At 69.6% G+C, this 52,892-nt stretch carries 64 protein-coding genes (2 of these 64 cut by a window edge); 23 read left to right on the top strand and 41 right to left on the bottom strand.

All coding sequences use genetic code 11. The features are described from left to right. On the bottom strand, nt 1-88 hold the beginning of the coding sequence (locus KCH87_RS38825; RefSeq protein WP_210592586.1) for a VOC family protein. The gene continues 359 nt to the left of window position 1, outside the view; 88 of the gene's 447 nt are visible here — the first part of the coding sequence; it begins with the start codon at nt 86-88; the stop codon falls past the left edge of the window. A gap of 178 nt (nt 89-266) precedes the next feature. Between KCH87_RS38825 and KCH87_RS38820 the strand changes: the two genes are divergently transcribed. The 5 genes from KCH87_RS38820 to KCH87_RS38800 all read left to right on the top strand — a co-directional run bounded on the left by KCH87_RS38820 (nt 267) and on the right by KCH87_RS38800 (nt 2,336). After that, complete coding sequence (locus tag KCH87_RS38820; protein WP_210592585.1) at nt 267-473, top strand: hypothetical protein; 207 nt, start codon at nt 267-269, stop codon at nt 471-473. 210 nt (nt 474-683) lie between these two features. Further along, complete coding sequence (locus KCH87_RS38815; protein WP_247197460.1) at nt 684-1,034, top strand: hypothetical protein; 351 nt, start codon at nt 684-686, stop codon at nt 1,032-1,034. A gap of 104 nt (nt 1,035-1,138) precedes the next feature. Further along, complete coding sequence (locus KCH87_RS38810; protein WP_210592583.1) at nt 1,139-1,492, top strand: hypothetical protein; 354 nt, start codon at nt 1,139-1,141, stop codon at nt 1,490-1,492. 276 nt (nt 1,493-1,768) lie between these two features. Then, nucleotides 1,769-1,993 (top strand): hypothetical protein, encoded by a 225-nt coding sequence (locus KCH87_RS38805; RefSeq protein ID WP_210592582.1) that lies wholly within the window; start codon nt 1,769-1,771, stop codon nt 1,991-1,993. 76 nt (nt 1,994-2,069) lie between these two features. Then, nucleotides 2,070-2,336, top strand: coding sequence for a hypothetical protein (locus tag KCH87_RS38800; protein ID WP_210592581.1), 267 nt, complete (start codon nt 2,070-2,072; stop codon nt 2,334-2,336). 103 nt (nt 2,337-2,439) lie between these two features. Here the strand turns inward: KCH87_RS38800 and KCH87_RS38795 are convergent, their stop codons facing one another. Then, on the bottom strand, nt 2,440-3,201 hold the full coding sequence (locus KCH87_RS38795; protein ID WP_210592580.1) for a phosphoglyceromutase: 762 nt from the start codon (nt 3,199-3,201) through the stop codon (nt 2,440-2,442). Nucleotides 3,202-3,362: 161 nt separating this feature from the next. Between KCH87_RS38795 and KCH87_RS38790 the strand changes: the two genes are divergently transcribed. Further along, nucleotides 3,363-4,613 carry an MFS transporter gene (locus tag KCH87_RS38790; protein WP_210592579.1) on the top strand — a complete coding sequence of 417 codons (1,251 nt, stop codon included), beginning with the start codon at nt 3,363-3,365 and terminating at the stop codon, nt 4,611-4,613. Nucleotide 4,614: 1 nt separating this feature from the next. Here KCH87_RS38790 and KCH87_RS38785 read toward each other — a convergent pair whose 3' ends face one another. After that, complete coding sequence (locus tag KCH87_RS38785) at nt 4,615-5,040, bottom strand: DUF2000 domain-containing protein (RefSeq protein WP_210592578.1); 426 nt, start codon at nt 5,038-5,040, stop codon at nt 4,615-4,617. 49 nt (nt 5,041-5,089) lie between these two features. Between KCH87_RS38785 and KCH87_RS38780 the strand changes: the two genes are divergently transcribed. Continuing rightward, the gene (locus KCH87_RS38780; protein ID WP_210592577.1) at nt 5,090-5,899 is read left to right on the top strand and encodes an AraC family transcriptional regulator; all 810 of its coding nucleotides are present in this window, start codon (nt 5,090-5,092) and stop codon (nt 5,897-5,899) included. On the opposite strand, the gene KCH87_RS38775 is transcribed toward KCH87_RS38780, so the two are convergent. The 3 genes from KCH87_RS38775 to mshA all read right to left on the bottom strand — a co-directional run bounded on the left by KCH87_RS38775 (nt 5,878) and on the right by mshA (nt 9,539). Beyond that, nucleotides 5,878-7,578 (bottom strand): glycosyl hydrolase family 28-related protein, encoded by a 1,701-nt coding sequence (locus KCH87_RS38775; protein ID WP_210592576.1) that lies wholly within the window; start codon nt 7,576-7,578, stop codon nt 5,878-5,880. The genes KCH87_RS38780 and KCH87_RS38775 overlap by 22 nt on opposite strands. A 130-nt stretch (nt 7,579-7,708) precedes the next feature. Continuing rightward, nucleotides 7,709-8,209 carry a YbjN domain-containing protein gene (locus KCH87_RS38770; protein ID WP_210592575.1) on the bottom strand — a complete coding sequence of 167 codons (501 nt, stop codon included), beginning with the start codon at nt 8,207-8,209 and terminating at the stop codon, nt 7,709-7,711. Then, on the bottom strand, nt 8,202-9,539 hold the full coding sequence (gene mshA / locus KCH87_RS38765) for a D-inositol-3-phosphate glycosyltransferase (protein WP_210592574.1): 1,338 nt from the start codon (nt 9,537-9,539) through the stop codon (nt 8,202-8,204). Before mshA ends, KCH87_RS38770 begins: the two co-directional genes overlap by 8 nt. A 171-nt stretch (nt 9,540-9,710) precedes the next feature. Here mshA and KCH87_RS38760 point away from each other — a divergent pair, with 171 nt between their 5' ends. From KCH87_RS38760 to KCH87_RS38750, 3 genes are all read left to right on the top strand, one after another. Then, nucleotides 9,711-10,523: a class I SAM-dependent methyltransferase gene (locus KCH87_RS38760; RefSeq protein ID WP_210592573.1), complete on the top strand. Its 813-nt coding sequence runs from the start codon at nt 9,711-9,713 to the stop codon at nt 10,521-10,523. Nucleotides 10,524-10,692: 169 nt separating this feature from the next. Then, a complete protein-coding gene (locus KCH87_RS38755; RefSeq protein ID WP_210592572.1) occupies nt 10,693-11,778 on the top strand; it encodes a C40 family peptidase in 1,086 nt (361 codons plus the stop codon). Between the two features lie 319 nt (nt 11,779-12,097). Continuing rightward, nucleotides 12,098-13,411: a PP2C family protein-serine/threonine phosphatase gene (locus tag KCH87_RS38750; RefSeq protein ID WP_210592571.1), complete on the top strand. Its 1,314-nt coding sequence runs from the start codon at nt 12,098-12,100 to the stop codon at nt 13,409-13,411. Nucleotides 13,412-13,543: 132 nt separating this feature from the next. On the opposite strand, the gene KCH87_RS38745 is transcribed toward KCH87_RS38750, so the two are convergent. The 3 genes from KCH87_RS38745 to KCH87_RS38735 all read right to left on the bottom strand — a co-directional run bounded on the left by KCH87_RS38745 (nt 13,544) and on the right by KCH87_RS38735 (nt 15,291). After that, entirely contained in the window at nt 13,544-13,876 is a 333-nt protein-coding gene (locus KCH87_RS38745) for a DUF2516 family protein (RefSeq protein WP_210592570.1), read from the bottom strand. Nucleotides 13,877-14,024: 148 nt separating this feature from the next. Continuing rightward, entirely contained in the window at nt 14,025-14,681 is a 657-nt protein-coding gene (locus KCH87_RS38740) for a hypothetical protein (RefSeq protein ID WP_210592569.1), read from the bottom strand. Nucleotides 14,682-14,757: 76 nt separating this feature from the next. After that, nucleotides 14,758-15,291 carry a helix-turn-helix domain-containing protein gene (locus tag KCH87_RS38735; RefSeq protein WP_210592568.1) on the bottom strand — a complete coding sequence of 178 codons (534 nt, stop codon included), beginning with the start codon at nt 15,289-15,291 and terminating at the stop codon, nt 14,758-14,760. 148 nt (nt 15,292-15,439) lie between these two features. On the opposite strand from KCH87_RS38735, the gene KCH87_RS38730 reads away from it, so the two are divergent. Beyond that, nucleotides 15,440-17,125, top strand: coding sequence for a CdaR family transcriptional regulator (locus KCH87_RS38730; RefSeq protein ID WP_210592567.1), 1,686 nt, complete (start codon nt 15,440-15,442; stop codon nt 17,123-17,125). A gap of 130 nt (nt 17,126-17,255) precedes the next feature. Further along, nucleotides 17,256-18,581: an MFS transporter gene (locus KCH87_RS38725; protein ID WP_210592566.1), complete on the top strand. Its 1,326-nt coding sequence runs from the start codon at nt 17,256-17,258 to the stop codon at nt 18,579-18,581. A gap of 65 nt (nt 18,582-18,646) precedes the next feature. Here KCH87_RS38725 and KCH87_RS38720 read toward each other — a convergent pair whose 3' ends face one another. Together KCH87_RS38720 and KCH87_RS38715 are read right to left on the bottom strand one after the other, a co-directional pair. Next, on the bottom strand, nt 18,647-19,195 hold the full coding sequence (locus KCH87_RS38720) for a DUF2269 domain-containing protein (RefSeq protein WP_210592565.1): 549 nt from the start codon (nt 19,193-19,195) through the stop codon (nt 18,647-18,649). A gap of 161 nt (nt 19,196-19,356) precedes the next feature. Next, the gene (locus KCH87_RS38715) at nt 19,357-19,857 is read right to left on the bottom strand and encodes an HAD domain-containing protein (protein ID WP_210592564.1); all 501 of its coding nucleotides are present in this window, start codon (nt 19,855-19,857) and stop codon (nt 19,357-19,359) included. Between the two features lie 216 nt (nt 19,858-20,073). On the opposite strand from KCH87_RS38715, the gene KCH87_RS38710 reads away from it, so the two are divergent. Beyond that, entirely contained in the window at nt 20,074-20,922 is an 849-nt protein-coding gene (locus KCH87_RS38710) for a nitroreductase/quinone reductase family protein (RefSeq protein WP_210592563.1), read from the top strand. 57 nt (nt 20,923-20,979) lie between these two features. Here KCH87_RS38710 and KCH87_RS38705 read toward each other — a convergent pair whose 3' ends face one another. The 9 genes from KCH87_RS38705 to KCH87_RS38665 all read right to left on the bottom strand — a co-directional run bounded on the left by KCH87_RS38705 (nt 20,980) and on the right by KCH87_RS38665 (nt 30,610). Further along, the gene (locus tag KCH87_RS38705; RefSeq protein ID WP_210592562.1) at nt 20,980-23,013 is read right to left on the bottom strand and encodes an AAA family ATPase; all 2,034 of its coding nucleotides are present in this window, start codon (nt 23,011-23,013) and stop codon (nt 20,980-20,982) included. A 56-nt stretch (nt 23,014-23,069) separates the two neighbouring features. Next, nucleotides 23,070-23,681, bottom strand: a complete 612-nt coding sequence (locus KCH87_RS38700) for a TetR family transcriptional regulator (protein WP_210592561.1) — start codon at nt 23,679-23,681, stop codon at nt 23,070-23,072. A 2-nt stretch (nt 23,682-23,683) separates the two neighbouring features. Beyond that, nucleotides 23,684-24,751: an aminoglycoside phosphotransferase family protein gene (locus KCH87_RS38695; protein WP_210592560.1), complete on the bottom strand. Its 1,068-nt coding sequence runs from the start codon at nt 24,749-24,751 to the stop codon at nt 23,684-23,686. Continuing rightward, entirely contained in the window at nt 24,741-25,448 is a 708-nt protein-coding gene (locus tag KCH87_RS38690) for an HAD family hydrolase (protein ID WP_210592559.1), read from the bottom strand. Before KCH87_RS38690 ends, KCH87_RS38695 begins: the two co-directional genes overlap by 11 nt. Then, the gene (locus KCH87_RS38685) at nt 25,438-26,727 is read right to left on the bottom strand and encodes a phosphotransferase family protein (RefSeq protein WP_210592558.1); all 1,290 of its coding nucleotides are present in this window, start codon (nt 26,725-26,727) and stop codon (nt 25,438-25,440) included. The genes KCH87_RS38690 and KCH87_RS38685 overlap by 11 nt, the downstream gene beginning before the upstream one ends. 77 nt (nt 26,728-26,804) lie before the next feature. Then, the gene (locus tag KCH87_RS38680) at nt 26,805-27,686 is read right to left on the bottom strand and encodes a winged helix-turn-helix domain-containing protein (protein ID WP_210592557.1); all 882 of its coding nucleotides are present in this window, start codon (nt 27,684-27,686) and stop codon (nt 26,805-26,807) included. 384 nt (nt 27,687-28,070) lie between these two features. After that, nucleotides 28,071-28,823, bottom strand: a complete 753-nt coding sequence (locus tag KCH87_RS38675; protein ID WP_308299023.1) for an HAD-IA family hydrolase — start codon at nt 28,821-28,823, stop codon at nt 28,071-28,073. Beyond that, nucleotides 28,823-29,677 carry a GntR family transcriptional regulator gene (locus tag KCH87_RS38670; protein WP_308299022.1) on the bottom strand — a complete coding sequence of 285 codons (855 nt, stop codon included), beginning with the start codon at nt 29,675-29,677 and terminating at the stop codon, nt 28,823-28,825. The genes KCH87_RS38675 and KCH87_RS38670 overlap by 1 nt, the downstream gene beginning before the upstream one ends. Before the next feature lie 63 nt (nt 29,678-29,740). Continuing rightward, complete coding sequence (locus KCH87_RS38665) at nt 29,741-30,610, bottom strand: GntR family transcriptional regulator (protein ID WP_210592555.1); 870 nt, start codon at nt 30,608-30,610, stop codon at nt 29,741-29,743. Nucleotides 30,611-30,773: 163 nt separating this feature from the next. Here KCH87_RS38665 and KCH87_RS38660 point away from each other — a divergent pair, with 163 nt between their 5' ends. Then, nucleotides 30,774-30,962 (top strand): hypothetical protein, encoded by a 189-nt coding sequence (locus KCH87_RS38660; RefSeq protein WP_210592554.1) that lies wholly within the window; start codon nt 30,774-30,776, stop codon nt 30,960-30,962. 35 nt (nt 30,963-30,997) lie between these two features. Here KCH87_RS38660 and KCH87_RS38655 read toward each other — a convergent pair whose 3' ends face one another. Continuing rightward, nucleotides 30,998-31,906, bottom strand: a complete 909-nt coding sequence (locus KCH87_RS38655; RefSeq protein ID WP_210592553.1) for a winged helix-turn-helix domain-containing protein — start codon at nt 31,904-31,906, stop codon at nt 30,998-31,000. A 221-nt stretch (nt 31,907-32,127) separates the two neighbouring features. Here KCH87_RS38655 and KCH87_RS38650 point away from each other — a divergent pair, with 221 nt between their 5' ends. Continuing rightward, on the top strand, nt 32,128-32,313 hold the full coding sequence (locus tag KCH87_RS38650) for a hypothetical protein (RefSeq protein ID WP_210592552.1): 186 nt from the start codon (nt 32,128-32,130) through the stop codon (nt 32,311-32,313). Between the two features lie 207 nt (nt 32,314-32,520). Here the strand turns inward: KCH87_RS38650 and KCH87_RS38645 are convergent, their stop codons facing one another. Together KCH87_RS38645 and KCH87_RS38640 are read right to left on the bottom strand one after the other, a co-directional pair. Then, entirely contained in the window at nt 32,521-33,771 is a 1,251-nt protein-coding gene (locus KCH87_RS38645) for a GNAT family N-acetyltransferase (protein WP_210592551.1), read from the bottom strand. A gap of 211 nt (nt 33,772-33,982) precedes the next feature. Then, nucleotides 33,983-34,579, bottom strand: coding sequence for an aerial mycelium formation protein (locus tag KCH87_RS38640; protein WP_210592550.1), 597 nt, complete (start codon nt 34,577-34,579; stop codon nt 33,983-33,985). A gap of 167 nt (nt 34,580-34,746) precedes the next feature. Here KCH87_RS38640 and dtd point away from each other — a divergent pair, with 167 nt between their 5' ends. Then, a complete protein-coding gene (gene dtd / locus KCH87_RS38635; RefSeq protein WP_210592549.1) occupies nt 34,747-35,172 on the top strand; it encodes a D-aminoacyl-tRNA deacylase in 426 nt (141 codons plus the stop codon). A 10-nt stretch (nt 35,173-35,182) separates the two neighbouring features. Here dtd and KCH87_RS38630 read toward each other — a convergent pair whose 3' ends face one another. From KCH87_RS38630 to KCH87_RS38605, 6 genes are all read right to left on the bottom strand, one after another. Next, entirely contained in the window at nt 35,183-36,148 is a 966-nt protein-coding gene (locus tag KCH87_RS38630) for a folate-binding protein YgfZ (protein ID WP_210592548.1), read from the bottom strand. Between the two features lie 10 nt (nt 36,149-36,158). Continuing rightward, nucleotides 36,159-36,596: a Fur family transcriptional regulator gene (locus KCH87_RS38625; RefSeq protein ID WP_210592547.1), complete on the bottom strand. Its 438-nt coding sequence runs from the start codon at nt 36,594-36,596 to the stop codon at nt 36,159-36,161. A 46-nt stretch (nt 36,597-36,642) separates the two neighbouring features. Then, nucleotides 36,643-37,218, bottom strand: coding sequence for an FABP family protein (locus KCH87_RS38620; RefSeq protein WP_210592546.1), 576 nt, complete (start codon nt 37,216-37,218; stop codon nt 36,643-36,645). 213 nt (nt 37,219-37,431) lie between these two features. Continuing rightward, the gene (locus KCH87_RS38615) at nt 37,432-38,301 is read right to left on the bottom strand and encodes a hypothetical protein (RefSeq protein ID WP_210592545.1); all 870 of its coding nucleotides are present in this window, start codon (nt 38,299-38,301) and stop codon (nt 37,432-37,434) included. Next, complete coding sequence (locus tag KCH87_RS38610; protein ID WP_210592544.1) at nt 38,298-39,047, bottom strand: hypothetical protein; 750 nt, start codon at nt 39,045-39,047, stop codon at nt 38,298-38,300. The genes KCH87_RS38615 and KCH87_RS38610 overlap by 4 nt, the downstream gene beginning before the upstream one ends. Beyond that, nucleotides 39,044-39,763, bottom strand: coding sequence for a hypothetical protein (locus KCH87_RS38605; RefSeq protein ID WP_308299021.1), 720 nt, complete (start codon nt 39,761-39,763; stop codon nt 39,044-39,046). Before KCH87_RS38605 ends, KCH87_RS38610 begins: the two co-directional genes overlap by 4 nt. Nucleotides 39,764-39,891: 128 nt before the next feature. Here KCH87_RS38605 and KCH87_RS38600 point away from each other — a divergent pair, with 128 nt between their 5' ends. Beyond that, the gene (locus KCH87_RS38600) at nt 39,892-40,254 is read left to right on the top strand and encodes a DsrE family protein (protein WP_210592543.1); all 363 of its coding nucleotides are present in this window, start codon (nt 39,892-39,894) and stop codon (nt 40,252-40,254) included. Nucleotides 40,255-40,471: 217 nt separating this feature from the next. Here KCH87_RS38600 and KCH87_RS38595 read toward each other — a convergent pair whose 3' ends face one another. From KCH87_RS38595 to KCH87_RS38565, 8 genes are all read right to left on the bottom strand, one after another. After that, on the bottom strand, nt 40,472-40,732 hold the full coding sequence (locus tag KCH87_RS38595) for a DUF3099 domain-containing protein (protein WP_210592542.1): 261 nt from the start codon (nt 40,730-40,732) through the stop codon (nt 40,472-40,474). 74 nt (nt 40,733-40,806) lie between these two features. Next, on the bottom strand, nt 40,807-41,094 hold the full coding sequence (locus tag KCH87_RS38590; RefSeq protein ID WP_210592541.1) for a DUF1416 domain-containing protein: 288 nt from the start codon (nt 41,092-41,094) through the stop codon (nt 40,807-40,809). Nucleotides 41,095-41,119: 25 nt separating this feature from the next. Then, entirely contained in the window at nt 41,120-41,959 is an 840-nt protein-coding gene (locus KCH87_RS38585; protein ID WP_210592540.1) for a sulfurtransferase, read from the bottom strand. Nucleotides 41,960-42,083: 124 nt separating this feature from the next. Beyond that, nucleotides 42,084-42,164: a putative leader peptide gene (locus KCH87_RS50855; protein ID WP_350310325.1), complete on the bottom strand. Its 81-nt coding sequence runs from the start codon at nt 42,162-42,164 to the stop codon at nt 42,084-42,086. Nucleotides 42,165-42,365: 201 nt separating this feature from the next. Continuing rightward, the gene (locus tag KCH87_RS38580; protein WP_210592539.1) at nt 42,366-43,106 is read right to left on the bottom strand and encodes a DUF2993 domain-containing protein; all 741 of its coding nucleotides are present in this window, start codon (nt 43,104-43,106) and stop codon (nt 42,366-42,368) included. A gap of 149 nt (nt 43,107-43,255) precedes the next feature. Further along, nucleotides 43,256-44,308: a hypothetical protein gene (locus KCH87_RS38575; protein WP_210592538.1), complete on the bottom strand. Its 1,053-nt coding sequence runs from the start codon at nt 44,306-44,308 to the stop codon at nt 43,256-43,258. A 1-nt stretch (nt 44,309) separates the two neighbouring features. Beyond that, on the bottom strand, nt 44,310-44,564 hold the full coding sequence (locus KCH87_RS38570; protein WP_210592537.1) for a MoaD/ThiS family protein: 255 nt from the start codon (nt 44,562-44,564) through the stop codon (nt 44,310-44,312). A 44-nt stretch (nt 44,565-44,608) separates the two neighbouring features. Continuing rightward, nucleotides 44,609-45,493 (bottom strand): alpha/beta hydrolase, encoded by an 885-nt coding sequence (locus KCH87_RS38565; protein ID WP_210592536.1) that lies wholly within the window; start codon nt 45,491-45,493, stop codon nt 44,609-44,611. A gap of 182 nt (nt 45,494-45,675) precedes the next feature. On the opposite strand from KCH87_RS38565, the gene KCH87_RS38560 reads away from it, so the two are divergent. The 6 genes from KCH87_RS38560 to KCH87_RS38535 all read left to right on the top strand — a co-directional run bounded on the left by KCH87_RS38560 (nt 45,676) and on the right by KCH87_RS38535 (nt 51,332). Further along, complete coding sequence (locus tag KCH87_RS38560; protein WP_210592535.1) at nt 45,676-46,464, top strand: response regulator transcription factor; 789 nt, start codon at nt 45,676-45,678, stop codon at nt 46,462-46,464. A gap of 95 nt (nt 46,465-46,559) precedes the next feature. Further along, complete coding sequence (locus KCH87_RS38555) at nt 46,560-47,585, top strand: LacI family DNA-binding transcriptional regulator (RefSeq protein WP_210592534.1); 1,026 nt, start codon at nt 46,560-46,562, stop codon at nt 47,583-47,585. A 136-nt stretch (nt 47,586-47,721) separates the two neighbouring features. After that, entirely contained in the window at nt 47,722-48,894 is a 1,173-nt protein-coding gene (locus KCH87_RS38550) for a S1C family serine protease (protein ID WP_210592533.1), read from the top strand. Between the two features lie 34 nt (nt 48,895-48,928). Continuing rightward, nucleotides 48,929-49,108, top strand: a complete 180-nt coding sequence (locus KCH87_RS38545; RefSeq protein ID WP_210592532.1) for a hypothetical protein — start codon at nt 48,929-48,931, stop codon at nt 49,106-49,108. Nucleotides 49,109-49,167: 59 nt separating this feature from the next. Continuing rightward, nucleotides 49,168-49,899: a response regulator transcription factor gene (locus KCH87_RS38540; protein ID WP_210592531.1), complete on the top strand. Its 732-nt coding sequence runs from the start codon at nt 49,168-49,170 to the stop codon at nt 49,897-49,899. Further along, nucleotides 49,896-51,332, top strand: coding sequence for a cell wall metabolism sensor histidine kinase WalK (locus KCH87_RS38535; protein ID WP_210592530.1), 1,437 nt, complete (start codon nt 49,896-49,898; stop codon nt 51,330-51,332). The genes KCH87_RS38540 and KCH87_RS38535 overlap by 4 nt, the downstream gene beginning before the upstream one ends. On the opposite strand, the gene KCH87_RS38530 is transcribed toward KCH87_RS38535, so the two are convergent. From KCH87_RS38530 to KCH87_RS38515, 4 genes are all read right to left on the bottom strand, one after another. Then, nucleotides 51,307-51,666: a hypothetical protein gene (locus KCH87_RS38530; protein ID WP_210592529.1), complete on the bottom strand. Its 360-nt coding sequence runs from the start codon at nt 51,664-51,666 to the stop codon at nt 51,307-51,309. The two genes, KCH87_RS38535 and KCH87_RS38530, sit on opposite strands and share 26 nt — an antisense overlap. Continuing rightward, a complete protein-coding gene (locus KCH87_RS38525) occupies nt 51,663-52,019 on the bottom strand; it encodes a DUF6247 family protein (RefSeq protein ID WP_210592639.1) in 357 nt (118 codons plus the stop codon). The genes KCH87_RS38530 and KCH87_RS38525 overlap by 4 nt, the downstream gene beginning before the upstream one ends. Nucleotides 52,020-52,359: 340 nt before the next feature. Further along, nucleotides 52,360-52,581 (bottom strand): DUF397 domain-containing protein, encoded by a 222-nt coding sequence (locus KCH87_RS38520; protein ID WP_210592528.1) that lies wholly within the window; start codon nt 52,579-52,581, stop codon nt 52,360-52,362. Continuing rightward, nucleotides 52,578-52,892, bottom strand: the final stretch of a protein-coding gene (locus KCH87_RS38515) for a helix-turn-helix transcriptional regulator (protein ID WP_210592527.1). Its footprint extends 507 nt past the window's final position; the window shows 315 of its 822 coding nt (coding positions 508-822); the start codon falls outside the window, past its right edge — the gene reads right to left on this strand; it ends in the stop codon at nt 52,578-52,580. The genes KCH87_RS38520 and KCH87_RS38515 overlap by 4 nt, the downstream gene beginning before the upstream one ends.

The following is a 52,892-nucleotide window of genomic DNA, read 5'->3' as shown; positions in this document are numbered from 1 at the left end:
GCGCCCGCGCCAGATCCTGCGCGGGCAGCCGGGTCGCCGGGGTCGCCCCGGCCAACAGGTTGGTGCGATCTGCGTCCACTGCGTCCATACGTCCACTGTGGCGCGAACGGGACCGGGACGCCGTACGAACCAGCCCCCGGCCCGGGGTGGTGCTGGCTGCACCCTCGATTCGGTAGGGCACTCCATGGTTCCGGCGGGCGTACGGCGACATGGTTGTAGCCAGCAGATCCCAAACGCCGGCAGTCCCCATCCGGAAGGAAACTCCCATGAAGTCGCTGCTCTCCTCACCGACCGGCACCACGGTGGACGCCCTGACCGGGGCCCCCGGCGAGACCGAACTCGCCCCGCTGCTCACCGCCTGGGATCAGGCCCACGCCACCGTCCCCGACCCCGAGTGGCGCCACCTGCTGGACGAGATCGTCCACCCCGCCACCACCCAGGCGTTCCACCGCCTGGCCGAGGCCGCAGCGTGAGCCCGTAGGCCTCGGAATGCCGACGGAGTTCCGCCGTGCCACGCTGAGATCAGGGATCCAGCCAGTCCGGGATGCTCGACCGACCGGATGGCCCTGCCAGCCAAGGAGGCCGACATGGCCAGTGGTGCCACCCGCCCCGGATGGGCCGACGCCGACCCGCGTCCCTGGCACGGGCCCACATCCGGTACCACCGTCTTCGCGGCAGTGTTGATGATCTTCGGCGGAGCGATGGCGCTCTTCGAGGGCATCGCGGCCATCGCCGAAGACGACCTGTTCCTCGCGACACGCCACTACGTGTTCGAGTTCAGCCTGACGGGCTGGGGCTGGGTCCACCTGATCCTGGGAATCGTCCTCATCGTCGCAGGATGCGCCGTACTCACCGGAGCGCTGTGGGCCCGCTTCTTCGGTGTGTCCGTGGCCGGCTTGGGCGCATTCGCCAACTTCCTCTGGGTGCCGTACTACCCCCTGTGGGCCCTGGCGCTGGTTGCCATCAACATCTTCATCGTCTGGGCGCTGTGTACGGGGATGCACAGAGAAGCCGAGGGCGGCCGGGTGGCCTGACGCAAGCTGCCGTCGCGTGGCGGCGGCCAACCCTCGGGCTGCACTGCTCTTGTCCCGGCGGCTGAGCTGTGGATGACTGGCGGCGGAGCCGAGGGGGAGTGAGCATGGGCAACTGGGCCGTGATCGCGCAGTACGACAATGCCGCGTACACCACCGAGTTCATCTGCCGTGGGCGGGAAACGAAGGATCAGGCACTGGAGGAGATGCGTGCTGTCCTCCACACGTATGTACCGAACAAAAACATCGTCGAGCAGTGGCGCCAGGTGTACCGCTTCGCCGATCAGGAGTCCTACCTGGTGGTGATCAAAGGCCGGATGTCGAAGTGGGAGTGCACTCTACGCATCGCGGAGCTGGTCTCGGACTCGACCGACCCGGCCGTGGCCAAGGGAGCGCAGATGGTCGACGGCGCTGCGGAGGTGGCTGCCGGTCCGCAGGACCGGATCCCGCCCAGCTACTGAGCGTCACAAGCAGCGTCTTCGATGGACTCGTAAATCGAACACATGCTTGAATCTGGCCATGCGATCGTTCCCGGCAGACCTGACCCAGGCGCAGCAGGAATGGAGCGCCACCCACCGGCAGCTCGCCGAGCGGCCCGGCCGTACCGAGCTGCGCCGGAGCCCCGCAGCGTGGTGGGAGCCGCGTGACCTGAGACGGTCACACGGGGACGTGACTGGGCGGCTCCATCAATGACGCGCTGGGATGCGGGGCCGCATGTGCCCGATGATTCTGAAGGCATGTCCGGACCGATTCGCGTGACCGTGCATCCGCCGTCGCCCGCAGGTGGCCGACGTGTGCGCGCGGATGGCGAGATCCTCGGGCTGGCCCACAACGTGGCCGACGTCGCCGAGTTCCTCCGCCGGGCCGGGCTGGAGGTCGATTCGGCCGAGGTGGCGGAGTTGCCGTGGATCGACTGGTGCGGTGTGGGGCCTGAGCGCTGGGGCCCGGAGACGAGCGGCTGACGCTTCTTGACGCCCTGCTGCGCAGCTAGCCTCCAGACATGCGCCTGCCGGTGGGTACAGGAGTCTGCCGCCCGAAGTGAAGCGCGACATCCGCCGAGTCAGTCTCTTCTACGACGACGTCGGCAAGCTGGTTGCCCATGGCGTGGTGGAGGAGAGCCTGATCATCGGCTCGTACGGCCTGAACATCGTGAACATGTGGGACGTCTTGGCCCCGTACATCTACCGGGAGCGCATCCTCACCACCAAGGCGATGCTCTATTTCGAGGATCTTGCTGCACGAGCCAAGGCGAGGCCCATGGACTCGGTTCACGCGCAGCTCAAGCTGAGGCAGAGTCCGCCGTAGTACTTCGCCTCACGAAGGACCCACGGCCCAGCGACGGCCCAGGCCCACCGAAAAGCCCCCTACCAGCGGAGAACCCGCAGGCAGGGGGCTTGATCAGCTCAGGTTACTTCTTCTTGCCCTGGTTCTTGACCGCCTCGATGGCCGCCGCAGCCGCATCCGGGTCGAGGTATGTCCCACCCGGGTTGACCGGCTTGAAGTCGGCGTCGAGTTCGTAGGCCAGCGGGATGCCCGTCGGGATGTTCAGGCCCGCGATGTCGGCGTCGGAGATGCCGTCGAGGTGCTTCACCAGGGCGCGGAGGCTGTTGCCGTGGGCCGCCACCAGGACCGTACGGCCGGCCAGCAGGTCCGGGACGATGCCGTCGTACCAGTACGGGAGCATGCGGATGACGACGTCCTTGAGGCACTCCGTGCGAGGGCGGAGCTCCGGGGGGATCGTGGCGTAGCGCGGGTCATCGCTCTGCGAGAACTCCGTGCCGTCCTCCAGCGCCGGCGGCGGGGTGTCGTAGGACCGGCGCCACAGCATGAACTGCTCCTCGCCGAACTCGGCGAGGGTCTGGGCCTTGTCCTTGCCCTGGAGGGCGCCGTAGTGGCGCTCGTTCAGGCGCCAGGAGCGGTGGACCGGGATCCAGTGGCGGTCCGCCGATTCGAGGGAGAGCTGCGCCGTGCGGATCGCTCGCTTCTGGAGCGACGTGTGGACCACGTCGGGCAGCAGGCCGGCATCCTTGAGCAGCTCACCGCCGCGGACTGCCTCCTTCTCGCCCTTCTCGTTGAGGTTGACGTCCACCCAGCCGGTGAACAGGTTCTTCGCGTTCCATTCGCTCTCGCCGTGGCGGAGGAGGATCAGCTTGTACGGTGCGTCGGCCATGCGTCCGAGCGTAATCCAAGCCCCTGATCGCTTGTACGTCCGCCCGTAGAGCGGACGGTTGACGGGATCTGTTAATTCAGTGGCCGCGAGTGACAGCGTCCTCGTAATTTGTGCTCACCGCCTGAGCCGCTTACACCAGCTGACATCCGTGGGGGACACCTATGCCGCTCGCCTCCCTGAGACGCGCCGCCCGAGAAACCGTCTCCGGACTCCCCCGCGAGTTCTGGTGGCTGTGGACCAGCACCCTCGTCAACCGGCTCGGCGGCTTCGTCGCCACCTTCATGGCGCTCTACCTCACGCTCGACCGCGGCTACTCCGCCTCCTACGCCGGTCTGGTCGCCGCGCTCCACGGCCTCGGCGGGGTCATCTCCTCCGTCGGCGCGGGCGTGCTGACGGACCGTCTCGGGCGGCGGCCGACGCTGCTCGTGGCGCAGGTGTCGACGGCCGGCTCGGTCGCGCTGCTGGGCTTCGTGCACCACCCGCTCGCCATCGCGGCCGTCGCCTTCCTGGTGGGGATGGCGAGCAACGCCTCCCGGCCCGCCGTGCAGGCGATGATGGCCGACATCGTCCGCCCCGAGGACCGTGTGAGGGCCTTCTCGCTCAACTACTGGGCGATCAACCTCGGGTTCGCCGTCTCCTCCATGGCGGCCGGCTTCATCGCCGAGTTCAGCTACCTCGCCGGCTTCCTGATCGAGGCGGGCATGACCATGATCTGCGCGATCGTGGTCTTCCTGAAGCTGCCGGAGTCCCGCCCCGAGCGCACCCCGGCCGAGCAGGCGGCGGACGAGACCGGCCTCGGTACGGTCCTGCGCGACGGCCGTTTCATGGGCGTCGTCGGCCTGTCCTTCCTGGTCGCCCTGATCTTCCAGCAGGGCATGGTGGGCCTGCCGGTGGCGATGGGCGAGGCCGGCTTCACCCCGGCCGACTACGGGATGGCGATCGCCGTCAACGGCGTCCTGATCGTCGCCCTCCAGATCCCGGTCACCCGCTTCATCGAACACCGGGACCCGCGGCGCCTCCTCGTGATCTCCTCCCTCCTCGCCGGATACGGCTTCGGCCTCACCGCCTTCGCCGGTTCCGTCGGCGTCTTCGCGCTCACGGTCTGCGTCTGGACGCTGGCCGAGATCGTCAACGCCCCGACCCAGACCGGGCTCGTCGTGCGCCTGTCGCCGCTGCACGGCCGCGGGCGCTACCAGGGCATGTACACCATGTCCTGGGCGGTGGCCTCCCTCGTCGCCCCGCTGATGTCCGGTCTCGTCATCGACCGGTGGGGAGCGGAGTGGCTGTGGGGGCTGTGCGCGGTCGTCGGGACGGGGGCCGCGGTGGGGTACGGCGTCCTGATGCGCCGCCTTCCGGCGGAGCAGCCCGCAGCGGGAGCGCCCCTCACGAAAACAGAGGTCAGCAACGCCTGACTCACGGATGCATCCGCGCCCCCTTCACCGCCTTGTCCACCGCGTTCCGCGGCCCGTACACCGCCAGCCCCACCAGGTCCAGCTCCCCGGTCGGTACGGCCCGTACGGCCGCCCGGTTGTCGCGGTCGTTGCCGGTCGTGAAGAGGTCGGAGGTGAAGACCGCGCGCGGGAGGGCACGGGACAGCACGCGCGCGTGGGCTGCCGTCAGGGTCTCCTTGGCGACCTCGAAGACCAGGACCGGCTGGCGGAACATGGGGAGGTACAGGACGTCGTCCGCGTCCTCGTAGGGCTCGCCGATCACCTCGGGGACCTGACTGCCCAGGCCGCTGACCAGGAACGCGGTGACGTTCAGGCGCTGCCAGGGCTCCAGGTCGTCGCGCAGGAGGACGGCGATCTTCGTATCGAAGCGGATGGGTTCAGTACTCATGCCTTGAGACTGCCGACCGCCGTACGACACCGTCTTGTACGTTCTTTGCATGGCCCCGCAGCGTGCCGCCGCCCAGCGTGATGTCTCCGCGTGGCGCCCGCGTATCCCGGGCGTCGTGGAGGTGTTCCACGCGCACTTCACCGAGTACGCCTATCCGATGCACGTGCACGAGGCCTGGACGCTGCTCATCGTGGACGACGGCGCCGTACGGTACGACCTGGACCGGCACGAGCACGGCACCCCGCTCGACACGGTGTCCCTGCTGCCTCCGCATGTGCCGCACAACGGCTCCCCCGCCACCCCCCACGGCTTCCGCAAGCGCGTCCTGTACCTGGACAGCACCCGGCTGGCCGAGGACCTGATCGGCCCGGCCGTGGACTCCCCCGACCTCCGGGACCCCGTGCTGCGCCAGCGCGTCGGCCAACTGCACTCCGCGCTCGCCCTCCCCGGCGACGAGCTGGAGGCCGAGAGCAGGCTGACGCTGGTCGGGGAGCGGCTGCGGGAGCATCTGCGGGCGCGGTCGATCGCCGGGGAGCGCCGTGATCCCGCCCTGGCCCGCCGTATGCGCGAACTCCTCGACGCGCACGTCACCCAGGGCCTCACCCTCGACGAGGCCGCCCTGCTCCTGCATGCCCACCCCGCCCACCTGGTACGGGCGTTCAGCACCGCCTACGGCATCGCCCCGCACCAGTACCTCAACTCCCGCCGCGTCGACCGCGCCCGCGCCCTGCTGCTGCGCGGCACGAGCCCGGCCGAGACGGCGACCGCGACCGGGTTCTACGACCAGGCCCATCTCACGCGGCACTTCAAGAAGCTGGTGGGAGTGACCCCCGGGCGCTATCGCATCAGCTCGCGCTGAGCGTCGTACAGATTGCGCGGTCGTACGGCGTCCGTGGTGCCGTACAGCTCCAGACGGGAGTGCAGGTCGCCGGTGAAGTCGGGGACGTCGATCTGGTCGAACTCGCGCACCTCGTTGATGCCGACCGTGGCGCTCCAGGGGGCCAGGCCGTCGATCTTCATCAGGCCCGCGCGGCCGTTGGTCACCCGGATGTTCCAGTGGGTGAAGCGGGCGCCGAACAGCGGTCCTGCGATCGCGTCGCCGCCGTGCCGGCCGTTGTTGTCCACGGTGATGTCGGTGCGGACGTTCGCGAAGGGCAGTCCGCGATGCGAATCGAAGGTGCCCATCCGCATGTCGCCGTGGGACCAGACGTTGTACGAGGACAGGCCCTCGACATTGATGCCGTGCAACTGGGTGCCCGTCGGGGCCGGGTCCGTGCGCTGCTCGATCGTGAAGTCCTCGACGAGGTTGTCGTGCGAGCCCTCGCGGCAGAAGTACGGGTGGTGGGCGCCCCGGCCGGACACGCGTGTGCGGCGCAGGGTGCAGGCGGAGGCGGCGACCAGGCCGAAGCCGTTGTCGACGTGGCGGACCGTCACATCGTCCACCCAGCAGTCGTAGGCGCATTGGAGTACGACGCCGTTGTAGCCCTTGTCGAGCAGGTGCGGCTGTTGCGGTGTCTCCATCGCCTCCAGGGTGAGGCCCTCGACCCCTGAGCCCGTCAACTCCTCCGCGTGCGTGGTCAGTCGTGGGTCCCAGTCGGGGCGTACGTCGAGCGGGAGCGGGCGTTCGAGGGTGACCTTGCGGCCGCGGACGTGGGCGATACGGACCGGCCACTCGTAGGGGACGTACGACGTCAGTTTCGTCATGTCGTCCCAGCTGTACGCCTCGGGGCCGGGGCCGCCGCCGCACATGTGCTCCAGGAGCGTGTGGTCGGGGTCGTCGGCGAGACGGAGGAGGACGAGGGTGCCGGGGCGGAGTTTCGAGGGGTCGGCGACCGTGATCGTCCAGGAGCCCCGGCGGGCGGGTGCGACGGTCGTGAGCGTCTGCCACTCGTCGCGCTTGTTGCCGGTCCAGCCCTCGAAGGGCCAGGCCTTCGCCCTGATCGCGGCGGTGAGGGAGTCCCAACGGGCCCTCGGGGCAAGCCAGATCAGGCCGCCCGCCCAGGACCACGACGACTTGTCGCCGCCGTAGCGCGATCCGTAGACGCCGATGAGCTCGGTGAGGTTCTTCGTCGCGTACAGCGTCGTACGGCCGCTGCCGGCGCCCCGCAGGACCACGTTCGAGTCGCCGATGTGGATCACGTCGTCGATGACGAAGGTGCCCGGCGGGATGGACACCGTGCCACCGCCGGCCTGTCCGGCAGCGGCGATGGCACGGTTGATCGCGGGGGCGGAGTCGGTGGTGCCGTCCGCCACGGCGCCGTAGTCGCGCACGTCGGCGACGACCGGGCGGCGTGGGCGACGGGACGCTCCGCGGTGGCAGCCTGCCCGGCCGACGTACGGGATCTGCGGGTGGGTGAAGGGGGTTCGGGTGAACTCCCGCCAGAGGGTGGGGACTTCGTGGCCTTCGGCGGCTTTCGCCGTTCCGCCGGTCATGGCGGCGGCCGCCACGGCTGTGGCGGCGGTGAGCAAGGTGCGTCTGGTGACTCTTGTTCCGTATCGATGTGTTCCATATCGATGTGTTCCATACCGATGGCTCATGTCCGATCGTCCTTCCATGCGGCTCTTCATGGATGTGAACGACGTTCAGATCTGCGTCGGCGGTGAGCATGACACGAGACCTCTGCGCCGGGGAAGGGTCACGCAGGGGTCGGTTAGTCCGTACCTGAAATCAGCTGGTGGGTCGTTCGATCAGATGCGTGAACGCATCCAGATTGCGGGTCGATTCACCGCGCGACACCCGCCACTCGTACTCCTTGCGGATCGCGGACGCGAAACCGAGCTCCAGAAGGGTGTTGAAGGAGCCGTCCGCCGCTTCCAGGACCTGGCCGAGCAGCCGGTCGATCTCGTCCGGGGTGATGGCGGACAGCGGGAGCTTGGCGGTGACGTAGATGTCGCCGAGCGGGTCGACGGCGTAACTCACGCCGTACAGCTTGAGGTTGCGCTCCAGGAGCCAGCGGTGGACTCCGCCCTCGTTCTCGTCGGGGTGGCGGACGACGAAGGCGTTGAGGGAGAGCGAGTGGCGTCCCACGAGGAGGGAGACGGTCGTCGACAGCTTGCGGGTGCCGGGGAGCTTCACCACGTAGTTGCCGGGCTCGGGGCTCTCCCATTCGAGTTCGGCGCCCCTGAGGAAACCCTCGATGACCTGCGGTGCCTTCGGTGCCTCAGCCATGGTGGGAGCGTACGCGACGGCGGTAGGCCTGCGTCGCCGCCGTGTAGACGTCCGCCGTGGCGGCGGCCGAGGTGTCCCAGCCGAAGGACTGCGCATGCCGGGCGGCGGCCGCGCCCATACGCGCCGCCAGTGCGGGGTCGTCGGCGATATCGCCCAGCACGCGCGCGTAGTCGACGGGGTTGTGTCCCTGGACGAGGAATCCCGTACGTCCGTCCTGTACCGCCACCGGAAGCCCGCCCACCGAGGCCGCGAGCACCGGCGTGCCCGCCGCCTGCGCCTCGATGGCGACCAGACCGAAGGACTCGCTGTAGGACGGCATGACCAGGACCGAGGCGGCCCGGAACCAGTCGGCGAGCTGGTCCTGGTCGACGGGCGGGCGGAACCGTACGACATCGGCGACCCCGAGCCGGGCGGCCAGCTTCTGTAGGCCCTCCGGCTTGGCGAGCCCGCTGCCGCTGGGGCCGCCGACGACGGGGACCACGATGTTGCCGCGCAGTTCGGGGCGCTCGTCGAGGAGGACGGCCACCGCGCGCAGGAGCACGTCGGGTGCCTTCAGGGGCTGGATGCGGCCCGCGAAGAGCGGGATCAGGGCGTCCTGCGGGAGTCCGAGGCGGGCGCGGGCGGCTGCGCGGCCGTCGGCCGGGCTGAAGCGGCCGAGGTTGACGCCGGGGTGGACCACGGCGACCTTGTCGCGCTCGGCGGCGTAGTGCCGTACCAGCTCCTCGGCCTCCTCCGCGGTGTTGGCGATGAGCCGGTCGGCGGCGGCGACGATCTGGGTCTCGCCGATGACGCGGGCGGCGGGCTCGGGGGTGTCGCCGTCGGCCAGGTTGGCGTTCTTGACCTTGGCCATGGTGTGCATCGCGTGCACCAGGGGCACGCCCCAGCGCTGGGCGGCGAGCCAGCCGACGTGGCCGGAGAGCCAGTAGTGCGAGTGCACGAGGTCGTAGTAGCCGGGGCGGTGACCTGCCCAGGCCTGCATGACGCCGTGGGTGAAGGCGCACAGCTGGGCCGGGAGCTCCTCCTTGGCGAGGCCTTCGTAGGGGCCCGCGTCGACGTGCCGGACCAGCACGCCCGGGGCCAGTTCGACGGTCGGGGGGAGGGCGGCGGTGGTCGCCCGCGTGAAGATCTCTACCTCGATGTTGATGGCGGCGAGACGCTGCGCCAGCTCCACGATGTAGACGTTCATGCCGCCGGCGTCGCCGGTGCCCGGCTGGTGGAGCGGTGAGGTGTGCACGGAGAGCATCGCGACGCGACGGGGACGACGGTGCAGCCGCAGCCGCGAGTGCGCGGCCGGGGAGCGCCGACCGAGCCTGCTGACGTACTGGCTCACGTGGCGTCCTCCTTGTTCCGGGCATGCCTTCGAGAGGCCGTGCGGGGCCTTCCAAGAAGGGCGAACACCGGAAGGTGCAACTCCATTTCCGGTTCCGGGTTCTTTGCGGAATCATTACCCGCGATCGCTCAACCGTTCGAGCTTGAGCCGCGTTCGCATACCCTCGTACCCATGACATCCCGCGCCGCCGCCAGCCCCGTCGGAACGGTGACGCGCGGGACCACGAATCCCAACCGGCTCCGCCGCATGGACCGCTGGATCACGGCCACGCACGGCGCCGAACTGCGCCGCAGCGCCGACCCGGTCGCGATCGACCTCGGCTATGGCGCGGCCCCCTGGACGGCCGTCGAACTGCTCGGCCGCCTCCGCACGGTCGCACCACGCGCGCGTGTCGTCGGCGTCGAGATCGAGCCGGCGAGGGTCGCGGCCGCGCAGCCGTACGAGCGTGAGGGGCTCGCGTTCCGGCACGGCGGCTTCGAGATCCCCGTCCCCCGGCGGCCGTTGCTCATCCGCGCCGCCAACGTCCTTCGGCAGTACGACGAGGACGAGGTCGCCGCGGTCTGGGAGCGGCTGTGCGCACGGCTCGCGCCCCGGGCGGACGGCTCCGGCGGCGGACTGCTCGTCGAGGGCACCTGTGACGAGATCGGGCGGCGGCACGTGTGGGTGGCGCTCGGTCCGGAGGGGCCGCGCACCGTCACGTTCGCGACCCGACTCGGCTCCCTGGAGCGGCCGTCCGACCTCGCCGAGCGCCTTCCGAAGGCACTCATCCACCGCAACGTCCCCGGCGAACCGGTCCACGCCTTCCTGCGCGACTTCGACCGAGCCTGGGCGGCCGCCGCGCCCTACGCCTCCTACGGCGCCCGGCAGCGCTGGATCCGCGCGGTCCGGGACCTGGCCGCCGACTGGCCGGTGACGGACGGGCCGGTGCGCTGGCGACAGGGTGAAGTGACCGTGCGCTGGGCGGCGTTGGCGCCCAGGTTCTGACGGTGGGAACGATCTCCATGAGTCGTTCGTCACAGAGGCGGGGAGATCGTCGTACCAGGGGCTGAATGGGGGGAGAGAGTCACTGCCTCTGTCGTTTTGTGCCGGGTCGTGGCACGATCCCCCGGGTGTCCGTAAGTTACTGACGGTAAATCAGTTTGGGGGCAGGGGTATGGGTACGGGCAAGCGGGGCCTGATCTCGGCGGCCGTGACCGTGGTCTGTGCGGTCACCGTGCTGGCGGCGACACCCGGCATGGCATTCGCCGCACCGAGCCCCACGCCGACCCCCTCAGCCTCCTCCGCCTCCTCGACTCCCGTCACGAACGCGGACCTTGAGGTCGTTCGCGAGAAGATCGACAGGCTCTACCGCGAGGCCGCCGCCGCCACGGACGCGTACAACGCCGCCGAGGAGATGGCCGAGCACCAGTCCGCGGAGATCGTCGACCTCGCCAACAAGATCGTCAAGGGCCAGGAGCGGCTCGCCGACCTGAGGAAGCGCGTCGGCGCCGCGGCCCGCGCCCAGTACCGCACCGGCGGACTGCCGGACGAGGCGCAGTTGATGCTCAGCGACGACCCGCAGGAGTTCCTCGACGGCGCGGGCCGGGTGCTCCAGGGCGAGCGCGCCACCAAGGCCCTGATAGGGCAGATGACCCGCACCCAGCAGGACTTGGAGCAGTACGCCAAGGACGCCTCGGCCCAGTGGACGAAGCTCGACGCGAACCGCAAGGCGAAGGCGACCGCCCAGAAGACCATCAAGAAGCAGATCGCGGCCGCCGAGAAGCTCGAGTCCGCACTGGAGAAGGAGGAGAAGGAGCGTCTGGCCGAGCTGGAGCGGCAGGCCGCGTACAACGCGCAGACCGCCTGGCTCGACTCCGGCATCCTCGACGAGATCAAGGGCAAGGCCACCGAGGAGGGCAAGAAGGCGGTCGCGTACGCGACGGCCCAGATCGGAAAGCCGTACGAATGGGGTGCCGAGGGCCCGAAGACGTACGACTGCTCGGGCCTGACCTCACAGGCATGGCTGGCGGCCGGCGACACCATTCCGCGCACCTCGCAGGAGCAGTGGAAGCAGCTGAAGTCGGTCGACGTCAAGGACATGCTCCCCGGCGACCTCATCATCTACTTCGACGACGCCAGCCATGTCGCGATGTACATCGGCGACGGCGCGATCGTCCACGCCCCGCGCCCGGGCCGGACGGTGACGATCGCGGGCGCCGGGTCGATGCCGATTCTCGGGGTGGTACGGCCGGGTGCGTGAGGTTCTGTTCGGCGGAATGAGCCATCACCCCGTGCGGCACGATGCGTAAGGGTCCGTCCGTTTCGTGACGTGCACAACGTGACCTGGCCCACCTCGCACGACCGTTCAAACCTCCGCGGACGTGACCTTCGTCATTCCCGCCCCGCGGCCACCCTGTCCAACTGCGGTACGGAACGCGGCATATGACAGTGGCCGACTGCCAAGCGGCGTGCGTCACACCATTCCTTTACGGCGGCGACTACCGCTATGGTCCCGGTCGGTGGGAGGACTTCCTCGTCCCCCTGCCATGCCCTCGGGGGGAGGGAAGGAACCCAACACGATGCCCGTACCCGTACCGCGGCAGAGAGCGATCCCGGCCGTGGAAAGTGGTCAGGCGCCGGCCGCGTCCACAGTGCGCGGCCCCTCCAAGCAAGAGGCCCCGCGCACGGCAGAGCCGGTCGAGAACCCGAGCGGCACCGCCGCGAACAACCTGACCCTGCTGCTGATCGAGGACGATCCCGGCGGCTCGCCGATCGTGCCCGAACTGCTCGATGCCTCCGGCAAGCCGATCCGTATCCGCACTGCCCGCAACCTCACCGAGGCCGAGCGGCTGCTGACCGACGACGTCTACTGCATCCTGCTCGACCTCGCCCTCCCGGCGCCCGGCCGAGCGGACGACGCCGACGAGCTCGCCGTACTCAAGCACGTACTGGAGCTCGCGCCCCGGCACGCCGTTCTCGCGCTCACCGCGTCCGGCGACGCCGAGCGCGCCGCCGAGGCGGTCCGCGTGGGCGCCCTGGACTACCTCTTCCGGGATGAACTGGACGGCCGGCTGCTGAGCCGCGCCATCCGGTACGCCGTGGAGCGGAAACGTTCCGACACGGCCGAGCGGCGGCTCGCCGAGGGCCGGATGCGGGCCCAGGAGAACCGGCGCCTGGAACGCGGCCTGCTGCCCACGCCCCTTCTGGAGGGCTCCTCGCTGCGCTTCGCCGCCCGCTATCGCCCGGGCCGCTCCCGCGCCCTGCTCGGCGGCGACTTCTACGACGTCGTCCGCACCCCCGACGGCACCGTGCACGCCATGATCGGTGACGTCTGCGGGCACGGCCCCGACGAGGCGGCGCTCGGCGTGGAGCTGCGCATCGCCTGGCGCGCGCTCACCCTGGCGGGGCTGTGCGGGGACGAGCTGCTCGGCACACTTCAGCAGGTGCTGGAGCACGAGCGCTCCGACGAGGAGATCTTCGCGACGCTCTGCACGGTGGATATCGCGCCGGACGGGCGTCGGGCGGGGCTGTGCCTTGCCGGGCATCCGGCACCGCTGGTGGCCCAGCCCGGCCGGCCCGCGCAGCTGCTGCCGTACGACAACAACGGGCCCGCGCTCGGGCTGCTGCACGGTGCTCGCTGGCCGCGGATGCAGGTGGAGCTGGGGCGGGAGTGGAGCCTGATGCTCTACACCGACGGGCTGATCGAGGGGCATATCGGGCAGGGCCGGGAGCGGCTCGGGCAGGACGGCATGGTGTCACTGGTGCGCCGCGAGCTCTCCGAGGGGTTGGGTGGGGAGGCGTTGTTGCGGGCGGTGGTGAATGAGGTGCGCTCGCTCAATGGGGGCGAGTTGACTGATGACGTGGCTGTGCTGCTGCTTGATCGGTCCGCCTGATCGGGAGCCCGCCGTTGTGGGTTCTGTCGTATGCCGACTGCCGGTCCGCTGTGGCTGGTCGCGCCCACGCGGCGGAGCCGCAAATTGATACAGCCCCGCGCCCCTGAAGGGGCGCTGCCCTCGCCTGCGTTTTTAGCGGCCGCCGTTGTACGGGCCGTAGGGGCCGTCGCTGCTTGAGCCTCGGTTGGGGCGGCCGCCGCCGGGGAGGCTGCGGATGGCGGGGCGGACGTCGACCATGTATACGATGGTCGCGATGAGGCCGATGATCGGCAGGAACGACAGGATGTTGAAGATCAGGTTCACCACGAAGGCGATCCCGAGGATGATCAGCCAGAACGGCTTGGTCTTCTTGTCGGCCGCTCGATAGGCGTCCTCGCGGCGCACAGCGGCGTCAATGAGAGCGAAGCCGCTGAAAAGGATCAGGGCCATGCTCAGCAGCCACATGAACCCTGCGAACCCCTGCATCAGCACTACGTCCACCACCCGACTCGGTTAGTCCCTACGCGGTCACCGTACCCGCAACCGGAAAGCCGCTACCCGCAGAACGGGCCGAGCACTCAAGGAGTGCCCGACCCGTTATCGCTCTATCGCTCGACGGACGTATCCGCCCGCCCTACTTGGCCGGCGGCGTCGTCTTCTTGGCCGTGGTCTTCTTGGCCGGAGTGGCCTTCTTCGCCGCGGTCTTCTTGGCCGGGGCGGGCTCGGCCTTGGCCTCGGTGGCCGCGGCGGGCTTCGCCTCTTCCTTGACCTCGACCGGCTCGGCCTTGGGCTCGACCACCACGGCGAGCTCCTCGATCTCCTCGGCGGCCTCGCCACGCCAGGTCTTCACGGCCTGCTCGCCGTGCTCGGCGACCTTCTCGTAGGTCTCGCGGGCCTTGACGGCGTACTCGGCGGCGACGCCGACGGAGCGCAGCGCGATGTCCTGGGCGGTCTCGCCGAGCTTCTTCAGGTCGGCGTCGAGGGTGCTGCCGAGCTTCTTGATGTCGGCGTCCAGCGAGCCGATGAAGCCGTTGACCTTGGTCTGGACGTTCTCCTGCGTCCCCTTGACCCGGGCGCCGACCTCCTTGGCGCGGGCGGCGGCCTGCTCCTGGACGGCCTTCGGGTCGGTGTTGCGTACGGCCTCGATGCGAGCCGGCGCCTCGGCGCGCAGCTGGTCCACCAGGGTCGGCACCTTCCTGGCCTGCTGGAGGGCCAGGTCGGCGGTGCCGGCGGCGAAGTAGAACGGCGTCGGGTCGCTGAAGGTCTTACGGAGGTCGTCGGTGATGGCCATGGTGATGGTCCTCCCGGATCACTTGCGCTTGAGGGTTTTGGGTCCCGCGGGTCAGTCGGCGAGGTGCCGGGTCACGTCAGCCTGCCGACTGCTGCGGGGCGGCGTCGCTGCCGCCGGCCGTGCGGATGCCGCGTACGGCGGTGTCGCCGGGTCGGGCGTCGTCCCGAGCGTCGTCGTCCTGAGCGTCGTCGTCCGCTATGTCCTGAGGGTCTGGATCAACCGCGTCATCGCGGCCCTTCTCCGCCTCGCCGCCGCCGGCCTCGAATCCGTTCTCCTTGCGGAAGGACTCGTAGACCTGGAGCAGCACCTGCTTCTGCCGCTCGTTCAGCGTGGGATCGGCGAGGATGACGGCGCGCGTCTCCACCTCGTCACGATCCCGTTCGGCGTCGAGGATCCCGGCCCGGACGTACAGCGTCTCCGCGGAGATCCGCAGCGCCTTGGCGACCTGCTGAAGCACCTCCGCGCTCGGCTTGCGCAGCCCGCGCTCGATCTGGCTCAGATACGGATTGGACACCCCGGCGGCGTCGGCGAGCTGCCTGAGCGACAGCTGCGCAGTGCGCCGCTGTTCGCGCAGGTACTCACCGAGATTGCCGACGTTGAGCGATGCCATGCCTCCACCTTGCACCACCCGCGCTAACTATTGCAAGCAGCCGCTTGCAAAAGTGCGCCACGCCACGCCCGTTCGGCCGTGCCCGAGCACAACGTCCACGACCGTCCGGTCCCGCCGAGGTGACAGTTTCGCCGTTTACCCTGCCGGAATGACCGACACCCCGCTGGAGACCACCGCTGCCCTCGCCCCGGCCCGGGCAGCCGTCGATGCCGTGGTGCGCCGTCTCGCCGATGTCCTGTCGTCAGGGCCGGTGTGCTGCGGGCCCCTCGACGGCGAGATCGCCGACGTGGTCATCGCCGAGCCGGGCGAGCCGCTCGACGGGGCGGCCGGCGCCCTGGTGCTGGCGGTCGGGGCGCGCGAGACGGAGGCGGCGGCGATGGTGACGGCGGCCGGAGCCGTGGGCGCCGTGGCCGTCGCGGTGCGGATCGTCGGCGATGAGCTGCCGGATGCGGTGGGCGCGGCGGCCGAGGAGGCCGGGGTCGCCGTGCTCGGCCTGCCGCTGGGGCTGCGCTGGGACCGTGCGGAGGCGGAGATACGGGCGGCACTGGCGGCACCCGCCGACACCTTCGCGCCGGGCCGTGATCTGTTCTCCCTGGCGCAGACCGTGGCGACGCTCACCCAGGGCGTGGTCAGCGTCGAGGACGGCGCCCACCGGGTGGTCGCGTACGCCGGTTCCGGCGACGAGGCCGACGAACTGCGCCGCCGCTCCATCCTCGGCCGCAGCTGCCCGGAGCCCTATCTGGCGCTGCTGCGGCGGCTCGGGGTCTACCAGCGCGTCCGGGCCGGCGAGGAGGTCGTCATGGTCGCCGAGCAGCCGGAGCTGGGTGCCCGGCGGCGGCTGGTGATCGGGATCAACGCCGGGCGCCGGCCGCTCGGCACGATCTGGGTGCAGGAGGGCGACCGGCCGCTCGCCGAACGGGCGCCGGAGCTGCTGCGCGGCGCCGCCCGGATCGCCGCGACCCAACTCGTCGACCACTACTTCCAGGGCGACGCCCGGGCCCGGCTCGCCTCCCGTGAGGAGCTCAGCCATGGGCTGCTGACCGGCCGCTTCGACGCCGCCGCGCTCGCCGCCCACCTGGGCATCGACCCGGCGGCCGAGGCCGACGTGATCGCCGTGGACCTGCGCGAGCAGGGCGACGCCACCGCCGTACGGGCGGACGCGCGGCGTGCCGAGGCCGCGGGCGTGATGTCCGTGCATGCCGCCGCCCATCGCGACAACGCCCTCGTCGTCCACGCCTGCGGTCAGCTCTACGCCATCCTGCCGACGCCCGCCGAGGAAGCGCCTCTCGTGCGCTGGGCCGAGGAGTTGGTGACCACGTTGCGCCGGCTGACCGGAACGCCGGTCCAGGCGGTCGTCGCCGGTCGCGCCGAACGTCTCGCCGACATCCCGTCCGTCAAGCTGCGCGGCCATCGCGCGCTGCAACTGCTCGGCCGTACCCCCGAAGTGGCCGTGGGCACCCACGCCCGGCTCGCCCCCGCCCTGCTCGTCCGGGACACCTTGGAGCTGCTCGACCAGGCGCCGCGGCTCCGCTTCCCCGCGGTGGCCGCCCTCGCCGACCGCGACCGCACCCAGGGCACCGAGCTGGCCCGGTCGCTGCTGCTCTACCTCGACGGCTTCGGGGACGTCGGGGCGGTGGCCAAGCAGCTCAACGTGCACCCCAACACCCTGCGCTACCGCATCCGCAGGGCCGTGGCGCTGACCGGCCTCGACCTCGACGACCCCGAGCACCGGCTGGCGGCCATGCTCCAGCTGCGCCTGGACCTGAGGGAGCGGGACGCGGCGGCCTTTCCGGGGGCCCTGAGCACGGCAGGAGCGGCGCGGAGCCTGTCGTAGCGGACACAACGCCCGCCCGAGAGCTGTCCGGCCGGACAAGGAGCGGGAGACACCCGTCGGCTTACGTTCACACCCTGTTCGCATTCTGCGACGGCGTCCTGTCCCTCACCGCTCCTTCCGGAGGCCAGCCATGGCTTCAGCCGCACCCCCCGGCCCCGCCCAGTCCGGTACCGCCCCCGCCGTATCCCCGACCGGCATGCGCCGGATCGCCACGGCCAGCTTCATCGGCACGGCCATCGAGTTCTACGACTACTACATCTACGGAACCGCGGCCGCGCTCGTCCTCAACGACGCCTTCTTCCCCGGACTCTCTGAGACCGCAGGCACGTTGGCGACCCTGTCCACCTTCGCGGTCGGCTTCGCGGCTCGCCCGCTGGGTGCCGCGATCTTCGGCCACTACGGCGACCGCGTGGGCCGCAAGGCCGTCCTGGTCGTCTCCCTGCTGATGATGGGCCTGTCCACCGGCCTGATCGGACTCCTACCCGGCTACGACACCCTCGGCGTCGCGGCGCCGGTCCTGCTGGTGCTGCTGCGCCTGATCCAGGGCCTCGGCCTCGGCGGCGAGTGGGGCGGCGCGGCGCTGCTCGCGGTGGAACACGCGCCGAGGGAGAAACGCGGCCTGTACGCGGCGGCGCCCCAAATGGGTTCTCCCGTGGGCTACTTCGTCGCCACTCTCACCTTCCTGCTGATGTCCTCGCTGCTGGACGACGACGCCTTCGAGAGCTGGGGCTGGCGGATCCCGTTCCTGATCTCCTTCGTCCTCGTCGCCGTAGGCCTGGTCATCCGCCTCAAGATCGCCGAGACGCCGGCCTTCGCGAAGGTCACCGACCGGCGGGAGACCGCCAAGGCACCGCTGGCGGAGGCGTTCCGCAAGCACCCCAGAGAGATGCTGCTCGGCGCCGGGATGATCACGGTCGTGTACGTGATGTTCTACACGGCCGCCACCTACTGCATGACGTACACGACGGGCGACCTGGGCATCCCCAAAAACCACATGCTCCTGCTCACCCTCGTCGCGGTGACGGTCCTGGGCGTGTCCACGTACGCCGTCGCGCGCTGGTCGGACCGGCTGGGCCGGCGTCGGCTCATCGTCGGCGGCGCGGCCTTCGGCGTCGTCTGGGGCGCGGTGCTGTTCCCGCTGCTCGACACCGGCAACTACGCCCTCATCGCCGTGGCGCTGAGCGGTGCCCTGCTGTGCATGGGCATCATCTACGGCCCCGCGGGCGCCTACATGCCCGAGCTGTTCGGCACCCGGATGCGTTACTCCGGCGCCGGTTTCTCCTACAACCTCGGCGGTGTGCTCGGCGGCGCCGCGGCCCCGCTCATCGTCACGGCGCTGGCGGAGAACTACAGCGCCTCCGTGGGCGGCTGGTTCATGAGCGGCATGGCCCTGCTCTCGCTGCTGTGCGCCCTGGCCCTGCCCGAGACCAAGGACCGGGACCTCGACACCATCTGACGTCCCGTTGCTCGCCACTCCTACGAGAGTACAAATCCCTGCCCGGACTTGTCCGAGACAGGACACTAGGCAGTCTGACGCACCCGCTCGGCGTCCACCGGACGACGGGCGGGTGCCCGCAGGTTCCGGCCCCGCCGGGTCAGCCCCCACGGCTTGAGGATCGAGATCACGGTCATGAAGACATAGGCGGTCAGGGAGACGATCGGCCCCATCACGATGTCCGTAGTGTCGGTCACGGACCCGCTCGCGGCGACGGCGTCGACCGTGGAGCTCAGGCCGGGGCGCAGCGCGAAGGTGGTGCCGGCGATCGTGGCCAGGGTCAGCCAGAACTTGACGTAGACCCAGCGGTGCCGTGCGAGTCCCCACGGGGTACCCAGGGACAGCAGCAGGCCGCTGAGAAGCGTGAGGAACGCGACGGGAAGCAGCAGCCAGTCGGCGAACAGCTGCATGGCCCGGACGGATGCCTCGACGGTCACCGCGGACCCGGTGGTGATCGCGGTGACCGCCAGCGCGAGCAGCCCGAGCGTGAGCCCGAGCCAGCTCGCCGAGGCGACGACATGGACGACAACGGAAGCCCGGCGTGCGGGACGGCTCAGTTTCAGGCTCGGATTCATGTGAAACACGGTGCCGGGCGAGAGCGCCGAGGTCGTCTGACAGCGGGAGTAACCCCGCGTACTAGCGTCGGCGTACCGAAGAACTCCCGCCGGCACCGCCCTGGAGTACCCACTTTTTTGTGGGTACTTGGCAGGGCACGGCACGGACGGGTTCATCCGGGTCACCGAGCTGCTGGGCCGCCGTTGATCCACTCCGCCAGTGCCGCGAAGTCCCGGTCGGTGAGCCCGTACCGGTGATCGACGCGGTGCAGCAGCGCCCGTACGGGGTGATGGGCGGCGACCCACGCCCGGTCCAGGTCGGTGATCTCGTCGTCGACCCAGATGAAGGGCCGTCCGTCCGCCCGGGCCACGAGTGGCCGGGTCTTCCAGTGCAGCCCCCGCGGCTTGCTCCCGTCCCCGTCGTCGTCCGGCCAGTCGACCAGCGGCAGCGGGGGCAGGCCGAGCCAGGGCGCCAGGCACTGGTTCGCGTCGTCCATCCAGGTCGTGGCCCACACCAGCTCGCAGTCCAGCGCCGCGAGCCGCGCCCCGAGCCCGGGGTCGACGCGGGGCAGCAGCGGATGGCCGGCGCCTTCCGGCAGCGCGAACCGTGCCTCGTACTCCGGGTACGGCCAGGTCGCCCCGAACGGGATCAACGTCCCGTCCACATCGAGAAATAGGAGCATCGTTCAACAGGATCGGACAAATGAGCTTGCCGCGCATCCTCTCCCCCGGTTAGCGTCCCCTCCATGACTGCCGGGTCGGCCTTGTGCCGTGAGCGAGTTGGGTGCCCGGCCTCTGAGTGAGGCCACCGCGGGCGAGAAGCCCGCCTTCTCTTTCTCTTCGCCGTATCTCCCGCCCATGCATCCGCATGGGCGCATCAGCGATCGAGAAAGAGACGTATGCCCAACGACTTCAACCAACAGATCATCGACGAGTTCCGCGCCAACAACGGCGCTGTGGGCGGCTGGTTCGAAGGCGCCCGGCTCCTCCTGCTGACCACCACCGGAGCCCGCACCGGCACCCCGCACACCACCCCCCTCGGCTTCCTCCCCGACGGCGCCGACCGTGTCCTGGTCATCGCCTCGGCCGGCGGATCCTCCCGGCACCCCGCCTGGTACCACAACCTCCTCGCGAACCCTCAAGTCACCGTCGAGAGCGGTGCGTTCACCTATCCCGCACGGGCCGAGATCCTTGAAGGCGAGGAGCGGGACGAGGCGTTCGCGCGGGCCGTCGACACGGACCCGGGCTGGGCGGCGTACCAGGAGAAGGCGGGCCGGGTGCTGCCCGTGGTCGCCCTCCACGAGCTCGCCCAGGACGGCCCGCCGAACATCAGGGCCGGCTCCTTCGGCGAGGCGATCAAGGTCGTCCATGACGGCTTCCGCCGCGAACTCGCCCTGATCCGCAAGGAGATGGCCGACGGCACCGCCCTCGGCGCCCAGCTCCGCGTCAACTGCCTGACCTTCTGTCACGGCCTGCACAACCACCACACCGGCGAGGACCTGGGCATGTTCCCGGTCCTCGCCGACCGCAACCCCGAGTCCGCCCCCGTCCTGGCCCGGCTGCGCGAGGAGCACGAGCGGATCGCCGCGGTGGTGGAGGAGTTGCGCGCCGCGGTGTCCTCCGACGGAGTGCCTTCCGACACCGACGGAGCGGCCGCCCGCGCCGAGATCGAACGCCTGGCGACCGAGCTGGAGGCACATCTGACGTACGAGGAGGAGCAGTTGATCCCGCTGCTGGAAGGCGTCTAAAGCCTGTTCCAGAGGTCTGTGAGCGGGCTTTAGGTCGGGCGGCGGGCGGCCGGGGCCCTAGAACGGCAACGGCCGCCCGTGCACCACCTCCAGCCGTGACACCGCCCGCGTCAGCACGACGTACAGCCGGTGCAGCCCGCGTTCCTCCGCCTCCGCAATCGTCGCGGGCTCGACGGCGACGACATGGTCGTACTCGAGCCCTTTGACGACGCTCGCGGGGACGACGGACACCCGGGCACCGAGCTCCTCCGCCCCGCCCACCGCGATCCCGGCCGCCCCGAGCGCCGCCCGCACCCGGTCCACGTCCACCTCGGCGGCCACGACTCCGACGGAGCCTTCATGGCCGAGCGCACTCCGTACGGCGTCCACGACGGCCCCCGGCAGCTCACCGGGTGGCACCTCCCGGAAGCCCAACTCCCCGTCCCCGCGCAGGGACCGGGCGGCCGGCACCTCGACGTCGAGCCGTGCGAGCAGCCGGTTCGCCAGGCCTACGACGGCCCGCGGCATCCGGAACCCGATGGTGAGCGGCACCACGGCGGCGTCGGGTTTCCCGAGGTGGGCGAGGAGCGTCGGCCAGGACCGCGCGGCCCACGGCGTGGTCCCCTGCGCCAGGTCCCCGAGCACGGTCAGCGACCCGAAGGACGCCCGGCGGGCGATGGCCCGGCACTCCATCGGGGAGAGGTCCTGCGCCTCGTCGACGACGAGATGGCCGTACCCCTGGGGATGCTCCATCAGCCCGGCGACCTCGTCGAGCAGCACGAGATCGGCGGCCGACCAGCGCGCCGACTTCCACGAACGCGGCGGCCGCGTCCACAGCAGCGCCTTCTGCTCGTCGGCGTCGAACAGCCCGTCGGCGGCGCACGCCAACACGTCCGCATCACCGAGGAGTTCGGCGACGACCTCCTCGGGCCGCACCCGTGGCCATACGGCGTCCAGGTGCGCGCCGATCGCCCGCGCCCGCTCGATCTTCCGCACCCAGGCGCCCGGCACCGCCCCGGCCCGCCGCTCGGCCTGCGCCCGAATGCGCTCCACGATCCTCGTCCGCACCCGCTCCCGCCCGATGACGTACGGCGGCTGCTCGGCGCGCACACCGGCGACGATCCGCGACAGCTCGTCGGCGGAGACGCGCCACCGGTACGAACCGTCCGGTACGGCAAGGGAGTCGGCGCTCTCGATGGCCACGCGCGCGTACAGCGCACGCCGCAGGACGTCGGCCATCCGTGCGTCGTGCTTGAGAGCGGCGGCAGGCGGCTCGTCGGCACCGCTGACCGGATGCCGGGCGATCTCGTCGATGAGCGTCGACTGCCGTACGCCGGTCTCGCCGAGGGCGGGCAGCACCTCGGAGATGTACGAGAGGAACGTGCGGTTGGGCCCGAGGATGAGCAGTCCGCCGCGCCGGATGCGCTGCGGGTGGGTGTAGAGCAGGTAGGCGGCGCGGTGCAGACCGACGGCGGTCTTCCCGGTCCCCGGGGCGCCCTGCACGCACACCGACGCGGCGAGATCGGCTCGTACGAGATCGTCCTGCTCGGGCTGGATGGTCGCCGCGATGTCCCGCATGGGCCCGACGCGGGGCCGCTCGATCTCGCGGGTGACGATGCCACTGACGCGCTCTTCGCCCCGCCCCAGGTGCTCGTCCTCCAGCCCGGTCAGGTCGGCGGAGTCACCGCGGCTGCCGGGCGCCCACCCGAAGCGCCGACGCACCACGACGGACTGCGGGTCACGGGCACCGGCCTGGTAGAAGGCCCGGGAGACGGGCGCGCGCCAGTCGACGACGAGGGGCGGGGCGGCAGGGTGCTCGGTGATCCGCAGCCGCCCGACGTGATAGTGCTGCCCGCCGTGCTCGCTGTCGGTCCGGAAATCCAACCGACCGAAGAACAAGGGCCCTTCGGGCAGTTCACGCATCTCCTTGGCCTGGCTGCGCAACCGATACCCGAGCACTTCGGCGTCGGCACCGGAGGCGGAGACGTCCTCGCCGGTGACGACCTGTTCCTGGGCGCCGTCGACCATGGCGGCGAGGGCGGTACGGCAGCGGTCGTGGTGGGCGCGTTCGAGACGGAGGGAGTTCTGGAGGGCGGGGTCGGGTGACGTCATTCCAGCGAGCGTACCGGAATAACGTTACCGAGTAACATTTCTTACCCGGTCTCACCTCACGCGAGATGCGGCAACGCACGCTCCAACTGCGCAAACGCCCGCTCGGCAGCCACCACGGCATCCCGCCGTACGTCCTCCACCGACTCCCCTCCCGCAATCCGCCGCCAGTTCTCCAGCGCGAGGATCCGCCGCACCGCCATGATCTGCCCCGCGGCGAGCCGGGCGTCCAGATCCCCGCCGAGCACCTCGGCCAGCGCCGCCTCCGACCGCTCGACATGGGCGTACGCCCGGGCGACGAGGGACGGAGTCCCGTACAGCAGCCCATGAAACGCCAGCACCTCGGGATGGTCGTTCAGCCCGGTGACGGGATCGCCCCGCTCCAGCCCGTCCAGGAAGTGCCGCCGCAGAGCGACAAGCGGCTTCGGCTCCCCGGCGACGACCCGCGCGGCCTCGTCCTCGTGATCGGCGATCCGGTGCAGGACGAGGTCCTCCTTCGCCGGGAAGTACCGGAACAGGGTCGGCTTGGAGATCTCGGCCGCGGCGGCGATCTCGGCGACGGAGACGGCATCGAAGCCCTTCTCCAGGAACAGCCGGATGGCGATGTCCGACACGGACTGGTACATCCGCTGCTTCTTGCGCTCGCGCAGGCCCGCGTTGCCGGTGCTCATGGCTACGAAGCGTAGCCGCGGCGCCAGCGCGTCAGGGCCACCGCGGTCTCGCACGGCGTCGGCACCGCGGACAGGCCCAGAGGTACGGCGCCGTCCCGCAGCACCTCGCACAACAGGGGCACCGTCGCCCGCAGGGGAGCGCCGTCCGCCAGGTCGAGTGCGGCTCTGATGACGTCGGTGAAGACGGACTGGGCGCGCTTGAAGCCGAGGATGCGCGGCAGGTCCTCCTGCCAGTGCCGGGAGGCGCCCGCGGCGGCGTCCTCGACGGTGGCCGTCCAGAGTTCGGCCATCCGGCGACGCTGGCCCTCGGGATAGCGCGTCAGATACAGGTGCGTCGCCAGGTCGTAGAGCGGGTCCCCGAAGACCGCCAGTTCCCAGTCGATGGTCCACAGCCGGCCGGAGGGATCGAGGATCAGGTTCTCCCGGCGCAGATCGCCGTGGAGGAGATGGAACGGGCGCTCCGCGACCCCGTCCAGGTGCCGCCGTAAGCGTTTGAAGGCGTTCGCGTCGACTCCGAGGTCCCGGAAGAGCGTGCCGAACCTGTGCTCGTTGCGCGCGTACACCTGCTCCTCGGCGAAGTGCACCAGCCGTGCCAGGAATCCGCGGCTGTCACCGTCCGCCTCCCGGTCCTCAGCGGGAACGCGCCATTCCACGGGGAGGGAGTCGGGCCGTATCGCGGCCAGGTCCCGTACCAGGCCCATGAGCTGTGCGACGACGGCGTTCGGTATCTCCGTCCCCGCGGCGAAGCGGGAGCCGAGGGTCTGCCCCTCTATGAACTGATGCAGGGTCGCGGACCCCACGCGGATCACGTCCGGAATGCCGCGGACCCGGTCGGCCAGGGCGGTCAGCAGTTCCACCTCGTCGAAGGCCCTGCGGTCGAACCAGATCACGTTCGGCCGTGGTTCCCGCAGCTTCATTCGGCGTGCGCCGGGCACGCCGTGGTGCGGGAAGGCGTACGCCTCGTGGTGGTACCCGGCGAGCGGTCCGTGCAGAGGCTGGTCCCCGGCGATTTCCCTCGCACGCCGGCGGGTGCGCCCCACGGATTCGAGTGCCGCGTCGTCACTCCTCATCAAGGAGTCGAGCATACGAGCTCAGGACCCACTTGGCTCCCGCGCGTCGCAAGTCCGCCTCCTTGCGCTTGTTACGGCCGTACCCGACGAAGAGAACCCCCGCCTTCTCCGCCGCCTCCGCGTCCACCCGGGAGTCACCGATCATCAGCGCTTCATGGCTGAACAGACCGAGGCTGTCCAGGGCCCGGTTCACGACGTCGGGGTCGGGTTTCATCCGGTCGATGTCGCGGGTGCGCCCGTGAACGGCGGTGAAGCAGCCCCGCAGCTTCTTCGAGTCGAGGTAGTACGACGCCGCCCGGGCCGAGTTGTTGGTGACCACGGCGAGTCCCAGCCCGCGCTCGGCCAGCCTCCGGATGAGCCGGCCCGCGTCCGGGGTGAGCTCCGGCTTCTGCCGAGCGGCGTACAGCTCACCCTCGGTGACCGTCTCCTCCAGAGTCCCGACGAGGTCCGTGTCGTCCCACCCCGCCCGGTGCACGGCACGCAGGACGGCGTGCGGATCCTTGTCCCGCTCCTCTGCGGCCGTCAGCAGACCGTCCGCGCCCGCCTCGGACACGAGCGTCCGGACCTCATCGGCGACGCGCCGCGAGGAGCCGTTGGGGAAGAGCCGGCAGACGGGTCCGTCGAAGTCGAAGAGGACACCACGCACTCCGTCGAGCAGCGACCGGACTTCGCTCGCCTCGTCGACCTCAACAGACATGCCGCTCCAGGCTCTCCAGGGGCTCCATCGCCTCGGTGCTCATCGGCCGGCCCGTCAGCGGATCCGGTTCCCGTCCTGCGGTGAGCCGGATGCCTCTGGGCCGGTCCGCGTCCGGACACCACCCGTTCCCGTCTCTGCTCCGCCGGCCGCCGGACCGCACGGAGTCCGTCTCGGCGACGGGTCCGGCGGCACTGTCCACGGCATGCCACTCACGCAGCGCGCCCACGGCCGTGGCCTCGTCGACGGGCTTGCTCTCCGGGTTCAGCCACTCCCAAGCCCGGTGCAGAGCCCGGCGCACCTGGCCCGCGGCCGTGACGAAGGCCTTCGTGTCCGGCTCGTCCGGCAGTGCGAGGGCGGCCCGCATCACGTCCGGAAAGACCGACTGGACGCGCTCGAAGCCCTCGTAGGTGTCGAGATCCCGGTCCAGACCGACCGTCAGCGGCGCGTGCCCTGCCTGCTTCATCGCCTCGGCCCAGCACTCGATCGCCAGCTTCCGCTCCGACTCGGAGTAGCCCATGCGGACCACGTGCGTCGCCAGGTCGTGCAACGGGTCGCCGTACAGGCTGAGTTCCCAGTCGAGCACCAGGAGCCGTTCGCCGTTCTCGGTCGGCGTCAAGATCACGTTGGCCCGGTGGACGTCCGTGTGCAGCAGGGTGAAGGGGCGCCGGGTGAGCTGCGGCCTGGAGCGCACGAATCGGTCCACCATGCCGGGCGGGATCTCCAGGGCGTCGAAGAGCCCGCCGAAGCGGGGCCGGTTGCGCCGGTGGACCTGATGCTCGGTGTAGTCGGCCAGCCGGTGCAGGAAACCCTGACTGTCGCCGCTCTCGGGCCAATTGGCCGGACGGGCCGGAAGGGCGTCGGCCGGTACGTCGGCCAACCGGGCGAAGAACCCGGCCAACTCCGCGATCCGCTCCTCGCCGACCGGCTCCCGTCCCGTCTTCTCGGACAGGGACCGGCCCGGGACATAGGCATGCAGTGACCAATCACCGAAGTCCCGGAGACAGCACGGGACGTCGTCCATCCACCCGCTCACCACGTGCAGCACGTCGGACTCCCGCCAGATTCGGGGCACGACCTCAACTGTCTCGAAGGGCACCCGGAATTTGGCTCGCATCCGCCCGGAGCCCATCCCCAGCAGATACGCCAGGGGCTGCCCCAGCGGGAGGATGTGGTTGCTGTTGTGGTGCCCGACGACGACGTCGCCGACGGCCATGCGGCGCCGCCCGGCGAAGAAGCGCACGAGCGCTTCCTGGGGTCGGTGGGGCAGATTGAGCCGCATGAGCGGGGAGCGTACTTCAGGTGGTGACGGTTCTCACGTTTGACCACGATGCGGACACCCTTTGCCGGAAGTGGCGGTTACTGCCCCTGGCCTGCCGGCTTTGAGTCGCGTTCCGGCCTCTCTGCGAGCACATTCCAGTACGCGTCGAACCACGCTCGGTAATTGCCGTAGCCCGCGCCGCCATCGACTCCGCCGGTCTTCGCAAAGTTGGTCAGGCTGACTCCGACACCCTTGACGTCGATCGCTTCCTTGATCATGGTGCCGTCATCGAGCCGGATCGGCCCCTTCACCGGCTCGTAGAGCCCCGTGAGCGCTTCACCGCCGTTGAACAGGTAGAGCTTGAAGGTGGGCGTCCAGATCGTCACCCTGCGGACCTCGAGGGCGGCGTCGACCCCCCCGACCCTCAGCCGCTCGCAGTAGTCCCCCATCTCCGCCACATGCACCCGGGCCCTGTTCCGCCAGCGCTCCCGGACCCGCTCGTCGTCCTTCGGGTCCTTCGGCGCCCGGGGATACGGCAGGTCCGTGCTCTCGGAGGGAAGCATCATCCGGACCGCCACCCGGCGGGGCGCGAGCTCCCCGGCCTCGACGCGTTCCACCTGCGCCCTGAAATGCCCGACGAACGACTCACTGGTGAGCGACGCGACATCCAGTGACACCTCGGGCTCACCGAACGCCCTGTCGATGGAGTCGTAGAGGGTGGGTTCCCCTTTCGTGCTGCGCGGCAACCGCACCACCCAGCTGTGGCTGCCTCGCTTGGTCGCGATGTAGCCCTCGTCGACCAACTGGCTGAACACCTTCTGGACGACGTCACGTGAGACACCCAGGTCCTCGGCCAGCTCACGCTGCGTCTTCAGCTTGGAACCCTCACCGTACGTCCCGTCCCGCATGCGCTCCATCAAGTGGTTGCGCACGAGGCGGAACTGACGGCCGCCGCCCTCGTCACTCTCCGAAGTACCCACACGCAGAAGCTACCGCCTTCATGCCACCGTGGCACCACTTACCGTCAATACACCCCAACTATTGGACGGTTGGTTAGCGGATCAATCAGGCCGGGAACAGTCCAGTCAGACAGAACCAGTCCAATTGGTAGGACAGTTGTCGAGAACTTGGTGGGGGACCCATGGAAACGACAGAGCGCCCGAAGTGGCCGCAGGTGCCGGTGAGTTACCCGGCGACTGAAGTTCAGCAGGTGACAGGGAGGCGGTACGGCCGTTGGACTCCACTGGCCGCCTGGACGCGGCCAATTGGACTGCGAACGGTCATCAAAGTGTCGCCCGCCTTCCTCCTCGCCGTGACCTGTCTGCTGCTGACACTCCAGGCCTGAGGGCCGAGGGGACGGAGGCTCAGGAATGCTTCACGGCACGCACGGCATTCAGCAGTGGCTCCAGCGAGTTCATGATGTCCCGCTCCGGAACCCCGGCGTCCCGCATCCGGCGCACCGCCCGCGCGCTACTCGCGTAGCCCAGGAACCGGACGCCGGCAGCGCGAGCGGCGTTGGCGTCGGAGTCGGTGTCCCCGATCATCAGCGAGGCCTCCGGCGCCGCTCCCATCGCCCGCAGGGCGCGGTTCAGGGTCTCGGGATGCGGCTTGAGGAAGTGCATTTCCCGCGCCGTACGGCCGTAGATATGGGGGGTGAAGCAGGAGAAGAGCCCCCTGTCGTGCAGGTACTTCGTCACCGTACGGGCCGAGTTGTTGGTCACGATGGCCAGCTGAGCCCCGACCGCCACCCAGGTCTGGATCAGCGGATCGGCGTACACGGTCGGCCATGCGACCCTCGCCGCCCGCAACTCGTGCCGGGTGAGGTGCTCTTCGAGGTCGGTGAGCAGGTCGCTGCCCGGGTATCGCGCGGCGAACGTGCTCAGCACACCGTGAGGATCCTGACTGAAACGTTCCTCCTCGGTGAGCAGGCCGTCCCGCCCCTGATCCTTCAGCCACTTCACCTGAGCCCGGGCTATCTCCGTGGCCGGATAACCGTGGAACAGCCGACAGATCGGTCCGTCGAAGTCGAAGAGGACATACCGTGTGCGCTCGACCAGTTCCCGAAGTTCCTCGGCAGCTCTCGTCACCAGGTCGGCCCGTCCAGTCTCAGGAGTCACTAGCTGAGTGTGTGTCGCGGAGCGTTCGATTCCCAGAGGGCATCGAAGCACTCTTTCGTGTCCTGCACGATCTCCGCGTCCTGTCCTCCTCTGTCGCGTCGGAACTCGAACAGCATCGACTTGAACCCGCTGACGTCGAAGACCTCGAACGCCTCCTCGCCGGGCAGATCCTCGTAGGAGCGCCTGGCGACTTGGTAGTTGCCCTGGAGTGCCAGCGTGCCGTTCAGCACGTACTGCTTCACCGAGGGCACGAACGCCAGCGACCGGAAGGCCAGCTTCGTTTCGATGCCGCGATCACGCATGACGGAGGAGAGATAGAAGTCGATCACCTTCTGCTGCTCCTCGATCTGCGCCTTCAGCTTCCTGTGCACCTCCCCTCTGAGCTCCGGCCGGTCCACCGGATCGGGATAGGGCAGGACCACGTCGGGCCCCGGCAGCAGACAGCGCACCTCGACGGACTTGGGGTGCACCTCGCCCCTGGCCACGGCCGTGCACATCTCGCCGAGTGCCCACATCAGGGTCTCCGCCGTGAAGGAGATGGCGTCGATGCGCACCTCGGGCGACCGGAACGCCTCCTTCAGATAGGAGATCAGGACCACCCGGGCCGCCCTGGACCGCTGCGGCTCCGCCTGGACCTCGGCCACCCTCGGCGGGCTCCCCTTGCTCACGTTGGTGAGCAGGTGCTGCGACTGGAGGATGCGCAACGCCTGCCGGACCGTGCCGCGGTCCACGCCGAACTCCTCGACCAGCTCGGCCTGGGTGGGCAGACGGTCTCCCGCTTTCAGGTCACCGGCCTGGATCCGTTCGCGCAGGACGTCCGCGATCTCCGCGGACGAGCTTCTGTTGCCGTTCACTGCCACGTTCTCCTGGTTCACCGCCGCACTTCGAGCGACGCCGGGGGCCGGCGGGGGCATCGGTCAGGGGAGGGTCAGGTCCGTAGTAATGGTTCCCCAGAGTGCGTCGAACCACTTCTGGGATTGTTCGACGAACGCGGCGTCACGCTGGTCGGCCCCCTGAACGAAGGAGAAGAGGAGGGACTCCGTGCCGAGAGTGCCGTACATCTCGAGCATGCCGCTGTCCGTCGGCTCCTCGCGACGCGTGATCATGTAGTACGCGATCAGCGCCTCCGTCCCGTTGAGCAGGTACAGCTTCACCGGCGGTGTGAAAGGCAGCGCGCGAAAGGCGACGTTTACGTCGATGCCGTGCGAGGAGCGCAGGGCCAGCAGGTTGTGCCGCAGGACGTGGCCCTGGGCGTTGCGCATGGACAGCCAGCGTTGGTGGACCGACTCGTCGTCACCGTCGACCGGCGCCGGGAACGCCAGCGTGATGTCCCGCGAGGGCAGCAGGATGCGCACGTCGATCGAGATCGGGCGGGCGGTGCCCTCGTGGATCCGGCGAACCGGCTCGCCCATGGCCAGCATCAGGCTCTCGGCGGTCAGACAGGCCGCGTCGATCCGCACATGCGGCTCCGCGAACGCCTCCGTCAGCCGCGGCGCCAGCCCGACCATCGTCGGCTGGGGCTCGCCGCGGGCCGGGGCGGGGACCGCGATCCGGGGCGGGCTGCCCTTGCTGACGTTGTTCAGGAGGCCTTCCTCCTGGAGTGCCCGCAGGGCCTGGCGCACGGTGCCGCGCTCCACGCCGAACTCCTCCGCGAGTTCGGCCTGGGTGGGCAGGCGGTCCCCAGCCTTGAGTTCACCGCCGCGGACCCGCTCCCGCAGGGTGTCGGCGATCTCCTGGGACGACATTCTGTTGCCGTTCACTGCCACGTTCTCCTGGGTCACGACCAAACGCTACAACTCCTATCCAGCCATGGGGAGTTGTCCGGAAGTTGTTTTGAGATGGCTGCCAAGTGGGCACACTATAGTCAGAGTTGGTTGCCAAGTTGGTCAAGTTGGCAGAATGTTTGCCTCCTCGTCCGCCCCGCCCAGGAAGCCCGAAGGGGGAATCACCGTGCCTGCCCTCGCCCTCATCTCAGCAGTCTTCGTCGTCGGCATCGAACAGATGGTCCGGTGGAAGTTCGGCGCCATCGGCATCCTCGGTCTGCTCCTGCTCACCATCGGTATCAAGGCCAAGAGCCCCACGGTCAGCTCCATCGGCGCGTTCCTGCTCGCCGTGCTGGTCGCAAGGCCCGCTCTATGAGGTCGAACGCACAGCAGACCACCCTGTGGGAGACGTCAGCTCGTGAGCATCAGCTCCGAACTGATCGTCTCCCACAGTGCGTTGAACCACAGCTGGGACTGTTCCACGAAGGTCGTGTCACGCAGGCCGGCGCCCTGCTCGAAGGCGAACAGCATCGACTGGGAGCCCTCGGCGTCGTACATCTCCAGATGCTCGTGTTCGACCTCCTGCTCGCGCCGCGTGAGCGTGTAGTACGCGAAGAGTGCCTCGGCGTTGTTGAGCAGGTACAGCTTCACCGGCGGTGTGAAGGGCAGGGCGCGGAACGAGACGTCGACGTCGATTCCGTGGGTGGCACGCAGGGCCAGCAGGTTGTGCTGGAGCACCTGGCCCTGGGCGTTGCGCTGGGACAACCAGCGGCGGTGCACGGCGTCGTCGTCGGCGGGATCCACCGGCGCGGGGAAGGCAAGGTCGATGTCACGGCTGGGCAGTAGGACGCGGACATCGACCTTGGCCGGTTTCATCTGCCCGGCGTGTATCTGGCGCAGTGGCTCGCCGATGGCGAGGGTCAGGCTGATCGAGGTCAGGCACAGGGCGTCGATCTCGACGTGCGGGGCGGCGAAGGCGGCCGCCGTGCGGGGCCCCAGGGCCACCATCGTGGGCAGGGGCGGGGCTCCCGGGCCGGCCAGTGCCCTGCTCAGGTCGGGTGCGACGGTCGCCGGGCTGCCCTTGGAGACGTTGATGAGCAGGTGCTCCGACTGGAGGATGCGCAGCGCCTGCCGTACGGCCCCCCGCTCCACGCCGAACTCGTCGGCCAGCCTGGCCTGGGTGGGCATGCGCTGGCCCGGCTGCAGCTCGCCCGACCTGATGCGGGTGCGCAGCTCGTCGGCCACGTCTCGATGTGACGTCTGTGGCCGCTGTGACCTCGCCCGTCCATTGACGGCGGCGTGTTTCGGGTCCACGACCAAACAGTACAACTTCTCGCCATCTTGCGTCAGTTCAATGAAAGGTGGTTATGAGACGCTTCCAAGCGGAGATAAGTACAGTGAAGTTGGTCGCCAACTTGAGCAACATGGTCAAACTTCCCGGGGGTTGGCCACCAGGGTCGGATCCTTCGACCAGGTGGCCGGTCCTCAGCAGGGTTCCGCCTCACCGTCCAAGGCGGACCCGTCCCGAAGGAGGGACCGTCATGCCGCTCGCCGCCATCGTCCTCGCCGTCCTCGCCGTCGCCTTCGAGCAGCTCATCGAGTGGAAGTACGGCCCCATGGGCATCATCGGCTTCATCGCACTGGCCATCGGCATCAAGGCCAGGAACACCCTCTTCGGCGGCATCGGAGCGGTCATCATCGTGATGCTGCTCGCCCAGTCGGGCTGAGCACCGCACCGGCCGCACCGCCCAGGAACGGCTGGCCGGGCTCCCTTCCGGAGGGGAGCCGGGAGCCTGGTCAGTCTGCACCAAACGCACAGCCACAACTCCATACCGACAACTGAACAGCAGCGACAGCTGCACACAACGGCACAGCCACAACTGAAGAGCACAGCTACGGATGCACAGTCAGTCGCCGTCGGCAGGAAGGAGACTTCAGAACATGTCCGGGCACCAAGGCCGCCTGGACGTACGCAGCAGGGCGTCGGCCATCTTGGCGGCGCCCGCTCGTTCTTCCTGGACCCGCCCCAGCGCCGCGAGCCGCACAGCCGACTCGTCGCCGAGCCAGAGGGTGCCCAACTCGCTTACGTCGAGGGTGAGTTCGGCGGAGGCGGTGGTGGGCGCACAGGAAGCTCCCGTGGGCGAGGCGTCGAGCCGATACCGCCCGCCGGTGAACCCGTCCCCGTCGCGTACGTCGACGACGAGCGTCCCCTCCCCCTCGTACGTCCGCGCCTCCAGGGCCCGTACGACATCGAGGACCCGCACCCACATCCAGTCCGCCAGTGTGACGATCCGGGCGGCACGGGGATCGGGAAGCAGGAACGGAAGCAGATCATCGGGCGCCCGCCACCCGCTCTTCACCGTCGTGATCCAGTCGATGGAGCAGAGGTAGCGCCACAGGGTGCGTTCGGCCCGCGGGCTGACGGCGATCAGCCAGTTCACCTGGGCCGTGTTGTGCGGTTGCTTGTCGTGCCAGTTGTCGTCCGACTTGTACGACACCAGCCCTTCGACCTCGCCGGCCGCCGAGCGGTACACGGCGTAGTGGGGTTCGGTCCACGACTCGTCGAAGCGTACGGCGCCGGTGTTGAGCTGCCACCACAGGTCGTCGCGGCTGACGGCACCGGGCTGGGCGCGGCGCAGCCGCTCATGCAGTTCGGGGCCGGCCTTGCGGACGTCCTCGGCGTCCACGAGGTCGATGCGCGCGCCGTCCTCCGGACCCGCCCACCGGGGGTCGAGACCCGCCCGCGGTACGTCGACCGACCACTCACTCATCCAGGTGGCGGGCCCGAAGCCGTACCGCCCGTAGATCGGGTACTCGGCGGCGATCAGTGTGGCGACCACGTCCCCCCGCTCCTTCGCCGCGCCGAGGTCCTGGGTCATCATGCGGGTCAGCAGACCGCGGCGACGGTGAGTGGCGGTGACGGTGACACCCGTGACGGCGTCGGCGGGGACCGGCCTGCCGCCGACAGCCGTGACCTCCTGCGCGAAGGACCGGAACGTGGCGACGCACCGACTGCCGTCGAAGGCCCCGATGAAACGCCCGGGTTCGAACTGACTCCGCCGGCCCTCGACCTCCGCCTCCGGCGGCGTCGGCGGCCGCAGGAACCCGGTGTTCACTGCACGCAGCCAGTCGGGAAACTCGGCTTCACTGATCGGACGGACGTCTGTGTCGGCGCGGCGGGTCATGCGATCACGGTAGGCACACGACGGTGACGGTGTCGCGGGTTTTTGCACGCACCCCCCGCGTCACGTCAGCTAAGCGCTCCGCTGGAAGTGCCGCGATAGGCCGTCGATCGTCTGCGGCACCATCGTGGCTGGTCGCGCAGTTCCCCGCGCCCCTTCAGGGCGCTGCCGAACCGCATCGGACTTCACAGGACCTGCTGAGTCATCCCCCGCGTCACATCAGCAAGTCGTCCACCTGCGCCTCCCCCTCCCGATACCGCCGAGCGATCTCCCCGCTACAGTCGTCGGCCGTGCGCTGGAGGCGCTGGCGGCGGCGGGAGACCTGCTGTTCGTAGCGGACGAGGCGGCCCATCGCGGTGTTCAGTTCCAGGTCCGTCCGTGCGCCGAGGTCGGAGAGTTCGACCTCGGCGAGCATGTCGGCGGCCAGCTGCCGGTACTCCTCGCTGTGTGGCGTGCCCAGCGTCACATGGCGGGCCGAGGAGCGATGGCGGGCCGGGGCGTCGGTGAGGATCTCCGGGAGGCGGTCGACGACGGACGACTGCCCGGCGGGGCCACGTCGGGCCAGTTCCGCCCGCAGGATGTCGATCCGGCCCTGCAACAGCCGCCGTACATAGCTCAGGTCCGCCTCGTCCCGCTGTGCGTCCCGGCGCAGCGTGCGCAGTTCCGGCAGGCTCGACGCGGTCAGGTCGTGCTCGGGCGACGCCACGGCCGGCCAGGGCCACGGGCTGTCGGTGCGCTGCGCGGGCGGCCGGAGATTCGTGGCGTCGGCCGCGCGGACCGTCGGCGGCTGCCCGGTACTCGGTGTGCTCATGTGCCTCAACCGTCCCCTCGACCGGCGTGTGGAAGCATCGTGCCACCCCAAGTGGCCGCTATGTGAATGAGTGCCCCCGATCAGCCCCAGATGGGGGGTTAAGGAGCAATAAAACTGAGCACACAGCCCGTCCCGGACCACTCCCGACCGCAGGGCATCATGGGTGCATGCGTGCAGTGGTGCAGAGGGTGGACGGCGCGAGCGTCGTCGTGGACGGTGAGACGGTCGGCGAGATCGTCGGCGAGGGGCTGTGCGTCCTGGTCGGCGTCACCCACGAGGACACCAAGGAGAAGGCCGCCCAACTCGCCCGTAAGCTCTGGTCGATCCGCATGCTTCAGGACGAGAAGTCGTGCAGCGACATCGACGCCCCGCTCCTCGTCATCAGCCAGTTCACGCTCTACGGGGATGCGCGCAAGGGCCGCCGCCCCACCTGGAACGCCGCTGCCCCCGGCGACGTGGCCGAGCCCCTCGTCGACGAGGTCGTCGCCCGGCTCCGCGCCCTGGGCGCGACGGTGGGGACGGGCCGTTTCGGCGCGCGGATGCGCGTCTCGCTGACGAACGACGGCCCGTTCACAGTCCTGCTCGAAATCTAGGGCTCTACATCTAGGGCTCCACGACGACTTCCTGCGCAGCGGCCGTCGTATCCGCCATCAGCCGCGCGTCCAGCGGCACGTTCCGCTTCACCAGCGCCAGCGCGACCGGACCCAGCTCGTGGTGGCGTACGGACGTCGTGACGAAACCGATCTTGCGGCCGTCGGGCCCTTCGTCCGCGAGCCGGACCTCCGTGCCGGCGGGCGGCAGATGGACCTCGCTGCCGTCGAGGTGGAGGAAGACCAGGCGGCGCGGAGGCTTGCCGAGGTTCTGCACGCGGGCGACCGTCTCCTGCCCCCGGTAGCAGCCCTTCTGGAGATGCACCGCCGTACCGATCCAGCCCAGCTCGTGCGGGATGGTGCGATGGTCGGTCTCGAAGCCGAGCCGGGGGCGGTGGCTCTCGACCCGGAGGGCCTCGTACGCCAGGATTCCGGCCGCCGGGCCGGCCTTCTCGGCGTACGACTCCAGGTCCGCGCGCGGGAGGAACAGATCACGGCCGTACGCCGTCTCGCGTACGACGACGCCCTCCGGCACCTCCGCGATCGAACCCGCGGGCAGGTGGACGACGGCGAACTCGCCTGTCCGGTCGGCGACTTCGACCCGGTAGAAGAACTTCATCGACTCCAGGTACTCGATCAGCGCGGCCTCGGTCCCGGGCTCGACATGGGCCCAGGTCGTCGACCCGTCGTCGACCAGATACAGCGCGTGCTCGATATGACCGTGCGCCGACAGGATCAGCGCCTCGGTGGCCTCGCCGGCCGACAGGCCGGTGACGTGCTGGGTGATCAGGAGGTGCAGCCAGCTCAGCCGGTCCTCGCCGGTGACGGTGACGACACCGCGGTGCGAGAGATCGACGAAGCCGGTGCCGTCGGCGAGGGCGCGCTGTTCGCGGAACAGATCGCCGTAGTGGGCGGCGACGCCTTCGTCCACGCCCTCGGCGGGGACGGCGCCGGGCAGGGACAGCAGAGGGCTCTTCATATGCCTAAGCCTACGACTCGGTAGTTGAATTCTTGAGTGTGCAGTCCTTGCACCGGCCGAAGATCGCGAAATGCTTCATGTCGGTCTCGAACCCGAAGGTGTCCCGCAGTTTGGCCGTGAACTCGGCCGCCACCGACACATCCGCCTCGATGACGTTCGTGCAGTCCCGGCAGACCAGGTGGATGTGGTGGTGCCGGTCCGCGAGGTGGTACGTCGGCGCTCCGTGCCCCAGATGCGCATGGCTGACCAGCCCGAGCTCCTCCAGGAGCTCCAGCGTCCGGTAGACGGTCGAAATATTGACCCCCGACGCCGTCTTCCTCACTTCCACGAGGATGTCGTCGGGGGTCGCGTGCTCAAGGGTGTCCACAGCTTCGAGCACGAGTTGCCGCTGCGGGGTCAGCCGGTAGCCGCGCTGCCTCAGGTCGCTCTTCCAATCGGTGCTCACCACACCAGAGAGTCTAGAACCACTCGCGCGGAGACCTACTTGCCGAGACCTACTTGAAGAAGGCGATCCCGTCGTCCGGCATATCGTCCGGGAGGGCCTTGGCCCAGCGCTCGACGTCCTCGGGAGTGACGACCTTCTTCAGGTGGGCGGACATGTAGGGGCGCAGCTCGACCTCGGGGGTCTGCTTCTCGCCGACCCACATCAGGTCGCTCTTGACGTAGCCGTAGAGCCGCTTGCCGCCGGTGTAGGGGCGGGCGGCCGCCGTACGCGCCACCGCGTCCGTCACCAGGTCGATCTGCGGCTTCTTGTCGGCCAGGTCGCCGTACCAGATCTCGATGACGCCGTCGTCGCGGACCATCGTGACCTCGACCTTGCGGTCGGCGTCGATGCGCCAGAAACCGGACTCGGACTCCAGGGGCCGGACCTTGTTCCCGTCGTTGTCCAGCACCCACGTGTGGGACCGGTACTCCAGAAAGTCCCGGCCGTCATGGCTGAAGGTGACCTCCTGGCCGAAGTTGCACTTCTCGGCGCCGGGGAAGTCGTGCACGCCCGCTCCGGCCCAGTTGCCGAGCAGGAAGGCGAGGGGGACCAGGTCCTTGTGGAGGTCGGACGGGATCTCGATCATGAGGTGGGAAATTCCTTGGTGGAGGTCAGCGCTGGCCCTGGTACAGCTTCTTCACGGTCAGCCCGGCGAAGGCGAGGACGCCTACGCAGACAAGGACCAGCAGGACTTCGAAGAAGATCTCCACGGAATGCTCCTCGGATGAGCGTGAGTGGGCGGTACTAGAGCCGGGCCCCAGCTTACGCGGCCGGGGCCCGGCCCTCCCGGTGAGGGGGCTCAGCCGAGCAGCTGGCTCTGGAGGGTCACCGTCTGCTGGAAGGGGACCGCTGCGGCCGCGCCCTTGCGGGACTGCACGACCACGGCGATGACGTCACCCGCCCGGAGGTACGCCTGCCGGACGTGCTCGGCACCGTACGGCTTCACCTCGTCGTAGGCGTAGCGCGAGATGTCCTCGATGCCGGCGGCGATCGGGTAGGCGTCGTCGAAGTCCGTGTCGGTGGTGCCGCGGGCGGCGAAGGCGGGCTCGTCGTACTCGGTGAAGTTTCCGTAGACCTCGTCGGCGACCGCGCCCGTGTCGAACTGAAGCAGGTAGATGCCGGTGCGGGTGCCGTCCTCGGTGGTCCAGCCGCGGGCCGCGATGTGCCGCAGCCCGTGGTCGGTGAGCAGTTGCCCCGCCTCGTCCCGGTCCTCCTTCTCCCCGAACACGGCGAGGAAGCCCTTCGTCGCCAGCCAGCCGTCCTCACCGCGCAGCGCCCTGTCCTCCGTCGCCCCCTCGGGTGCGGGCAGCACCAGCGCACGCAGGTCGGCATAGTGGGCCTCGGCCCAGTTCTTGGTGTCCAGCGGTCCCCGGCTCCCCGACGGCACCGGCGCCCGGCTGATCTCCGGATACGGCCACCGCCCGTCCGACTCGGTGGCCAGCCCCGGCAACTCCGTCCGCTCCGCCCCCAGCACTCCGTACGCCGTCCCGGCCCCCACCCCCGCGAACACGGCAACAACGGCGACCCACCGCGACACGGCTCGCAGAATCCGCCGGTCCTTGCGAGCCGAGGGGACCGGCTGCTGACCGGGCTCGTCCGACCCGTGGGCCGCTTCGGCCACGAGCTCCGTTCCCTCGGAGGGAGTCGGCTCGTGTGGTTGGTCGGTCATACGGCCTGTCCCGGGTCGTCGATGCGGTCGAGTTGTGCGGCGAAGAGCTTGGCGACGAAGGTGCCGTCGAGCGGGCCGGGTCCGTCCACGGTGACGTTGACCAGGATGTCGCCGACGGAGGTGGTGCAGAACGCGCTGCCCAGTTCCTCGTCGTCGCCCTTGGGCGTGAGGAAGCAGCGGGCGTCCTGGTGGCCCTCGATCTTCGGGCCCTTGCGGAAGACGTCCGTGGCGTTCAGGAACTCGTTGTAGGACGTCGCCATCCGACGTACGGCGGCACGGTCCGCGAGCCGTGTCAGCGTGACGTCGAACGTGATCGCGTCGGTTCCGTTGTAGTCGCGCCGGCCGACGACGTAACTGCGCAGCGCCATGCCCTGGATGCGCTGCTTGTCGATCAACTTCTCCACATTCCGGCGGGTGGAGCGGGGCAGATCCCTCACCGACTCCTTGCTCAGCGCCGTGGCCTGCGCCCCGCTGAACTCCTCGTCCGTGCCGAACTCCGCGAGATCGGGTCCACGCGTGTAGCCGTCGGTCCCGAACGGCAGGAACAGAGCGCTCAGCCCCGACGCCGACTGCTCACTCTCCTTCTCGTCGCCCCGGTCCGCCGCCGGGAACTCCCACCGGGGCGCCCCCGGCGTACGGTCCGCGTCCCGCACGCTCACCACGGCGTAGCCGACGCCGCCGATCACCGCACCCGCCAGCAGTACCGCTCCGGCGGCGGCCGCGATCCGGCCGCTCCGCGCTCTCACAGCTTCCCCATCTGTCGCACGGCCAGCTCCATGATCTTCGCCTTGGGGATCGGCTTTGTGTCGCTGATCCAGATCTCCATGTAGACGTCCCCGCGCCAGGCATGCGCCTCGGCCCGGTACACCGGGAGATAGCCCGGCTTCTGTTCGGGCGAGTCATGCACGTACGCCTGCCCGTCCCCGGTGCCGGGCACGGGCCAGCTACGGATGTCGTCCTCCTCCTCGGCCCAGTGGTGGCCGTTCTCCGCCCACTCGGACGCCGCCGGCTTGCTCTCCTGGAGGAACTGCACGAGAGCGATCTCGGCCACGTACGTCTCCCCCACCTGCCAAGCGGTCACGGCCGCCCGGCGGAACTCGTCGTCGACGAGGTTGCTGAAGGTGGTGGCCGGCCTCTCGTACCTGTCCGCGTACGTGGACAGGGACTGCCAGCCGTCGTCGCCCACCGGGAACAGGCTGTCCTTCGCCCCCTTCGGCCGGGACAGCAGCAGCTTGCGCAGATCGCCGTCCGTCTTCACCCGGCGGTCCTGCGCCGCCGACAGCGGCTCGACCTCGCCCGCGGCCTGCCGCAGCACCGGCTGGGAGAGCGGCGGCAGAGCGGTGGGCTCGCGCCCGGCCTGGACGACGTACCCGGTGCAGGCGCCGGCGACGACTCCCAGCACCGCCGCCGCGGCGATCATCAATGTCGTACGGCCTCGCCGACGCGGACGGGACGGCTCCACCGCCCCCTCGACTCTTTCGGGTTCTTCCCCAGCATCCACGGCATCCACTGCGTTCCCCTCAACACCTTTTTCACAGGTGACCCGCGGGCAACACGAGCAGTTGTAAGGGAGTTGATTACGATTCAGGCATGGCGAAGAAGCTCGTGATCAAGGTGACGGCGGGGGCGGATGCCCCCGAGCGGTGCTCGCAGGCGTTCACGGTGGCGGCGGTGGCGGTCGCCAGCGGCGTCGAGGTGTCGCTGTGGCTGACCGGGGAGTCCGCGTGGTTCGCGCTGCCGGGCAGGGCCGCCGAGTTCGAGCTGCCGCACGCGGCTCCGCTCCCCGACCTGCTCGCCTCCGTCCTCGCGGGCGGCACCCTCACCCTCTGCACCCAGTGCGCCGCCCGCCGCGACATCACGGAGAAGGACGTCATCGAGGGCGTACGGATCGCGGGGGCGCAGGTGTTCGTGCAGGAGGCGTTGGGGGACGCGACGCAGGCGCTGGTGTACTGAGCCGGAGTGAGTTCGCCCCCGCCAGGGGGCTCTGCCCCCTGGACCCCCGCTCCTCAAACGCCGGAGGGGCTGAATTTTCAGCCCGTCCGGCGTTTGAGGACGAGGCCGTTCAGGCCGAAGCGGGGGTCTGGGGGCGCAGCCCCCAGGGACGGGACGGGTAGGGGCGGCGGGGGCGACATCCATGCGGCGTCCGCCGTGCAGCAACCGGCCCGCGTTCCTACTGCCGCCGCTTCTTGCCGTCCAGTTCGTCCCACCACTCGTCGGACTTCGGGTCGCCGGACGGGTCGTCCCACCAGCGGTCGTCGGGGCCGCGGCGGTTGGCGACCATCGCGGCGAGGGGCGGGATGACCATCGCCACCACGCACATGCCCACGGCCACGGGGATCGACCAGAGACGTACGACTCCCCAGGCCAGGACGAAGAGCCCGATGCACGTCCCCATCATGGCGAAGTAGAGGTGGCGCCGGCGCGCGTACATACGTCCAGCGTAGGTCCGGGCAGCCGGAAGGGCCGCACCCGTGGGTACGGCCCTTCCGGCGATCAGGGTGCTGCTCAGACCGCGATCGCGACCTCCGCCAGGCCGCCCTGCTGGGCGATGACGGTGCGGTCGGCGGTGGCGCCCGGAACGAGGGCGCGGACGGTCCAGGTGCCCTCGGCCGCGTAGAAGCGGAACTGGCCCGTCGCGGAGGTGGGGACCTCCGCCGTGAACTCGCCGGTCGAGTCCAGGAGACGCACGTAGCCGGTCACCGGCTCGCCGTCACGCGTCACCTGGCCCTGGATGGTGGTCTCACCGGGCTTGATCGTCGAGGCGTCGGGGCCGCCGGCCTTCGCTCCACACATATGTCTTGTCCTTCGGTCGCAGCGATTACTTGTTGGCGCCGAGCTCGATCGGCACGCCGACGAGGGAGCCGTACTCGGTCCAGGAGCCGTCGTAGTTCTTGACGTTCTGGACGCCGAGCAGCTCGTGCAGGACGAACCACGTCAGCGCGGAACGCTCACCGATGCGGCAGTAGGCGATGGTGTCCTTGGCGAGGTCGACCTGCTCCTCGGCGTAGAGCTCCTTGAGCTCGTCGTCCGACTTGAAGGTGCCGTCGTCGTTGGCGTTCTTCGACCACGGGATGTTGCGGGCGGACGGGACGTGACCCGGACGCTGCGACTGCTCCTGCGGCAGGTGGGCGGGGGCGAGCAGCTTGCCGGAGAACTCGTCGGGCGACCGGACGTCGACCAGGTTCTGCGAGCCGATGGCCGCCACCACGTCATCGCGGAAGGCACGGATGGAGGTGTCCTGCGCCTTGGCCGCGTAGGTGGTGGCCGCGCGCTCCGGCACCTCCTCGACCAGCTCGCGGGCATCCAGCTCCCACTTCTTGCGGCCGCCGTCGAGCAGCTTGACGTTGTCGTGGCCGTACAGCTTGAAGTACCAGTAGGCGTACGAGGCGAACCAGTTGTTGTTGCCGCCGTAGAGGATCACCAGGGTGTCGTTGGCGATGCCCTTCGCCGACAGGAGCTTCTCGAAGCCCTCCTGGTCGATGAAGTCACGGCGTACCGGGTCCTGGAGGTCCTTGGTCCAGTCGATCCGGATGGCGCCTCGGATGTGGTTCTTCTCGTAGGCGGACGTGTCTTCGTCCACCTCGACGATGGCGATGTCGGCGTTGTCGAGGTTGGCCTCGACCCAGTCGGCGTCGACCAGGACGTCGCTGCGGCTCATGCTCTTTCTCCTCCGGGGCAGTTGCGGCGGGGCGTGCGAGTGAGAGGGGCGCGCGGTCCGAGAGCGGGACGGCGCACGAATGCCCTGGGCAGGGCGCGGGGAATGCGGAAGTCGATGCTTCCGCTCAGAAGGTGCGACAGAGCATGGCGGCGACGCGGCACAGGTCTACTGCCCGCCGCTTCGTGAGGTCCGCCTGACGCTTCATGGGCTTGAGCTTAGGGACGGACAGGCAGGCATGTCACCGGTGTGTCGCATTTTGAGACGCGATCGTCCGGGATGTGGGATGGAGTGACCTCGGGGGCGGGTGCCTCTGGGTTCCCGGGCCGGTGCGTCCGTCATCACATCTACGGTACGGACGCCCGCGTCTCGCCTTTCGGACGGCCCTGGAGGTTGGCCGCTGGACGTCCTACCCGGCCAGCCGGACGTCCGAACCCTTCACCCCGATCTCCACACCGTTCTGCGCCGCCTCGACCTTGTCCAGCTGGATGCCGCCCGGCAGGTCGTCGATCTGCTGCTCGAAGTCGGTGATCGTCCGGACATCGTTCTCGGCGATCCGGACGCCGCCGAACGCCGGGAGCTTGTCGGCGTGCACCTTCACCGTGTTGTCGCCCTCGACCGTGACGGTGCTGAGGACGGAGATCGGCTGGGGCAGCTTCGTGCCGAGTACGGTCGCCTCGACCGAGACCTTGATCTTGCCGTTGCCGCCGTCGGAGAGGCCGATGACGTTCGCGGTGACACCGGGGGCGACCTGGGCGGGCTCCGACTGGGCGGTCTTCAGCAGCTCGGCGTAGGAGATGGTCGCGGTGCCGGTGGCGGTGGCCGCGGTGGCGGAGCTGTAGTCGCCGGAGAACTCGACGCCCTTCATGTTCGCCTGGAGATCGTCGATACGGATCTTCTCGGCGCCCTCGCCCGCGGGGGCTTCGTAGTCCTTGATACCGATCTCGACGTCGTCCAGTTCGCCGCCGGCGACCTGGGTGAGGAAGGGGAAGCCCTTGATGGAGACATCGGGCTCGGAGGCGAGGTTCTCCGTGGTCCGGAGCTTGCCGGCGACCTCGTCCTCGGCGAAGTTCACGGCGAGGCGGTCGGCGGCTACGAAGAGGCCGCCGAGAATCACAACGACGATCAGCAGTATTCGCAGTGCGCGCATGTTCGGTGTTCCCCCACCTTGGCGTCATCAACGACGACGGTCACTGACGGTCGGTCGGGTGACCGTCCTGCGCGAGAGTAACCCTGAGGCAAGCCATGGCCGGGGATTGTCGATCAGCTGTGACATGAGGGACGGGCTCAGGAACGGGCTCAGCCCAGCGCCCGGCCCAGCAGGTACACCGCCGGCGCCGCTGCCGCCAGCGGCAACGCGACCCCTGCCGTGAAGTGGACGAATCGGGAGGGGTAGTCGTAGCTCGCGACCCGGTGCCCGATCAGGGCGCAGGCGGCCGCGCCCGCACCGAGGAACGCGCCGTTCGCGTCCAGCCCGGTCATGCCGCCCACCGCGATACCCGCGCCCGCCGCGGCGAGCAGGGAGACGATCACCGACGCCGGGGTGGGAAGAGGCAGCGCCCGGGCCAGGATCGCCACGGCCACCGCCGCCGCGCCCACCGTGACCGCGTCCGTGTCGGCCGCGAAGTAGCCGGCCGCGATGATCGACAGCGCCGCCGAGGCGACGGTAGCCATCAGGCCGTACATCCGCTCGTCCGGGTCCGCGTGCGAACGCAGTTGCAGGACCAGGGTCAGCAGCACCCACACACCCAGCGTGCCGAGGATCGCCGCCGGCGCGCGGTCGGCCGCCAGCAGCGCGACATCCGCGGTCAGCGCGCCCGCGAACGCCAGCGCGATGCCCTGCCGGGCCGGCCACATCCCGTTCAGCCGGAACCAGCCCGCAGCCGTCACGGCCTGGAGCACGACAAGCGGTACGAGCAGCGCGTACGACCCGATGGCCGCCGCGCCGGAGAGCAGCAGCCCCAGCAGCGCCGTCAGCCCCGCCGGCTGCATCCCGGGCTCGATGATCGGCGAACGCCCTTCCAGCCGGGCCCGCTGCGCATCGCTCATACGGGAGTTCCCGGCGAGGGTGGCGGGCCCGTAGGCGGGCTCGCCCTCGGCCGCGGTTTCGGCGGTACCGCCGCCGAGGCCTTCAGCGCCGGGTGCGGTGTTGGCCGGGGCGTACTCCTCGTGCCCTTGTGGCGGCAGGTACGCCGAAGGCACCTGCGTGTCCCACGTCTGCCCCTGCCACTGCTGCGTCTGCTGCCGGCCGGCGTGCGGGTCCTCGTACGCCTGCTGCCAGTACGGGTCGTACCCCTGCGGGTACTGCCCCTCGTAGGACCCGTTGGATCCCTCGTACGGCTGGTTGGTCATCTCACCCTCCTGCGAACGGCGGCAGCACCTCGACCGTGCCGCCGTCGGCCAGCCGTACCGTCTCATGTCCGCGGGTCCCCACGGGGTCACCGTCGATGAGGAACGAGCATCGCCGCAGGACGCGGGTGAGTTCACCGGGGTGTCGCTCGCGCACGGCGTCCAGCGCCTCGGCGAGGGTGGCCGCGTCGTACGGCTCCTCGGCGACCCCGGCCGCGGCCTTCGCGGCGGCCCAGTAGCGCACCGTGACCTTTGGCATCCGCTTCCTCAATCAGTGACCAGTCGGCAGTCGACAGGGCCAGGCTAGCCCGCCTTGGCCGCGGCCCAGTCCCCGATCCGGTCCAGCAGTTCGTCGGCCGCCGCGTGCTCGGCGTGGCCCATGCCGGGCTCCAGCCAGAGTTCGCCGTGGTCACCGGCGGCCGCGGCCAGCATGTGGGGGTGGTCGATGGGGAAGTAGCCGTCGAGGTAGCCGTGGACGACGAGGAGCGGCGTGGGCGCGATGTGCGGGACGGCCTCGACCGGGGAGAGGGGGACCGGGTCCCAGCCGCGGTGGGTGATCCTGGTCCGGAGCCCGTAGCGGGCCGCCAGGCGCCCCTCCCGGCGGGTGACCAGCCAGTGCACGCGCCGCATCCGGGGCGTGCCCCGGTAGTACCAGCGGGCGGGGGCACTCACCGAGATCACCGCGTCGGTCTGCGCTTCGGTGCGCCCCTCGTGCTCCAGCCCGGCCGCCTCGGCCGAGGCGCCGTACAGCGCCGCATGCCGCAGCACGACCGAGCCGCCCATCGAGAAGCCGATCGTCGCCACGCGCTTGTGCCCCAGCTGGCGGGCCCAGGTGACCGCGGCGGCGAGGTCGTGCACCTCACGGTCGCCGACCGTCGAGGTGCCGCCGGACCGCCCGTGGCCTCTGAAGGAGAAGGTGACGACCGAGCCGTGCCGGGCGAACGCCTGTGCCACCCGTCGCACGTGCGGCTTGTCCACATCACCGGTGAAACCGTGCGCGACGACGAACACCACATCACCGGAAGGTGGCGCTCCGGCGTCGTATACGACGCCGCCCGGCTCGTATACGGCGTCGATCGTCACTCCGTCGAACGTACGCAGAAACGTACGCAAAGACCCCGCCGTGTCCGTCTCGGATGTCGGACGAACGGTGGATCGTGCCACATGACCTGCCGCGCCAGCGCTCATGTGGGCTATTCTGCTGGACAGAGGACTCGGGCAGCGAAGCCCCCGGGTCCTTTTGTGCTTTCGGAAGCGTTGTATACGAAGCGGGAAACTCCAGGTAACCGCAGGTGTACGGGGCCGCCGGGATCGCAGAGCAGGTGATACACCGCACACGTCCTCGCAGGGACCGAGGAGGAACCAGACGTATGAGTTCTCTGCTGCTCCTGACCAATGCCCTCCAGCCGTCGACGGAGGTGCTCCCCGCTCTTGGCCTTCTCCTGCACAACGTGCGGGTGGCCCCCGCGGAGGGCCCCGCTCTCGTCGACACCCCGGGTGCCGACGTCATCCTGATCGACGGCCGCCGTGACCTACCGCAGGTGCGCAGTCTGTGTCAGCTGCTGCGCTCCACGGGCCCCGGCTGCCCGCTCATCCTCGTCGTCACCGAGGGCGGCCTGGCCGCCGTCACCGCCGACTGGGGCATCGACGACGTCCTGCTGGACACCGCCGGCCCGGCGGAGGTCGAGGCGCGGCTGCGGCTGGCCATGGGCCGCCAGCAGATCGTGAACGACGACTCCCCCATGGAGATCCGCAACGGCGACCTGTCGGTCGACGAGGCGACGTACTCCGCCAAGCTCAAGGGCCGGGTCCTCGACCTCACCTTCAAGGAGTTCGAGCTCCTGAAGTACCTCGCGCAGCACCCGGGCCGGGTCTTCACGCGCGCGCAGCTCCTTCAGGAGGTCTGGGGCTACGACTACTTCGGTGGCACCCGGACCGTCGACGTCCACGTACGACGGCTGCGCGCCAAGCTCGGAGTCGAGCACGAGTCGCTGATCGGGACCGTCCGGAACGTCGGTTATCGATTCGTTACGCCGGAGAAGGCGGACCGCTCGGAGCGTTCCTCGGACGAGGCGAAGGCCAAGGCGGACCAGCCAAAGCCGGAGGATGCGGACGAGACGGCCTCCCTGGATGCCGCCGAGGTCCCGGCCGAGGCCTGACGACCTGTGGGCGGGTACCGCCCGCCCACAGGAGTCGCACAGCTGAGCATCTTTACGCCCTGCCCAGAGTGGGTCCATCCGCGTAGACTCCGCGCGTGGCCAAGGTGACTCGGGATGATGTGGCGCGACTGGCAGGGACGTCAACTGCTGTCGTCAGTTACGTCATCAACAACGGACCCCGGCCGGTCGCCCCGGCCACGCGCGAGCGTGTACTCGCCGCGATCAAGGAGCTGGGCTACCGGCCCGACCGGGTCGCGCAGGCCATGGCGTCGCGGCGCACGGACCTCATAGGCCTGATCGTGCCGGACGCCCGCCAGCCCTTCTTCGGGGAGATGGCGCACGCGGTCGAACAGGCCGCCTCCGAGCGCGGGAAAATGGTGCTGGTCGGGAACTCCGACTACATCGCCGAGCGCGAGGTCCACTATCTGCGGGCCTTCCTCGGTATGCGGGTCTCGGGACTGATCCTGGTCAGTCACGCACTGAACGACAACGCCGCCGCCGAGATCGACGCCTGGGACGCCCGGGTGGTGCTGCTGCACGAGCGGCCCGAGGCGATCGACGACGTCGCGGTGGTCACGGACGACCTGGGCGGCGCCCAGCTCGCCACCCGCCATCTCCTGGAGCACGGCTACGACTACGTCGCCTGTATGGGCGGCACCGCCGAGACCCCCTCGGTCGGCGACCCCGTCTCCGACCACGTCGAGGGCTGGCGGCGCGCGATGGACGAGGCCGGGATCCCCACCGAGGGACGGCTGTTCGAAGCGCCGTACAACCGCTACGACGCGTACCACATCGCCCTGGAGATCCTCGCCGGGCCCAGCCGCCCGCCCGCGATCTTCTGCTCCACCGACGACCAGGCCATCGGCCTGCTGCGCGCGGCCCGCGAGCTGCGCATCGACGTGCCGGGCGAGCTGGGCGTCATCGGCTTCGACGACATCAAGGAAGCGGCCCTCGCCGACCCGCCCATGACCACGATCGCCTCGGACCGCTCGGCCATGGCGCGCGCGGCGGTGGACCTGGTCCTGGACGACGGTCTGCGGGTGGCGGGTTCGCGCCGCGAGCGGCTGAAGGTGTTCCCTTCGCAGTTGGTGATACGGCGATCCTGCGGCTGTGAGGCGTGACGACCCCTTCATGAGGGTTGTCTGAGAGGCCTGGCCAAGCCGCCAGAGAGGCCTTTACATCGGGCAAACGAGGTTCTGGCGGCGTTCTCAGCAAGCACTCAGGGAGCTCTCATCGAGGAGCGACAAGCTCTGAGACATGACCGAGAGCATCCGCCGCAGCGGCGAGTACGAGTACCCCAGCGAGGGCGACCAGCAGCAGTCGACGTACGCCCAGCAGCACGCCTCCTCCCCCGTCAACCCCGAGTGGCCGCCCCCGCCGGCGTACCAGCCGCCGGTCACTGTTGAGCCCGGGACGACCGTCTGGCCTTCGCAGGCCGCGCACGCGTCGGCTCCGGCCGGGTTCGCGGCGGACGACGCCGGTCACGGCGGCGACGGCGGAACCGCGGTCCTGACGGCCGCCCCCGCCGACCCCGCTCCTGCCGAGCCGAAGAAGCGGCGCAGCCGCGGCCCGCTCGCCCTCCTCGCCGCCGTGGCGATCGTCGCCGCGGCCATCGGCGGCGGTACGGCGTACGGCATCCAGGAGCTGACCGGCAACGACACGGTGACCGCCTCCAGCGCCAGCACCAATGTCGTGCCGTCCAGCCAGAAGGGCACGGTCTCCGGGGTCGCCGCGGCGGTCAGCCCGAGCATCGTCGAGATCAACGCCACCTCGAACGCCGGTGAGTCCACCGGCTCCGGCGTGATCATCACCAGCGACGGCGAGATCATCACCAACAACCACGTCGTCTCCGGCGCCTCGTCGATCAAGGTGAGCACCAGCGACGGCAAGACGTACACCGCGCAGGTGGTCGGCACCGACAGCAAGAAGGACCTGGCGCTCATCAAGCTGGAGAACGCCTCCGGCCTCAAGACCGCCACCCTCGGCAACTCCGACGGTGTGCAGGTCGGCGACACGGTCGTGGCGATCGGTTCCCCCGAGGGTCTGACCGGCACCGTCACCAGCGGCATCGTCTCCGCCCTGAACCGTGACGTGACCGTGTCCACCGATGAGGGCCAGCAACAGCAGCAGGGCGGCGGCAGCGGACAGTGGCCGTTCGAGTTCGGCGGCCAGCAGTTCAACGGCGACACCGGCTCGTCCACGACGACGTACAAGGCGCTCCAGACGGACGCGTCCCTGAACCCCGGCAACTCCGGCGGCGCGCTCATCGACATGAACGGCAACATCATCGGCATCAACTCCGCGATGTACTCCGCCGCCGACGCGACCTCCTCGTCCAGCGCCGGCAATGTCGGCCTCGGCTTCGCCATCCCGATCAACACCGTCAAGTCCGACCTGGCCACGCTGCGGGCCGGCGGCTCCGACAGCTAGTCGCCCAGGCGACCAGTCGACCCAGGAGGTCACGATGATCAAGCAGGTCTCCCACTCCGTCACCGCCGCCGACCCGGCCGGCTTCGCCCTGGCCCTCGAAGTGGCGTACGAACTGCACGCTCCGGCGCCGCGGGCGCCGGAGGTGGCGGTGAGCGGCACCCGGGCCCGTCGTACGGCCGCCGCCCGCACCCGCAGCCGTACCGTACGAGGCTGAAAGCGTGCGACGCTGAGATCGACCGTCCCACGTCCCACCGCACCCGAGGAACCGAGCCCATGAGCCCCGCCGATGGCGACCGTGACCCCCAGCGCATCCTGATCGTCGACGACGAGCCGGCAGTGCGCGAAGCACTCCAGCGCAGCCTCGCCTTCGAGGGGTACGGCACGGAGGTCGCGGTCGACGGCGCCGACGCCCTGGAGAAGGCGACGCTCTACAAGCCCGACCTGCTCGTCCTCGACATCCAGATGCCCCGCATGGACGGCCTCACCGCCGCCCGCCGCATCCGCGGCGCCGGCGACACGACACCGATCCTCATGCTCACGGCTCGCGACACCGTTGGCGACCGGGTCACGGGCCTCGACGCCGGAGCCGACGACTACCTCGTCAAGCCCTTCGAACTCGACGAACTCTTCGCCCGCGTCCGCGCGCTGCTGCGGCGCAGCTCGTACGCGGCCGCGGCGGGCACGGCCCAGGACGACGAGGCGCTGACCTTCGCCGACCTGCGGATGGATCTGGCCACGCGTGAGGTGACGCGGGGTGGACGCCCGGTGGAGCTGACACGCACGGAATTCACGCTCCTGGAGATGTTCCTGGCGCATCCGCGTCAGGTGCTGACGAGGGAGCAGATCCTGAAGGCGGTCTGGGGCTTCGACTTCGAGCCGAGCTCCAACTCCCTCGACGTGTACGTCATGTACCTGCGCCGCAAGACCGAGGCGGGCGGCGAGCCGCGGCTCGTGCACACGGTGCGTGGGGTGGGGTATGTGTTGCGCCAGGGCGGCGCGGAGTGAGCAAGGTGCTACGCCGGTTCCGGTCGCTGCCGATCCGGGCACGGCTGGCGATGCTGGTCGCTGCCGCTGTGGCGTTCGGGGTGGCGGCGGTTTCGGTTACCTGTTGGTTCATTGTGCAGGGGAAGTTGTATGAGCAGGTCAACAACGACCTGAGCCAGATGGCGGATAGGCCCGGCGTACTCACCTCGATCGTGAACGACTGTTCCCAGACTCCGCAGCAGAACCCCGAGAAGAGCCGGTTCGGGACCAATTACGCCCAGCTGTTCAAGGAGGAGGGCGACCCCTGCGTCACCCAGTTCTCCACAGGCACCGTCAAGGTGACAGGCTCCGACAAGGAGTTGATCAACAGCGCGAAAACATTCGGTGAGGCGGCCTTCCGCAACGGCACCGACGAGGACGGCAACTCGGTCCGCGTGCTGACCGTGTACGTCGGCGACGACTCGTCCGACGGCGAGCCGGTCGGCGTGCTCTTCGCGACCCCCCTCCACGGCACCGAGTCCACGCTCAACGAACTCGCCCTGATCCTCCTCCTCGTCTCCGGCATCGGGGTGGTCGGCGCCGGTGCGGCGGGCCTCGCGGTCGCCCGCGCGGGCCTCCGCCCAGTCGACAAACTCACTGAGGCCGTCGAACACGTCGCCCGCACGGAAGACTTGACCGTCCGCATCCCCGTGGAAGACGACAGCGAGGACGAAGTCGCCCGCCTCTCCCGCTCCTTCAACTCCATGACCTCGTCCCTCGCCAGCTCCCGTGAGCTGCAGCAACAACTCATCGCCGACGCCGGCCACGAACTCCGCACCCCCCTCACCTCGCTCCGCACGAACATCGAACTCCTCACCCGAAGCGAGGAAACGGGCCGCCCCATCCCGGAGGCGGACCGCAAGGCACTGCTCGCCTCGGTGAAGGCGCAGATGACGGAACTGGCCGCCCTGATCGGCGACTTGCAGGAACTGTCGCGCTCCGAGGGCCAGCGAGGCGAACGCGTCCAGGTGATCTCCCTGGAGGACACGGTGGAGTCGGCCCTGCGCCGGGCGCGGTTGCGCGGACCGGAGCTGACGATCACGGCGCACCTCCAGCCCTGGTACGTCAGGGCGGAACCGGCGGCGTTGGAGCGCGCGGTCGTCAACATCCTCGACAACGCGGTGAAGTTCAGCCCCGAGGGCGGCACGGTCGAGGTCCAGCTCGCGTCCGGCACCCTCACGGTCCGCGACCACGGCCCCGGCATCCCCGCCGAGGAACTCCCCCACGTCTTCGACCGCTTCTGGCGCTCGCCGAGCGCGCGGGCGTTGCCGGGCTCAGGGCTGGGCCTGTCCATCGTTGCGCGTACGGTCCAACAGGCGGGCGGCGAGGTCACGCTGGCCCGCGCGGAGGGCGGCGGCACGGTGGCCACCGTCCGGTTGCCGGGAGCACCTACGCCTCCGCCAGAGGTGCCTTAGCCGGTTCGGACCCCTGCCAGAAGACCTGTTCCACGATGATCTGGGGGTTTTCGATGCGGGGTACGAAGGTGTACTTCAGCCAGCCGTTGCCGTCGTCGAAGAAGAAGGCACGGGCGCCTTTCGGCTCACTCGATCGGATAGGCACAACCTGTATTCCGTCGGGAAGGCAGACATCCATCTCGATGCCTCGGAAATACGGATCCTTCGCCGTGACCAGCTCGGCGCGCGCGGCGTAGACCATCTCCCGTGCATGTGCAGGCAGCGCTTCGAGGGCGGCGAGAGCATCGAGCCGCCAGTCCATCTGCCAAGGCGGCCCCATGAACCCATCGGTCACTCGCCAGGCTCCAGTTTTTGCACCCGGTGGCGAATCTTCGCCGCCTCTTCGAGGAGTGCTTTTGCTTCGGCGATTTCGGTGGACTCTGCTGCCCGGAGTTCGAGATCGTGCACATGTGCGTCCAGCTCGGGGTCCCGAGCCATGGCGTACTCGCCCCACCAGAAGGCCACGAACGCAGGCACAGGGCGCAGATCGTAGGTGTCGGCAATCGCGGCAATCGCCCTCTGCCAGTGCCTGTCGAAGTCAGGAAGGAGCTTGGGGGCGTGCTGGGCGATGGCCTTGCGCAGCGCCTTCGGGGTCCGCTCGGGCATGGGAGGGACGACGGGACCGGGTTCCGCAGCGTGGGCAGCCATGATCGATGTCCTCCTTCGATGCACCGTGTCTACGACCATAACCGCGCTCAGCGTCCCCGCACGGAGTGTCCACTCAGGCGGAGGTAGCCGGCCTTGGGCGCGGAGCTTCTCGGCGGCCAGTGCGTACAGGTTGGCCAGTACGTCCGGCCCTTGATCGAGTTCCTCGTCGGTCAGCGGGCAGCTCATCCGCTCGCGCAACGCCTCGCGAGTGGCGGCGATGCGTTCGGCGAGCTGATCGGCGGTGAGTTGAGTAGCCGCCGAGGCGTGGGTGGTCATGATCTCTGCCATGACGCCACGGTGGCCGGACCGAACGCATTCGCGTCCCGGTTTCCCGCCCGCTTCACCCGATCGTGTTCGCACCCGCCTCGCCCTTGATCCGCTCCACGAACGCCGACCAGGTCGACGCCGCGAAGACCAGCGGGCGGGCCGTCGGGGTCTTGCTGTCGCGGACGGGGACTATGCCGGGGTAGCCGTCGGCGACCTCGACACAGTTGTTGTCTCCCCCGTCGCTGTAGCTCGACTTGCGCCAAGTGATGGTGCGGAGGTCGGGGGTGTGCTTCATGATCTGTGCTCCTCCAGTACGTCCCTGATGAACGTGAGCGAGTCCGACGGCGACAGCGCCAGATCCCTGAGCCGATCGTAGGACAGTCGGTGCTTCAGGACTCCGTCCGGTTGCTCGGTCAGCTCGCCCCAGTCGTTGCCTTCCGAGTAGGCAACACCGCTTCCGTCCTTCTGCCACAGCAGAGTCAGAGACGCGCTCATGTGGTGGTGGACGCCAGCCGCGAAGGGCAGTACCTGAAGCGTCACATTCGGCCACATCGCGACTGCCTCGATGTGCAGCAGTTGGTCGTCCCAGGTCTTCGGCAGCGCCGC

The organism is Streptomyces sp. GESEQ-35, assembly GCF_017948485.1.
Classification (GTDB): Bacteria; Actinomycetota; Actinomycetes; order Streptomycetales; family Streptomycetaceae; genus Streptomyces.
This window is presented reverse-complemented; position numbering and strand designations above follow the sequence as displayed.

What these genes read in the sequence shown, in the direction of transcription:
- KCH87_RS38565 (WP_210592536.1), bottom strand. Translation starts at nt 45,493, where the DNA reads ATGAGCGCTGGCGCGGCAGGTCATGTGGCACGATCCACCGTTCGTCCG.
- KCH87_RS38820 (WP_210592585.1), top strand. Translation starts at nt 267, where the DNA reads ATGAAGTCGCTGCTCTCCTCACCGACCGGCACCACGGTGGACGCCCTG.
- KCH87_RS38710 (WP_210592563.1), top strand. Translation starts at nt 20,074, where the DNA reads ATGCCCAACGACTTCAACCAACAGATCATCGACGAGTTCCGCGCCAAC.
- KCH87_RS38725 (WP_210592566.1), top strand. Translation starts at nt 17,256, where the DNA reads ATGGCTTCAGCCGCACCCCCCGGCCCCGCCCAGTCCGGTACCGCCCCC.
- KCH87_RS38645 (WP_210592551.1), bottom strand. Translation starts at nt 33,771, where the DNA reads ATGACCCGCCGCGCCGACACAGACGTCCGTCCGATCAGTGAAGCCGAG.
- KCH87_RS38775 (WP_210592576.1), bottom strand. Translation starts at nt 7,578, where the DNA reads ATGAGCCATCGGTATGGAACACATCGATATGGAACACATCGATACGGA.
- KCH87_RS38730 (WP_210592567.1), top strand. Translation starts at nt 15,440, where the DNA reads ATGACCGACACCCCGCTGGAGACCACCGCTGCCCTCGCCCCGGCCCGG.
- KCH87_RS38740 (WP_210592569.1), bottom strand. Translation starts at nt 14,681, where the DNA reads ATGGCCATCACCGACGACCTCCGTAAGACCTTCAGCGACCCGACGCCG.
- KCH87_RS38735 (WP_210592568.1), bottom strand. Translation starts at nt 15,291, where the DNA reads ATGGCATCGCTCAACGTCGGCAATCTCGGTGAGTACCTGCGCGAACAG.
- KCH87_RS38650 (WP_210592552.1), top strand. Translation starts at nt 32,128, where the DNA reads ATGCCGCTCGCCGCCATCGTCCTCGCCGTCCTCGCCGTCGCCTTCGAG.
- KCH87_RS38770 (WP_210592575.1), bottom strand. Translation starts at nt 8,209, where the DNA reads ATGGCTGAGGCACCGAAGGCACCGCAGGTCATCGAGGGTTTCCTCAGG.
- KCH87_RS38815 (WP_247197460.1), top strand. Translation starts at nt 684, where the DNA reads ATGATCTTCGGCGGAGCGATGGCGCTCTTCGAGGGCATCGCGGCCATC.
- KCH87_RS38790 (WP_210592579.1), top strand. Translation starts at nt 3,363, where the DNA reads ATGCCGCTCGCCTCCCTGAGACGCGCCGCCCGAGAAACCGTCTCCGGA.
- KCH87_RS38780 (WP_210592577.1), top strand. Translation starts at nt 5,090, where the DNA reads ATGGCCCCGCAGCGTGCCGCCGCCCAGCGTGATGTCTCCGCGTGGCGC.
- KCH87_RS38600 (WP_210592543.1), top strand. Translation starts at nt 39,892, where the DNA reads ATGGCGAAGAAGCTCGTGATCAAGGTGACGGCGGGGGCGGATGCCCCC.
- KCH87_RS38575 (WP_210592538.1), bottom strand. Translation starts at nt 44,308, where the DNA reads ATGACCAACCAGCCGTACGAGGGATCCAACGGGTCCTACGAGGGGCAG.
- KCH87_RS38810 (WP_210592583.1), top strand. Translation starts at nt 1,139, where the DNA reads ATGGGCAACTGGGCCGTGATCGCGCAGTACGACAATGCCGCGTACACC.
- KCH87_RS38540 (WP_210592531.1), top strand. Translation starts at nt 49,168, where the DNA reads ATGAGCCCCGCCGATGGCGACCGTGACCCCCAGCGCATCCTGATCGTC.
- KCH87_RS38705 (WP_210592562.1), bottom strand. Translation starts at nt 23,013, where the DNA reads ATGACGTCACCCGACCCCGCCCTCCAGAACTCCCTCCGTCTCGAACGC.
- KCH87_RS38570 (WP_210592537.1), bottom strand. Translation starts at nt 44,564, where the DNA reads ATGCCAAAGGTCACGGTGCGCTACTGGGCCGCCGCGAAGGCCGCGGCC.
- KCH87_RS38630 (WP_210592548.1), bottom strand. Translation starts at nt 36,148, where the DNA reads ATGAAGAGCCCTCTGCTGTCCCTGCCCGGCGCCGTCCCCGCCGAGGGC.
- KCH87_RS38690 (WP_210592559.1), bottom strand. Translation starts at nt 25,448, where the DNA reads ATGTCTGTTGAGGTCGACGAGGCGAGCGAAGTCCGGTCGCTGCTCGAC.
- KCH87_RS38750 (WP_210592571.1), top strand. Translation starts at nt 12,098, where the DNA reads ATGCCCGTACCCGTACCGCGGCAGAGAGCGATCCCGGCCGTGGAAAGT.
- KCH87_RS50855 (WP_350310325.1), bottom strand. Translation starts at nt 42,164, where the DNA reads ATGAAGCGTCAGGCGGACCTCACGAAGCGGCGGGCAGTAGACCTGTGC.
- KCH87_RS38760 (WP_210592573.1), top strand. Translation starts at nt 9,711, where the DNA reads ATGACATCCCGCGCCGCCGCCAGCCCCGTCGGAACGGTGACGCGCGGG.
- KCH87_RS38595 (WP_210592542.1), bottom strand. Translation starts at nt 40,732, where the DNA reads ATGTACGCGCGCCGGCGCCACCTCTACTTCGCCATGATGGGGACGTGC.
- KCH87_RS38560 (WP_210592535.1), top strand. Translation starts at nt 45,676, where the DNA reads ATGAGTTCTCTGCTGCTCCTGACCAATGCCCTCCAGCCGTCGACGGAG.
- KCH87_RS38755 (WP_210592572.1), top strand. Translation starts at nt 10,693, where the DNA reads ATGGGTACGGGCAAGCGGGGCCTGATCTCGGCGGCCGTGACCGTGGTC.
- KCH87_RS38520 (WP_210592528.1), bottom strand. Translation starts at nt 52,581, where the DNA reads ATGAAGCACACCCCCGACCTCCGCACCATCACTTGGCGCAAGTCGAGC.
- KCH87_RS38715 (WP_210592564.1), bottom strand. Translation starts at nt 19,857, where the DNA reads ATGCTCCTATTTCTCGATGTGGACGGGACGTTGATCCCGTTCGGGGCG.
- KCH87_RS38525 (WP_210592639.1), bottom strand. Translation starts at nt 52,019, where the DNA reads ATGGCTGCCCACGCTGCGGAACCCGGTCCCGTCGTCCCTCCCATGCCC.
- KCH87_RS38550 (WP_210592533.1), top strand. Translation starts at nt 47,722, where the DNA reads ATGACCGAGAGCATCCGCCGCAGCGGCGAGTACGAGTACCCCAGCGAG.
- KCH87_RS38585 (WP_210592540.1), bottom strand. Translation starts at nt 41,959, where the DNA reads ATGAGCCGCAGCGACGTCCTGGTCGACGCCGACTGGGTCGAGGCCAAC.
- KCH87_RS38695 (WP_210592560.1), bottom strand. Translation starts at nt 24,751, where the DNA reads ATGAGGAGTGACGACGCGGCACTCGAATCCGTGGGGCGCACCCGCCGG.
- KCH87_RS38805 (WP_210592582.1), top strand. Translation starts at nt 1,769, where the DNA reads ATGTCCGGACCGATTCGCGTGACCGTGCATCCGCCGTCGCCCGCAGGT.
- KCH87_RS38620 (WP_210592546.1), bottom strand. Translation starts at nt 37,218, where the DNA reads ATGATCGAGATCCCGTCCGACCTCCACAAGGACCTGGTCCCCCTCGCC.
- KCH87_RS38785 (WP_210592578.1), bottom strand. Translation starts at nt 5,040, where the DNA reads ATGAGTACTGAACCCATCCGCTTCGATACGAAGATCGCCGTCCTCCTG.
- KCH87_RS38640 (WP_210592550.1), bottom strand. Translation starts at nt 34,579, where the DNA reads ATGAGCACACCGAGTACCGGGCAGCCGCCGACGGTCCGCGCGGCCGAC.
- KCH87_RS38685 (WP_210592558.1), bottom strand. Translation starts at nt 26,727, where the DNA reads ATGCGGCTCAATCTGCCCCACCGACCCCAGGAAGCGCTCGTGCGCTTC.
- dtd (WP_210592549.1), top strand. Translation starts at nt 34,747, where the DNA reads ATGCGTGCAGTGGTGCAGAGGGTGGACGGCGCGAGCGTCGTCGTGGAC.
- KCH87_RS38580 (WP_210592539.1), bottom strand. Translation starts at nt 43,106, where the DNA reads ATGCGCGCACTGCGAATACTGCTGATCGTCGTTGTGATTCTCGGCGGC.
- KCH87_RS38545 (WP_210592532.1), top strand. Translation starts at nt 48,929, where the DNA reads ATGATCAAGCAGGTCTCCCACTCCGTCACCGCCGCCGACCCGGCCGGC.
- KCH87_RS38795 (WP_210592580.1), bottom strand. Translation starts at nt 3,201, where the DNA reads ATGGCCGACGCACCGTACAAGCTGATCCTCCTCCGCCACGGCGAGAGC.
- KCH87_RS38700 (WP_210592561.1), bottom strand. Translation starts at nt 23,681, where the DNA reads ATGAGCACCGGCAACGCGGGCCTGCGCGAGCGCAAGAAGCAGCGGATG.
- KCH87_RS38720 (WP_210592565.1), bottom strand. Translation starts at nt 19,195, where the DNA reads ATGAATCCGAGCCTGAAACTGAGCCGTCCCGCACGCCGGGCTTCCGTT.
- KCH87_RS38590 (WP_210592541.1), bottom strand. Translation starts at nt 41,094, where the DNA reads ATGTGTGGAGCGAAGGCCGGCGGCCCCGACGCCTCGACGATCAAGCCC.
- KCH87_RS38745 (WP_210592570.1), bottom strand. Translation starts at nt 13,876, where the DNA reads ATGCAGGGGTTCGCAGGGTTCATGTGGCTGCTGAGCATGGCCCTGATC.
- KCH87_RS38615 (WP_210592545.1), bottom strand. Translation starts at nt 38,301, where the DNA reads ATGACCGACCAACCACACGAGCCGACTCCCTCCGAGGGAACGGAGCTC.